Source organism: Streptomyces sp. NPDC059909, from assembly GCF_042730885.1.
Classification (GTDB): Bacteria; Actinomycetota; Actinomycetes; order Streptomycetales; family Streptomycetaceae; genus Streptomyces.
The window spans coordinates 114,273-171,663 of sequence record NZ_JBHWKX010000004.1 but is presented as its reverse complement, the minus strand read 5'-3'; the positions used below and the strand labels follow the sequence as shown (position 1 = coordinate 171,663).

The following is a 57,391-nucleotide window of genomic DNA, read 5'->3' as shown; positions in this document are numbered from 1 at the left end:
AGCGACCGCAACCGCGAGGTCGCCCCTGATCACGGCGTCCGCCGCGTCGGGCCGCCCGACGGTGGCGGAGGTCATGAGCCGGCGCCGCGCAGGATCCGCAGGTCGTCCGTCGCCTGACGGCGCATGGCGGGGAGGAGCGGACGCACCGGCTCCGGCAGGCTCGCGAGCACCAGTTCCACCTCCGCGGGCGTGCCCACCTCGTCGAGGAGGCCCACCATGAGGTGTCCGGCCACGGGCGGCGTGGTGGCGATCACCCGCTGGGCGAAGTCCTGCCAGTCCTCGGGACTGATGTGGTCGCGGAGCGCGGGGAAGAGGATCGGCTCTTCACGGGCCAGGTGGTCGTGCACCGTGTCGCGCACCGCGACGGCCGCGTCCCGCAGCGCGGCCCGGACTGCGTCCACCACGCCGCCGTCACCGAGGCCGGCACTGCCTGCCTCACCGGCCCCGCCCTCAGCCTCGTCGCCGCTCACGGCCACCGCGGCCAGCAGATCGAGCGCCGCGTCCAGGCGCTCGTGCTCCTCGCTCAGCGCGTCGAGCGCGTGTTCCGTGGCCGGCGCCGCCGCGACGATCCGCGGCCACAGGTCCTCGTCCTCGGTCTCGTGGTGATGGCGCAGGTTCACGACGAGAAAGTCGCGCAGCTGCACCAGTGCGCCGAGCGGCACCGAAGGGCGAACGGCCGCCTCGGCCAGCAGGGTGGTGGCAACGCGGTGGACCTCATGAACAAGCCGGGTCTCAACGACCGCCGGGGGGTGCTCGGGGGCATCTTTCGTCATACCGCGAAGATATTCATTAGAGGGTCCAATCGTCAAAATAGTGACTCATCGTGGAAGAGGTATACTGCGTCGGTGGCCACCCGGAAGTACGACTGCCCCCGCCGCACCAGCTCGGCAGCCGCCACGCATGAGGCCATCCTGAGCAACGCGCACAGGCTCTTCCTGGCCCGCGGGTACGCCGGGGTCACCATCGGGGAGATCGCGGAGGCAGCAAACGTCGCCGTGCCAACCGTGTACAGCAGCGCGGGAAACAAGCCGAGCATCCTGACGGCCCTGCTGGAGCCGGCCCTCACCGACCCGGCCATCGCCGACACCCTCGCCGCCGTCGAGGCCAGCGACAACCCGCGCACCGTGATCGAGCTGACCGCCGAGGGCACCCGGCTCACCCACGAACGCCACTGGGAGCTCGTGTACGGGCTCTTCTACCGAAACCCCCCGGGGGAACCCGCCGTCAAGGCGGTCCTGGACAGGGGGGCCGACGGCTACGTCCAGGCCCTGACCCGCGTAGCCGACCGCCTCGTGGCGCTCGACGCACTCCGTGCCGACGTCCCTCGCGCGGAGGCCGTCGACATCCTCTGGTTCCACCTCGGCCCTCACGCCTGGATGACGCTCGTCGGCGAACGCGCCTGGCCGTTCGACCGCGCCCAGACCTGGACCGCCCGCTCCGCCTGCCAGGCACTGCTGAAGGACTACTGAGACCAAACCGCCGGGCCGTCCGTGGGCCGTGGAGGGTTGGCCGACGGCGACCGCCAACGACCAATGACAGCCGCTTCTCGCAGGTCAGGAACCCCCTCGACGCAGGCCCGCAGGTCGCCGACAGGAGTGATCAGCTCTTCGACATCTCAGAACGCCGCAGGTCAGAGCGGGTTTCCGCTCGCCTGGGCCGTCCGTCAGCAGGCCGTCGGCCGTGCTCCTCCCTCACCGGAAGGCACGGCCGACGGCCGTTTCGGCATCGCGTCCGAGCGGTCCGCCTCCTCGCCGTTGGACACACTCGAACGTACCCTTCGAGGCCACCATCGACCGGGCCCGCGCCATCCTCGTCGAACACATCGCCCAGTACGGGGCATTCGAGATCACCTGCCTGGGCGGCATTCTGGTCTGCCGCCGCTGAGGGGAGACGCCTGGTTCAGACCTCGGACCGCTCGGACCCCAGCAGCTCCCGCAGCTCCCCCACCGCCTCCCGGAGCCGGTCGGCGAAGGTCCGCATCTGGTCGGCCACCGCCTGCGGGGTGCTCAGATAGAGGTTGAACCGCTCGGGCAGCAGCACATAGGCGACGCCGATGCACCGGCTGCTCGTCGATCCGAAGCCGAAGTACTGGATGTTGTGGGACGGCGCGGAGCTGGTGCTCAGGTAGTCGTCCCGCATCGTCAGCCAGCCCGGGGTCCGGTAGAGCGCGGGCTGCTCGGGCACGCCGAGTTCTGTGCCGCGGCGGCGCTGGATCATTTCCAGTTCCCACAGGTGCTGCTCGGGGACCTGGCCGGCCTGGGATGCCTTTGCGCGGGAGACGTGGGCCTCGGCGGCGGCCCGGAATGCTGCGCGACGGGTGTCCGCGTCGGCCGCCGGGTCCTCCATCGCCGTCACGAACTCCAGCATCTCGGGAGTGACGACACGCATCGCCTCGGTCCGGCCGTTGCGGTACTGCCGGGTGGCGATCGACTCGTACGTGGCGCCCAGCAGTCCCTTGGCGCGCTGATGGGCGAGCTGGTAGGCGCACTGGACGAAGGCGTCAGGCGAGACGCCGAGCGACTTGGCCGTGGTGCTGCCGAAGTCCGCGAAGGACACGGTCGTGGTCGCCGTGGCCTCCCCGTACGCGGCGAACACGTCGGCCGCGGCGCGCACCTGGGCCCGTAGCGCGTCGTCCACCTCGAACACGACCGGCTCCAGCGTCGGCAGGCCCTGGGAGCGGGCTCCGGACTGCCGGCTGTGCTCCTCGGCCGAGGTGCTCAGGAGGAAGTCGGTGAAGCTGAGGATGGTGGTCCCGTCCAGCTCGCAGTGCTCCACGTTGATGCCGGCCCGGCCGTCCGCGAAGACGATCAGCGACACGGCCTTGTCGAACCAGCGGTTGCCACGGTCGCCGTAGAGCAGTTCGTCACAGGCCTCCTGGGTGTCCGCGGGGGCGAAGTCCTCCAGGCAGACGCAGAACAGCGCGGACTCGACGATGTCCAGCGCATCCGCGTTGCCGGGGTGGCAAGCGAGCAGGGACTCACGGGCGGCCGCCCACTCCGCACGGGCCATGGTGGTGAGATGGCCCACGGACGTCGGGGCGGCGGGCTCGGCTCCTGCCTTCATCACGGCGCGAAGGCCCGCTTCGAGGTCGTCCAGGCCGTACGGGACGCCGCCAGCGCCCAGCACGTCCAGCCGGAACATGCCGCCGCGGAAGAAGACCACGATGTGCCGGGCCTTGGACGGGCCCGGCCACTCGTCGCTGTAGGGGGCCCGCACGGTGTCCTGCTGTGCGCCGGGGATCCGGGTCGTGGAGAACAGGAACTTGTTCTGCACCATCGACTGGGGCACACCGCGCAGCCCCACCGGCGCAATGAGCTCCTGATCGAGCTGCCGCTTGTAGTTGAGGGCCCCGGCGATGAGTCCGGCCGCCCGCTCCACCTGCGCCTGGCCGGATTCCTGGAACAGGAAGAAGAAGTTGGCGTTGAGCGCGATCCGGTCCCGGCGGCCCAGGTAGCGGTACGGCCAGAAGGTGTCGAGCCAGCTGTGCACGCCCTCCGTGGCGTCGTACTCCTCCAGCGCCGCCTGCAGCACCCGGCCGGGTCCTCCGGGCCGGAGGAATGCGGCCACTTCCGCCTCGGTCGCCGCCCGCTCGCCGGCGGACAGCAGCGGTGCGCACCAGGCGAGGAACCTCTCGCAGCTCGCCTCCAGCGTGGGCAGCGGCACGCGCGGCAGGCGGTCCTCCAGAGAGAAGGTCCCGCTGTCCACCGCGCCCTGACTGTTGTTCACTTCTGCACTCGATTCGGGTCGTTGGAATCTGTGGTGCCGTACGGCCGGGACACGTAGAGCTGTGCGTAGAGCCAGCCTTCCGTCTCGAGGCCCCGCGGATCCACCCCTGCGGACGACATGGTGTCCACCACGAGCGCCTGTTCCTCCGCGGAGGCGAACCGCCTCTGCCTGAACACCTCGTCGACGCGGACGGTCCGGTACCCCAGCCCGGTCAGTGCGCGCTCGACGCGGTCGAACGGGAACATCCGCAGGACGAAGTGCGCCATCCATGGCCTGCGGTCGCCTTGGGCCCGTACGACGCGCGTGAGCGTCCGTTCCGTGACGTAACCGAGGCAGCCCGTCGAGATCACCAGGTGCGTCCCGGAAAGCTGGTCGCGCTGCCGGGGTGTCGGCTCGTCGTTCTCCAGGTCGGCGTGCACGGCGTCGTCGAGGAGTCCGGCCTCCAGCGCGTAGGACAGCGCGCTGCCGGAGGTGTCCAGGCCGACGAAACGTATGCCCTGCGCGGGCCGGCGCGAGCGGGACAGCTCGCGGTCGCGGGACAGCACGGCATCGCGGCTCTCCCCCTCGCGCTCGTCGTCGCCGTAGCGCTCGTACAGCTCGTCCATGGTCGCGTCGTACTTCAGCAGGGCGGCGTTGATTCCGTACGAGCAGCCGATGTCCAGCACCTTCGGTACCTCGACGTGCTGAGACTCCCGGTACTCCTTGATCAGCTTGGCGAAGTAGGGCTTGGCGTGCTGCGGAACGCAGTAGCCGAGCGGACGCAGCACGCTGAAGTAGGTGCGCGGGTCGGGCTGTGTGTAGATGTGATCGAGCGAGACTTTTCCGGTCGCGTCGAAACGCACAGGGCTTGCTCCTCCGTGGATCGCAGAGTGGGAAACGCCTGGATGTCGTCCACGGGACGTCTGAGGCACACCGCATGCCCCCGGCGCCCGCTAGTCCAGCAGTCGGTCGCCCCGCACGGCCCGGCCCTCGGCAGCCAGGTGCTCGGGCAGTACCCGGCCGAAGAGCTGCCGGGTCCGTGCCACGCTCCCGATGACCCCGGGACGCTCGCTGTAGGCGAATATCGCGGAGTGGCGCGCGACCTCACCCCGCACGGGGCTCACCCGGTGCAGCGAGTAGCGGCCCTTGAACAACTGCAGATCACCGGGTTGCAGGGGGAGGCACCGGACGAGCCGCTCGCCCCGGCCGTCCAGCACGTCCCGGACGTCGTCGAATCTCTCGTCGTCCGCGCTCCTGATGTTCGGGCAGTACTCGAAGTCGCCTCCTGCCTGCGCCTGCTGGGTGAGCATGCTCACGGTGAACTCGTTGGTGTCGAAATGCCAGGGGTGCTCCATGCCCGGCGCGACGACGTTGAGCACGAGTCCGGAGAGCGGATCCGCCAGCTCGTGCAGCTGCGGCAGTCCGAAGCAGCGGGCGATGAAGCGCTGGAACTCCTCGTGGGAGTAGAGCCGGCTGATGAGGGAATCGGCGGGTACACGGTCCCGTGCGACGAACGCGTTGCCCCGCTGGAAGGTCCTGCGGCCGGGGTGATCCGCAGGGAGGGCCGAGTCGACGGCGATGTTGTAGACGTTGACGGTTTCGACGTCGAAGTGCGCCCGAGGGGCGATGGCCGAGCACTCCTCCCGCAGGACGTCGCGGAGCGAGGGACGGATGAAGTCCGGCAGTACGGTGCAGCCGACGGCGCGTAGTTCGCGCCGGGCACGGGTGACCACGGCCTGCCCCTCGGCACCTTCGAGTTCCGAAAGGGGGTAACGAGCCGTGTCGATCACCTGGTCAAGCGGCACGGCTTCCAGAGTGCTCATGCGATCCGCCCTCGCTCCGGGATTCTTCAGCAACCTGACTGAGAAGTAACGGAGTTGAAGCTGGCACAGCATCCGCCAGGTTGTCTGTGACCCGTCACACTGCGCAGCGGAATATCACCCCGGGGCGTGAGGCGCCTTGACGCTTCCGCGCCGCGGTCGAGGGCCGGGTGTGAGCCGAGCCGTTGCCGAGAGGGGATCGGACGAGGTGGTGGCGAGTAGCCTCCGGAGAATGGAAGCTGCCTTCACCACAGCAGCACGGGCCGAGCAGGCCCTTCATCCCCCTGCCGAGATCTGTGGCGTGTTGAACCGGATGCCTCCGCACCTGCTCGCGGGTCCGGATGTCGACGTCATCGACACCGTCGACGCCCTGATGGATGATCTCTATCGGCGCGGCCTCCTCTTCTGCCCGGGCCACCGCTGGCTTTCGGGGCCGGGCCCGGAGTCCATACGCGGGAGGCTCAACTGGCTCCTGGCCGAGGAACACATCCGCCGTGATCCGTCCAGCGGCGAGTGGGCCTGGGCCGGGTTGACTGCGTACTTCACTGTGGGCGAGCCGTAGGGAACGGAACTTCCGCCGTGGCAGCGCCGCGCCCAGGACCTGTCCCTGGTCAGGTCCGTAGCCCATGGCGGACACCGTGAACTGCTGAGAAGCAGAAGGCCGCGCCCGCGACGCGCGCGGGCGCGGCTTCCGTCGTGACAGGCCGGCCGGATCAGGCCGTGTGCAGCGTCAGTCCGTAGCGGTTGAGGATCTCGTTGACGGGCTGGAACCAGGTGTTGCCACCCGAGCTGCAGTTGCCCCAGCCGCCCGAGGTGACGCCCTGGGCCTGGTCGCCGCTGATGAAGGAGCCGCCCGAGTCGCCGCCTTCGGCGCAGACGTCCGTTCTGACCATCTCGTAGACGTCACCCTGGGCGTAGTGGACGGTCTCGTTCCGGCCCAGCACCGTGCCGCAGTGCCAGTGGGTCGTGGAGCCCGAGCGGCAGATCGACGTGCCGACCGGAGCCTCCCAGGATCCGCGCACGAGCCGGTCCGGGGTCTGACCCCAGCCAAGCACCACGGGGACGGTCCACCAGCCGTAGCCGGTACTCACCCAGGCATAGTCGTTGCCCGGGAAGGACGAGCCCTGGAACCAGCCCATGTCGGAGCCGTCCCAGCCGCGGACGAAGCTGCCGGGTCCGCCGCAGTGGCCGGCCGTGACGAAGCCGCCGTACACCGAGAAGCCGATGGAGCAGCGGACGTTGCCGGTGTAGTACGGGTCGCCGCCCACGACCCCGGCGGCGAAGGTCGTCGGCGCCTCGCGCACCGTCTCGACCTGTACGGGGCCGGTGCGCCGGGCCCGGTCGAGGAACGCCTTGACCTTGGCGTCGCCGCTGCGGCCGGCGACGACGCGGACGAGGATCCGGTTGGCCTTCGGGTCGACGTGCCAGCTGCTCACTCCGGCGGGCGCGTTCTGGCGGTCGATCCGCCGCTTGGCCTCGTCGAGCTGTGCGGCGGTGTGCGTGACGATGCGGGTTGCGGCGCCGGTCGCCCGTACGGCGTCGGCCTTCTGACGGCTGGTCACGGCAACTGTCAGCCTGCCGCTCGTCGCGTCGAACCAGGTCCCGGCGAAGGCGTCGCCGGCCGCACGTTCCGCCTTGCCCTGGACGGCGAAGGCCGCCTTCTCCTGTGCGAGGCGCTCGCGCGCCTGCCGCTCGGTCAGGCCCAGGTCCCTCTGCATGGCGGTGATCAGTCCGGGCGATGCCGGGGGTTCGGGAGCGGCAACTGGTGCCGCGGCGGCGGAGGGTGCGAACACGGCGCCGCCCCCGGCGCCGAGCAGGAGCAGTGCGCAGAGGGCGGAGAAGGCTGTACGTAACGCGGTCGGTCTGCGTCTCACGGCTGTGATCCCTTCTGTTGTTCCGGTGACGTGGGGGTGGAACATCAGGTACTGAGAGCGCTCTCAGCAGCGTAGGGGCTGCACCGGCCGCTGCCCAGAGCCCGAACCCGTCGAGGAGGCGGGGTGTGCCGATGGCGCGATAACGCCCTTCGCTCGACCCGATCGGGTGGTGTCGATCGGTTCACGGCGCGTACACCTGTCCGATCCTGCACGCTGACCTGCCTGAACAGCGGCAGGAAGGGCCCGAGTTGACCGCCGAGGACACCCACGAACGGACCGACGCAACCACCGGCCGAACGACCGACTCCACCGGCAGACCCGAACACACCGAGGAGTTCCGCTACCGCTCCTCCCGCACAGCCACCGTCGAGCGACGTCCCGTCACCACCTGGGCCATGGCGCGCCGGCTGCCCGAGCTGGTGCGACGGGCGCTCGCGCTCGCCTGGCGCATCGACCGCAAGGCCGTCGTCGCGCTGCTGGCCTGTCAGGCACTGTCCGCGGCGCTGGAGGCCTTCGGGCTGATCGCGACGACGCAGACCATCACCGCCCTCATCGCCTCCGGTGACATCCAGGACCGGCTGGTCGGCGCGCTCCCCGCGATCTCGCTCCTCGCCGCGGCGGCCGGGCTCCGCGCCCTCCTCGCGATCGCGATCACCAGCATCTCCAGCCGGCTCTCGCCCCGGATCTCGCGCGAGGCCGAGCTGGAGATGCTCGACGCGGCCGTGCACACGGAACTCGTCGCGTACGACAACCCCGGTTTCAACGACAAGTGGGAGAACGCCGACCGTGGCGCCGAGGTCGCGCAGGATCTGATCACCGAGTCGCAGCAGGTCATGGCCTGCGTGGCGTCCGTTGTCGCGGCGGCAGGCGTCATCACCGTGCTGCATCCGGCGCTGCTGCCGCTGCTCGCGCTCGCGGTGCTTCCGCAGGGGATCGCCAGCATGAAGGGCGCCCGCGTCCACTACGAGACCAGCCGCGCCATGGCCGCCGAGCGCCGCACCCTTGCCCATCTTCGCTGGTACATCGCCGACAAGCTCACCGCCGACCAGCTCCGCTCCGGCACGATGGCCGACTTCCTGCTGGGCCGCTACCGCTCCATCGGGGCGCGGGTCGACGCCGCCACCGACAAGGCCGTGCACCGGGGCGCGCGGTACGCGGTCGTCGGCGCGCTCGGGGGCGGCGTCGCCTCGGGGCTGCTCTGGGTCTCCCTCGGGCTGCTGCTCGCGACCGGCCGGATGTCGGTGGCCTCGGCGGGCACCGCCGTCTTCGCGCTCCGCACGGTCGGTACGTCGCTCCAGGGCATCGTCGGCTACGGCACGCGTCTGTTCCGTACGGGCCTGTACTTCGACGACTGGGTCGAGTTCACCCAGGAGGCCGGGGGCCACCGCATCAGGCGCGGGACGCTCGCCCCGGCGCCTCCGGCGGTCGTCAGGACCGAGGCCCTCACCTTCACCTACCCGGCGTCCGACGCGCCCGCCCTGGAGAAGGTCAGCCTCGAAGTGCGGCGCGGCGAGGTCCTCGCCCTGGTCGGGGAGAACGGCTCGGGCAAGACCACTCTGAGCAAGCTCCTCTCCGGCCTCTATCTGCCCACCGACGGCCGGGTGACCTGGGACGGCCAGGACACCCGTGACCTCGACGCGTACGCCCTGTGGTCCCACACGGCCGTCGTCCCGCAGGACTTCGCCCGCTGGCCCATGTCCGCCCGCGAGAACATCACCCTCGGCCAGCCCCAAGGCGGCGACGACTCCGTGGCCCGCGCCGCCGAGCGGTCCGGTGCGGACGAGGTCGTGGACGGGCTGCGCAGCGGTCTCGACACGCTGCTGGCCCGGGAGTGGTTCGGCGGCGTCGAGCTCTCGGGCGGCCAGTGGCAGCGCATCGCCATCGCCCGTGCCTTCCACCGCCCCGCCGGGCTCCTCGTCATGGACGAACCGACCAGCGCCCTGGACCCCCGCGCGGAGCACCGCATCTTCACCGGGCTGCGCGCCATCGCCCGGGACCGTGCCGTCGTCCTCGTGACCCACCGCCTCGCGAACGTCGCCGTCGCCGACCGCATCGTCGTCCTCGACCACGGCCGCGTCATCCAGCAGGGCAGTTTCGACGAACTCGTGGCGGCCCCCGGTCTGTTCCGGGAGCTGTGGCAGCTCCAGAACGACCGCGGAATCCCGGCTCCGCGTGCCGGGACCGACTGACAGGGGACACCCGCTGAGACACCCCAGGCCCCGTCGCCGGCCACATGAGCCACATGGCGGCGGGGCTCCTCACCGCCCGGAGGACGGGCGCGCTCTAGACTCCGGATGCTGATCAATCGCTCATTCGGGGCATACGCCCCTGTCCGGAGGGGCTGTTCGATGGCCGATGTATCGGTGACGAGTGCGCTGGCCGCCGAGGCGTATGTGTACGGGTATCCGCTGGTGTACGAGCTCACGGTGGCCGGGGCCTTCGTCCGCAAGGGCATCGGGCCCCTGCCGCCCACGCCGTTCAACGCGTTCGCGCATGCCCGGAAGCTCGCGGACCACCACGACTCGTACGTGTCGGTCAACAACGACACCCTGTACTCGGTCGCGCAGCTCGATCTCTCCGGCGGACCGCTGGTGCTGCACGTGCCGGACAGCGGCGAGGCGTACCACGTGCTGCAGTTCGTGGACGCGTGGACCGACAACTTCGCGTACGTGGGCACCCGCGCGACCGGCTCCGCGGAGGGGCGCTGGCTGATCGCTCCGCCCGGGTGGGCCGGCGAGGAGCCCGCGGGGGTGCGCGGGGTCATCGACGCGCCGACCGCTGTCGTCACGGTCGTGGGGCGGTGGGCCTGCGACGGGCCCGACGACCTGCCGCGGGTGAGGGCGTTGCAGGACGCGCTGGCGATCGAGCCGCTCGACGGAGCCGTCCATCCGACGGGGCTGCCGACGCCGGAGCCGGGCGTTCCGGAGGGGCTCGGGTTCTTCGAGAAACTGCGGGTGTGGCTGGGGGACTTCCCACCGGCGGCCGCGGACGCCGCGTACCAGGAGCGGTTCCAGCCGCTCGGGCTGCTGGAGGAGGGGCCTTCGCCGTACGTGTCCCCGGATCCCGGGCTGGCGAAAGCGCTCAAGGACGGCTTCGTCGAGGGCCGGGACCGGGTCGGTCGGGCGGCACGGCCGTCGACCGGCGGGGAGCCCGGGAGCGCGGCACCCGGGGAGTGGCGGCTCGACCCGCACGCCTACGACTACAACCTCGACCACTTCGGGATCGGCACCCACGACTCCCCGCAGTGGAAGGCCGCCGACCGCGAGGAGTCGTACCTCCGCCGGGCCGTGGCGGCGCGCACCACGCTCTGGGGCTGCCATGGCTACGAGTTCGTGAGCGCGCAGGTCTTCGCCGACTCCGAGGGCGCGCCGCTGAACGGCTCGAAGGCGTACACGCTGCGCTTCGAACAGCCGCCGCCGGTCGAGTCGTTCTGGTCGGTGACGATGTACGACACCCCGGACCACTATCTCGTCGCCAGCCCCATCGGGCGGTACGCGATCGGCGACCGCACACCCGGGCTCGTGTACGGCGACGACGGCTCGCTCACCGTCCACATCCAGCAGGACCGGCCGGACGACCCGGCCGAGGCCGCGAACTGGCTGCCCGCACCGCCCGGCGCCTTCCGGCCCATGGCCCGCCTCTACACGCCGAAGGCGCCGGTGTTGGACGGGAGTTACCGGCTGCCGCCGATCGAGCCGCGGCGCGGGTGACCGGTCACCGCGACCGGTGGTCGGTGACCGGTCGTCGGTGACGGGTCGTCGGTGAACGGTCATCGGTGGACGGCCCGGGGCGGGCGCGCGCCCCGGGCCGGTCCGTGCGCGGATCAGTCGGCGTAGTGGATCAGCGACCGCACGAGGCGGCACGTCGTGTCGGACGGCGGGTGGATTCCGATGCGCTCGGCGGTCGTGCGTATCCGGCGGTTGCTGGCGTTCGCCGGGTGGTAGATGCCCGTGTCGAGCAGGGCGATGGCGAGGCGCATGGCCTTGAGCCGGCGGTTGTGGGTTTCGTACCACTCACGGGGCAGGCCCGCGGGCAGTGGCTGCTTGACCAGTTTCGCGTGCGTCGTCCTCGTCGGGTTCGTTGTCGTGGGCTTCCGCTTCGTCGTGACTGCGGCAACGGCCATCGGCGACCTCCAGGCGCGGTGGTTGGACCCTCACGAACTAGTTCGATTTTACCGCCCATCACTGACAATCGCCGCTGGCCAGGGGGTGTTCGAGGGGCTGGTGGGAGTACCGTGGCGGGATGGAGATCTGGATCAATCCCGCATGTTCGAAGTGCCGCAGCGCACTGCATCTGCTCGACGAGGAGGGCGCCTCGTACACCGTGCGCCGTTACCTGGAGGACGTGCCCTCCGAGGACGAGATCCGCGACGTCCTCGCACGCCTCGGCCTGGAGCCCTGGGACATCACCCGGACCCAGGAGGCCGCCGCCAAGGAGCTGGGCGTGAAGGACTGGCCGCGCGACGAGGCCTCGCGCGACCGCTGGATCGAGGCGCTGGCCCGGCACCCGAAACTGATCCAGCGTCCGATCATCACGGCGGAGGACGGCACGGCGGTGGTGGCCCGCACGGAGGAAGCGGTACGGGACGCCCTGGGCCGCTGACCCGCGTCACCCACCGCTGCGCGTAAGACCCAGCTCCCGCCCACCTGCGAAAACTTAAGCCCCAGTTAAGGAAGTCACCCCTGTGGCGGTTGAGCAGAGCGCTGGGCCTACTCGTACGTAACGGCACACGGAACCGATCCGGCCGCCGTTCGCGGCCGGGGACAGGAGCTCTCACGTGTCGCGCAAGAAGACCCTCAGCGGCAAGAAGAAGATCGCTCTGCTCGTCGGCGCAGCGGCGCTCGTCGGCGGTACTGCGATTGTCATGACCGGGACAAGCCAGGCGTCTGTGGCCTGTGACGGACTCGCCCAGGCGATTCGCAACAACGAGAACTTCATCGCCGGTCAACGGGCCAATCCCGACGCCCAGTCGGCCGCCAGGATCGCCAACCGGGAGGCCGTGATCGCGCAGATCAAGGTCCAGCAGAAGGCGGCGGGCTGTGAGGTCGGCGAGGGCAGCGGGGAGGCAGGTGGCGGCCAGGCGGCCCCGCCGGCGCAGCCGCCTGCCGAGGAGCAGCCGCCCGGCATGGAGCAGCCCCCGGCCGACGACGGCGCCGAGGAGCAGCCGCCCGCGGACGACGCGGGCGGTGGCGCGGACAACGGTGCGGGGCAGGGCGGCGGTGCCGCCGGTGAGGTCGTCTGCGCCGGGTCGACCGTGACGCTGTCCGGCGAGGGCGGTGCCCCGGCCGCCTCCAGCAACCAGTTCCCGATCGGCACCAAGCTGAAGGTGACCAACCTCGACAACAACAAGTCGACCACCGTCGAGGTCACTTCGGTCTCCGGCAGTTGCGCCCTGCTGAACAACGCGGCGTTCGAGCAGGTACGGGAGCCCGGCAAGTTCCTGATCCGCAAGGCCAGGATCGAGCGGGTCGGCTGACCCGGCAGGTCGGCCGGCCCAGCAGGGTCGGCCGACCGAGGGACCTCGGGGGGACGGAGGGGTGGCCAGGTCCTGTCCGGTCGATCAGGCCGGATCGGTGAGCGGGGTCCGGTGCGGTGCCAGGGCATGCGAGCCCGGCAAGATCGGCCGGACAGGGCTCAGACGGGCCGCCCCTCCGTTGCGGGTTCCACAACCGGCTCCATGGCGGACTCCGCAACGGGCTCCATGACGGACTCCGCCTCAGCCAGGATCTCCGTGATCCGCAGCCCGAGCCGTACATCGCAGGCGTGCGTGTCCCCGCCCCGTACCGATTCGATCAGCGCGTCCACCGCGGACCGGAACGAGCCGATCGCGTCCCCCCACTCGGGCAGGGTCGCCCTCCCCCGCTCGCCCAGCAGCTCGACCGCCGCCCCGGACGCCTCCCGCGGCGCGCTCAGGCTCAGCGTCGCCGTGCTCGACGCACCGGAGGCGTGCCGCAGGGCGAGGTGCACCGTGTCGGCCCGGCCCCGCAGCGCCGTCAGCGCGGTGACGTCCCCGAGCACGGGCAGCAGTACGGAGAGCACGTGCGGGCCCACGTCCCACAGCCCGCCCTTCTCGCGCCGCCACGGCGAGGCGGCGTACGGGCTGGTCGAGCCGTTCGCGAAGAGCGAGCCGAGCCACTGTGCCCGTGCGGTGAACCAGCCGCCCGCGGCGGCCTGTTCGGCGATCCACGGCGCCGTGTCCGCGGCGAAGCGCAGCGTGCAGAAGACGATGGACGCGACGCCCGTCGCCTCCGCGGCCGCCACGACCTCGCGCGCCCCCGTCACCGTGGTCGCGACGGGCTTGTCCAGCAGCAGGTGCCGCCCTGCCGCCGCCGCACGGGCCGCCAGCGGCGCCTGGACGTCCGGCGGCAGGGCGAACGCGACGGCGTCGCTCGCCTCGATGAGGGCGTCCACGTCCTCGTACGCCTTGACGCCGTGGGCGGTGGCCAGCGCGGCGGCCGCCTCCGGGCGACGCCCCCACACCCCGCTGAACTCGGCCTGCGGATGGGCGGCGAGCGCCGGGGCCTGTGTGTGCTCCGCCCACGGGCCGGTGCCGAGAAGTCCGATGCGCAGCTTCGTCATACGGCCCAGTCTGCACCCCGGGCACCACCGGCGGCGCAACGGACGGCGGAACGGACGGTGACGGGTGTGACGACCCCGGCCTGGTATACGACGGCGCGGGCTCGTACCGCCCATGGGCCCGGCAGGGCACGACAATCGCAGGAAACCTCGGTAACACGGGGTTCACAATCGAGCAACCGCCGGGAAATCCCGTGTTGCGAAGCTGCGGCCACACCCCGATGCACCGCAAAGGATGAGGCCCGTGACCTTCAAGGCTGAGTACATCTGGATCGACGGCACCGAGCCGACGGCCAAGCTTCGCTCGAAGACGAAGATACTGGCCGACGGTGCCGAGCTGCCCATCTGGGGCTTCGACGGGTCCAGCACCAACCAGGCCGAGGGTCACGCCTCCGACTGTGTGCTGAAGCCGGTCTTCACGTGTCCCGACCCGATCCGCGGCGGCGACAACGTGCTGGTGCTGTGCGAGGTCCTGAACACGGACATGACCCCGCACCCGTCCAACACGCGGGCGCGGCTGGTCGAGGTGGCGGAGAAGTTCGCCGCCCAGGAGCCGATCTTCGGCATCGAGCAGGAGTACACCTTCTTCGACGGTCACCGTCCGCTCGGCTTCCCGAAGGAGGGCGGCTTCCCGGCCCCGCAGGGCGGCTACTACTGCGGCGTCGGCTCCGACGAGATCCACGGCCGTGACGTCGTCGAGGCGCACCTGGAGAACTGCCTGAAGGCGGGTCTGGGCATCTCCGGCATCAACGCCGAGGTCATGCCGGGCCAGTGGGAGTTCCAGGTAGGCCCGCTCGCCCCGCTCGTGGTCGCCGACCAGCTGTGGGTGGCCCGTTGGCTGCTCTACCGCACCGCCGAGGACTTCGGCGTCTCCGCGACCCTCGACCCGAAGCCGGTCAAGGGCGACTGGAACGGCGCGGGTGCGCACACCAACTTCTCCACGAAGGCGATGCGCGAGGGCTACGACGCGATCATCACCGCGTGCGAGTCGCTCGGCGAGGGCTCGAAGCCGCTCGACCACGTCAAGAACTACGGCGCGGGCATCGACGACCGGCTGACCGGTCTGCACGAGACGGCCCCGTGGAACGAGTACTCGTACGGCGTCTCGAACCGCGGCGCGTCGGTCCGTATCCCGTGGCAGGTCGAGAAGGACGGCAAGGGCTACATCGAGGACCGCCGTCCGAACGCGAACGTCGACCCGTACGTCGTGACCCGCCTGCTGGTGGACACGTGCTGCAGCGCGCTGGAGAAGGCCGGCCAGGTCTGATCCGTTCCACACTCGCTCGCGAGGGGGCGCCCGCCGGTTTCCGGTGGGCGCCCCCTTCGCTGTCGGTGGGCTCTGCCATCGTGGTGCGCATGCTTGCGATCAAAGTGAAGACCGAGAACTGGCAGGAGCACGTCCGGCCGACGGCGCAGCAGCTCGACGAGCTGGTGCACCGGATCGGCGGCGAGGGCGACAAGTTCCTCGTCGTCCAGCGGATACCGGACCTGCCCGATGTCTTCATCCAGGTCTTGCACAGGACGGGCGGCGACTACACGCTCGAGCACCGCGACGGCGCGCACGACCGCCACTTCCAGGTGCAGGTCGAAGAGCCCGGGGCGGTCCTGACGGCCATGCTCGGCTGGGCGCGGCGCGAGGACGGCTGGGACGCCGGCCTGGACTGGACCCTGCTCGACATGGGGCCGGCGCCGGAGCCCGCGCCCGAACTGGACCCGGACGACCGCGCGCAGCTCGAGGAGCGGGTGCGTGAACTGCTCGTCGGCGGCTACGGCACACGGGCGGAGCTGGCGGAGGCGGCCGAGGACCATCTCGTCGACGGCGACGACCGCCCGGTCTCATCGGAGCAGGCGCGGCAGCTCGTCGACCGGATGTGGCTGGAGCGGGTGGCCGAGCAGGCCGGCTGGGAGGGCGAGACGGACCCGGAGCGGCTCACCCGGGCCTTCGCGGCCCTCGAGGCGAGCGGGATCACCGCCCGGGAGCACTTCACCTGCTGCCGCAGCTGCGGCCAGTCCGAGATCGGTGCTGCCGGATCCCCCGACGCACGGGGATTCGTCTACTTCCACACGCAGTGCACGGACGCTGCCTCGGCGGGGCACGGACTCACGCTGCTGTACGGCGGGTTCGACGGGTCCTCGCGGACCACGGCGGCCGTCGGGCGGGAGGTCGTGGCAGCGCTCGCCGAGGCGGGGCTGAGCGTGGAGTGGGACGGTGACCCCGGTCAGTCCGTCACGGTGACGCCGCTGGACTGGCTCAAGCGGCTGGTGGGGTGAGGACGCGGCGGTGAGCAGCAGAGATGCGCTGAGCGGCCGGGATTGCGCGGTGAGCCGCAGAGATCAAGATCACGCCAAGGTTGCGTCCGTCTGGTGAGAGGGGCCTGCTCCCGGGGCCCCTCGTCTGCTTGAATGGGGGAATGGCCAGCCTCCAGAGCATCGCGACGGGTCGCAGCGACCTCGAGCCGTTCTGGCCTTCCCGTCAGCACCACGACTTCGACCGGGTGTGTTGCCGCGCGAGGAACGCGTCGGCCCTCCAAAGCCCCTGAGCCCCTGTTCAGGTCCGGCCTTCGGCCGACGCGCACGACGTACGTCCGTACTCCTTCGCGCGAAAGAGCTGACCTCTCATGGCGAACACCCGTTCCCTCTCTGCTGCGACCAGCGCCACACGTGCCGGCGAGGGCCGGCACCGACTCAGGGCCGTCGACCCGGACGATTTGGTGCATGTCCCGGACTTCCTTCCGCCGGGCGCCACATGGCTCCCGGCGCCCCAGCACACGCTCCCCGCGCTGCCGGGCCGGCCGCCGATGGTCGGGTACCTCGTGCTCGTACCGGCCGACCAGCAGCCGCCCAGCCCCGTCGACGACGCCGGCGCACCCGCCTCCGCCGATGACGACGAGGGGCGGGTGCGGATCGACTCCTCCCGGCGCACCGCCGCCGTGGACGGGCGCACGCTGGATCTCACGTACCTCGAGTTCGAGCTGCTCGCGCATCTGGTGGCGCACCCGCACCGGGTGCACACGCGCGACCAGTTGGTGACGACGGTGTGGGGCTACGGGCACGTCGGGGACGGGCGGACGGTCGACGTCCACGTCGCCCGGCTGCGCCGCAAGCTGGGCGCCGAGCACCGCCACACGATCCAGACCGTGCGGCGGGTCGGCTACAAGTACGCGCCCTGAGGGGAGCGGGAGGGGGCCGCCCGGTCGCGGGCCGGCCCCCTCCTCCCTTCAGGCCTTCGCCCGGGTCCTGGCTGCCAGGCCCAGCGCGATGTCGACCGCGAGGAACACCAGCAGGCTGATGCCCAGCATCGGGACGAACCAGCCCACGACCGCCGTCGCAGCGGCGAGCGGCAGCAGCACCGGGAGCGGCACCTTGCGCCAGGCGCCGCGCGGCATCGGCCGGCCCACGCTCAGCGCCCGCTCCTTGGTCGGCCTGCGCAGCCACCACATGCGGTAGCCCCAGACAATGAGCAGGATCAGCGCGACCATCAGCACCGCGAGGGCGAGCTGGTTGACGAGGCCGAGGAAGACGCCCATGTGGGCGTCGATCCCGATCCGGGTGAGCTTGGCGAGCAGCGGATAGTCCGCGAAGCGCAGCTCGTCCATGACCCTGCCGTCGGCCGGATCGATCGCGACCGAGTCGAGGTGGACCGGGAACTGGGTGTCGGTCTCCTTGACGACATATCCACTGCCGTCGGCCGGGAGTATGACGGAGATCCTGCCCTCGACGCCCTTGGCCGCGGCCGCTTCGACCGCCTTGTCGATGCCGACGTCCGGGCCCTGGTGGCCGCCTTCGTGTCCGCCGCCGCCGTGGCCCTCGTGCCCGTCGCCGGCTCCGGCCGCGCCGTCGAGCGTGGCGGAGACGCCCGGGGTAGCGCCGCCGAGCTGGTCCTGGACGGCGCCGATGTTCTCGCCCGCGTACTTCGACCAGGTCAGGCCGGTGGCCGAGAGCAGCACCAGGCCGGTGACGGCCCACAGTCCGACGGAGCCGTGCCAGGACAGGGTGCGGCGGCGGCCCTTGGCGGTGCGCTCGGGGACCAGCAGGGCGCGCTTCGACGCCCGCTTGCGGCCGATCCACAGCAGCAGGCCGCCGAGGGCGACCGCCCACAGCCAGCTGGCGGCGAGTTCGCTGTAGTTGCGGCCGAGGTCACCGAGGTGCAGATCGCGGTGGAGTTCGTCGAGCCAGATACGGAGCGGGAGGGCGCCGGAACTGCCGTAGCTGGGCAGTTCGCCTCGTACCTTCCCGGTGTACGGGTCGACGAAGACGGCGAGGGACTTGCCCTCCTCGACGTCCGGGCTCGACATGAGCACGCGGGTGGTCGCACCGTCCTCGGACGACGGCCACACGGCGGTCACCGTGCCCTGCGGATGGGCTTCACGGGCGGCGGCGACCTGGGTGCCGAGCGGGAGGGTGCGCCCGCCGACGTCGGTGGTCAGCTCGTGGCTGTAGAGGACCTTCTCCGCCTGGAAGGACAGTGCGTACAGCAGTCCGCTGGCCGCGGCGACGAGGAGGAGCGGGGCGATGAGGATGCCCGCGTAGAAGTGGACGCGCAGCACGAGCGGGCGCAGTGCGCTCCATGTGGAGGCGGGGCCGGTCGGGGACGGGGAGCCGGCACCGGCCGTCGGCTCGTCCGGCTTTACGGGATCGTCAATGGCCATGTTGATCCTTGGAGTTGGCGTTGACATGGGGGAATCGGCCCCCGGCTGTCAGACGAGTGCTCCAGGGGCCGTGGCGCGGGTGAACGGACGGCCGGGCGGCCCGCGCCGTGAGAGGGCATGCGCGAGGACGACGCCGTGAAGACGTCGGGTGCGGGGACGCGGGCGTACGGCGTGCGGGAGTTCCGGTACGCGGACGACCGCGAGCAGGAGCCGCAGCGGCGCGAAGGCGAGGGTGCCGACCGTGCGGGCCAGCCGGAAGAACGCGACTTCGCCGTGCGCGAGCCAGAGGGCGCACACGGCCGCACCGACGAAGTGGGCGGCGAGCATTCCGGCGGAGTCGGCGGGGCCGGCGCCGTACACAGTGGTGGCGCTCGCCATCGCCTCGGCCGCCATGGGGTCCGTGCCGACGGTGGGCGCGGCTCCGCCGGCGTGGGCGGAGTGCGGGAGCGAGGTGGTGTGCGCGTCGGAGCCGGCGAACAGCAGATGCAGGGCGCCCTGGACGGTCAGGAGTCCCGTACCGATGCAGAACGTTCCCCGGCGACGCGTACCGGCCAGCCAGGCCGCGCCTCCGCTCACCGCGAAGGCGAGGAGGAGCACGCCGGCCGGCAGATCATGCCCGGACAGGGACGAATGTCCCATCGCAGCCAATGTCGTGCACACCGCCGCGAAAAGTGCGGCTCGCAGGGTGCGCATCGGCGACCGGGCATTCGTCATGACCTCGACATGGTGCCATCCGTTCCGCCGGTAACGGCAGACGGGCGGCGCGGCCGGTTTCGCCGGGGGCGGTATCTCCCGGGAACGCCTTCTCCTCGTAGCGGAATCCACTGGCAGCGGAAAAGGGCCGACGCGGGGGCCGCAGCACGGCAGAGTCCGGCTCATGAGACTTCTGATGCTGGGCGGGACGGAGTTCGTGGGGCGGGCGGTCGTGGGCGCGGCGCTCGCGCGCGACTGGCAGGTGACCGTGTTCCACCGGGGGCAGCACGAGGCGCCGGAGGGCGTGTCCGTGCTGCACGGCGACCGCACCGCGCCCGGTGGGCTGAGGGCGCTGGCGGAGGCGGAGGGCGACTGGGACGTCGTGGTCGACACCTGGTCGTCCGAGCCCTCCGCCGTGCTGGAGGCGGCACGGCTGCTCGCGGACCGCGCGGGGCGGTACGCGTACGTGTCCAGCCGCTCGGTCCACGCCTGGCCGATGGCTGCCGGGCTGGACGAGAACGGCCCCCTGGTCGAAGGCGCCGCGGCCGATGCCGGGTCCACCGACTACGCCCACGACAAGCGGGGCGGCGAGCTGGCCGCGGTGGCGGCCTTCGGCGAGGACCGCTCGCTGCTGGCGCGGGCCGGGTTGATCCTCGGCCCCTGGGAGAACGTGGGCCGGCTGCCCTGGTGGCTGAAGCGGGTGGCCAGGGGCGGCCCGGTGCCGGCTCCAGGGCCGCGCGACCTGCCGCTGCAGTACATCGACGCACGCGACCTCGCGGAGTGGCTCCTCGACGCGTCGCAGGAGCGGCTGTCCGGCGCGTACAACCTCGTCAGCCCGCCCGGGCACACGACCATGGGCGGACTGCTGGCGGAGTGCGTCCGCGTGACCGGCGCGGACGCGGAACTGCGCTGGCTCGACGAGGAGACGATCGCCGCGGTCGGCGTCGAGCCGTGGACGGACCTGCCGATCTGGATCCCCCGGGGCGAGTCGCACGACGCGATGCACCGTGCGGACGTGTCCAGGGCGCTGGCCGCGGGCCTGCACTGCCGGCCGGTCGCGGAGACGGTCGCGGACACCTGGGACTGGCTCCGGTCCCTCGGCGGCGAGCCCCCGCTGCGCGCGGTCCGCAGCCCCGCGGGCCTCTCACCCGAGCAGGAGGCGGCACTGCTTCCGGACTCCTGACCGCTGCCGAGGGCGGGCGCGTGCGGGGCCGACTCGACCGGTGGCCGGGCGGCCTCGCGCGGTCTTGCGCCTTGTCGCTCCTTCCGTCCGGTTTGCGAATGGAGATTTCTACGAATTCCGGCTCCGGCTGAACGTGCCGCCGACTGCGTCCGTATGGAACGGCGCTACGCCCCCCCGGGATTGGAGTTCCATGGGACGCACATCACGCAAACGCTCGACGTTGGCACACCGGGCGATCGCCGCCTCGGCTGCCCTGATTCTGGGCGGGGGTGGGCTGGTGGCGGTCAATTACTACGCATCCGCGGGTGAGGGCTGGAACTGGTCCGGCCAGAGTCCGGCCCAGACCAAGAATGCCGGCCAGTCCGTTTCGACCATCGACTGTCCGGACGTCGGCAATGAACTTCCGGAAGTACCCGAAGGGGTACGCGGGGCGGTGGACCGTGAACTGGCCACGCTCGACACCCAGATCACCACCGCCTATCAGCGTTTCGCCGAGAACAAGGAACGGATCGAGAGCGACCCGTCCTTCGGCGAGCAGCAGATTCTGGCGCCGCTGAGAAACGAGCGGCTGGTGATCATCCAGCGGATCGTCGCCCTCATCGAGCGCGAGGCCGACAAACCGCAGGGCCTCGAGAAACTCGCCCCCTGCACCCTGCGCGCCGACGACAACGGCGGCGCGGGGAACGGCGGCCAGGACCAGGGCCAGGACGCCGGACAGGACGGCGGCCAGGACGCCGGTCAGGACCAGGGCCAGGACGGGGGCCAGGACCAGGGCGGCGACCAGGGCCAGGGTGACGGCGACCAGGGCGGTGACCAGGGCAACGCCGGCCAGGCCGGCAACGGCCCCGAGGAGGCCGACTTCGTCGACATCCAGGACGTCCAGCCGAACGTCCAGAACCCCCGCAAGCGCCAGGGTGCCTCCCGAGGCACCTTCACCACCGACTGCGGACGGAACCAGAACGGCAAGTTCAATCCGGACAACGTCATCGTCGCCCCGGGTGTGAGCAATGGCGCACACCATATGCACGACTACGTCGGCAACCAGGCGAACGACGCCTTCGCGAGCGACGACGATCTCGCCAACGGCGCCACCACCTGCCGCAATCAGGGCGACAAGTCGACTTATTACTGGCCCGTGCTGCGAGTGCAGAACGGGCAGGACGAGAACGACGCGAACGCCGACGGCGGTGGCAAGGACCGGAACGTGGGAGAAATCCAGACCCCGGCGCAGGTCACCCTGAATTTCGTGGGAAGTCCGGTCGGCAAGGTCACGGCCATGCCGCGTTTCCTCCGGATCATCACCGGTGACGCCAAGGCCTTCGTCAACGGGGACGCCAATGCGAATGCGTCCTGGAGTTGCACGGGATTCGAGGACCGGCAGTTGAAGGACAAGTACCCGATCTGCCCCGAGGGCAGTCAGGTGGTCCGCACATTCAAGTTCCAGAGCTGCTGGGACGGCCAGAACACCGACAGTGCGAACCACCGCACTCATGTCGCGTTCGCGGATGCCAACGGTCGCTGCCAGAACGGGTTCCGGGCCATTCCGCAGCTGGTCCAGCGGATCGTCTACGACGTTCCGCCGCCCGCCTTCGGCGGGGACAACCCCAGTGTATTCGCCGTCGACTCCTTCCCGGAGCAGCTGCACAAGCCGATCACCGACCACGGCGACTTCATCAACGTCTTCGACCAGAGCCTGATGAACAAGGTCGTGAAGTGCATCAACGAAGGCCGTAGGTGCCGCTGACCGAGCCGGCGCCGAACCTCCCGCTCCCGGGCTGAGCCCGGAGGTTCGGCGCCTTCTCTCCCCCTGCGTTCTCCCTACGTCCTCTCCCCCCACGTCGTCTCCCCCACATCCCCCAGACCTGCGCGGCCTGCTCAGTGATGGCCGGAGTGCCCCTCTTCGCTACCCTCATGACCACCGCTACTCCCCGCGTGCTGGTCATGCGAAGAGCCGGTCTCCACGGTCCCGCCGAGCCGGCCGCGCAGCGCTGCGACCACCTTCGCGTCGCCGACCGCGACCCACTTCCTGCCGACGAGATACGAGCCGCCGTAGTCATTGGCCTCGTTGATCCACTCGCGCTGGCCGCGGTCGGTGGCGAAGGTGGCCAGCACGTACTTGCCGTCGTCCGTCCTGCAGTTCGCCTGCCGGAGCTCCTTGGCGTCCGTCTGGATGTTCGGCTCGCACTTGGCCTGCGCGGCCAGCTGCTCCAGGGTCCCCGTCGCCGTCTTCGGCACGTCGGGGGCCTTTTCGTCGTCCGCGCCGCAGGCGGTGAGGGCCGTGGCAGCCGCCAGGGCCAGTGCGGCCAGGGCTATCGGGGTGGTGGTTCGCCGTCGTTCCGTACGCATCTCGCCATCGTGCCCGCTCGGCGCCCCGGTGCGCTGGCGAACGCCGGGTAACGTGCGCCACGCACGCACCTGTTGTCTCTTGAGCAACACGGAGGAGCGCCGATGAGCGCGCTGTCGAGACGTTCGCTGCTGGGCACCGCAGGGGCCGTCGGCATGGGTGCGGCGTTCGCATCCCCCGCTTCGGGAGTCTCGATGAGCGCGAGTACGGGCACGGGTCCGGGCAGGGGCACCGGCACGGGCCCGGGACCGGGTTCGGGTGCGGGTGCGGGTGCGGATACGGCTCCGGCCCACAGCGCGCTCCGGCGGCTGCTCCCCCGGCACGCGGACCAGTTCCGCCTCACACTGCTTCCCGCCCGCCCGGACACACCCGGTCCCGAGCGCTTCCGCGTGTCCGGCAGCACCGGACGCGTCGAGGTCGAGGGCACCAGCCCGGCCGGCCTGCTCACCGGCGTCCACTGGTACCTCAAATATGTGTGCGGAGCCCATGTCTCCTGGTCCGGCAGCCGGCTGGACCTCCCGCACCGGCTGCCCGCCCCTGGCCGCACCCTGGAGCGCACAGCCACCGTCCCGCACCGCTTCGCGTTCAACGACACCCACGACGGTTACACCGCCCCGTACGCCGACTGGCCGCGCTGGGAGCGGCTGATCGACGTCCTCGCTCTCCACGGCTGCAACGAGGTGCTCGTGACAGCGGGTCAGGAGGCCGTCTACCACCGGCTGCTGCTCGACTTCGGCTACTCCGACACCGAGGCGCGCACCTGGCTGCCTACCCCCTCCCACCAGCCGTGGTGGCTGCTGCAGAACATGAGCGCGTACGGCGGTCCGCCGAGCCCCGTGCTGATCGCCAAGCGCGCCGAGCTCGGCCGGCGGATCGTCCACAGGCTGCGCGAGCTCGGCATGTCCCCCGTCGTGCCCGGCTATTTCGGCACCGTCCCCGACGGCTTCGCCGCCCGCAACCCCGGCGCCCGCACCGTCCGCCAGGGCACTTGGAACGGCCTGCGGCGCCCCGACTGGCTCGACCCTCGCACCGACGCCTTCGCACAGGTCGCGGCCGCCTTCTACCGTCACCAGCAGGAGCTCTTCGGCGAGGTCCGGCACTTCAAGATGGACCTGCTGCACGAGGGAGGCTCGGCGGGCGACGTGCCCGTGCCGGAGGCCGCCCGCGCCGTGGAGCGCGCCCTGCGGACCGCCCGCCCCGGCGCGCTGTGGATGATCCTCGGCTGGCAGACCAACCCCCGCCGCGATCTGCTCGACGCCCTCGACAAGCGGCACCTCCTCGTCGTCGACGGCCTCTCCGACCTCGACGCCGTCACCGACCGCGAGAAGGACTGGGGAGGAGCGCCGTACGCCTTCGGCACCATCCCCAACTTCGGCGGCCGGACCACACTCGGCGCCAGGACCCACATCTGGACCGAACGGTTCCCGGCCTGGCGCGACAAGCCGGGCTCCTCCCTCGTCGGCACCGCCTACATGCCCGAGTCCGCCGAGCGGGACCCGGTGGCGCTGGAGCTGTTCTCCGAGCTGGCGTGGCGGACGGAGACCATCGACCGCGACGCGTGGTTCGCGTCGTACGCCGATCTGCGTTACGGCGGCCGGGACGACGCGGCGCGCCGGGCGTTCGCCGCGCTGCGGGACTCGGCCTACCGGCTCAGCAGCCGCGACGGCCGCCCGCACGACTCGATCTTCACGGACCGGCCGTCGCTGACCGCCGCGTCCGGCACCTATGCCACCAGGACCCCCGCCTACCACCCCGGAGTCCTCGACCAGGCCTTCGCGGCGCTCCTCGGCGTGCGGCCGCCCCTGCGCGGCTCCGACGCGTACCGGTACGACCTCACCGACCTCGGCCGTCAGGTTCTCGCCAACCGCTCCTGGCAGCTGCTGCCGCACCTCCGCTCCGCCCACGGACGCGGCGACCTGGCGGCCTTCCGGACCCTGGCCCGGCTCTGGCTGAAGCTGATGCGCCTCAGCGAGGAAATGGCCGGCTCGCACCGCGCCTTCCTGCTCGGGCCGTGGCTGGAGGACGCGCGGCGCATGGCCGGGTCGGACGGCGAGCGCGAGCAGTTGGAGCGGAGCGCCCGCGTCCTCATCACGACCTGGGCGGACCGTGCCACGGCGGACGACGGGAGGCTCGCGAACTACGCCAACCGTGACTGGCAGGGGCTGATCGGGGACTTCCATCTGCCGCAGTGGCAGGCGTTCCTGGACGAGCTCGAGGACGCGCTGTTCCAGGGCCGCCCGCCGAGGACGTTCGACTGGTACGCGGTCGAGGAGCCGTGGACACGGAAGCGGAACGCGTATCCGCTGCGCCCGCTGCACGATCCGTACCGTACGGCGCGCCGCGTGTACGAGGTGCTGGCCCGTGCGCCGTACCAGGGCACGGTCACCGTCACGACCGCGCCCGTGGTGCTGGCGCCGGGCGGTACGTCCGAACTCACGGCCTCCTTCCGCAATGTGAACGGTTTCCGCGCGACCGGCCCCGTCGGCTTCGCCGTCACCGTCACCGGGCTCGACGCGCTGCCGCCCCGCTCTCTGCCGTCCGTCCCGGCGGCGGGCTCCGCGAAGGTGGCCTGGACCCTCCACGCCCCGCCTGGTCCGCTCACGTCCCCACTGGAGCCGCTCCCGTACGAGCTGAGCGCCTCCTTCGGCCCGGAGGGCGAGGACCCGGTCGCCGCCGTGCAGCGCGGGACCCTGTTCGTGGCCGGGCCACTGGCCGCGGGGTGGCGTACGCATTCGAGCAACTCGGCCGTGTTCGGGCAGCTGGGCGAGCGCTTCGCGATCAACGGCAGCGGCGGGGGCCTGTGGCGGACGACGGAGCAGTTCGGCACGGTGTACCAGGAGGGTGCGCTGCGGGACGGCGGCGGCCTCACGGTCCGCGTGGACGCGCAGACGGCGACCGGCCCGTGGGCGCGGGCGGGCATCGCCGTACGCAATCGCCTGGCGACGTCCCGCTCCCCCGGCTTCCTCACCCTCGCGGTCACCCCGGCGAAAGGTGTGATGCTCTCGTACGACGCGGACGGCGACGGCAGGCTCGACAGCAACCGGCGCATCGCGGGCGTGGCGGCGCCGGTGCTGCTGCGGCTGAGCCGCTCGGGTGCCTCCTTCACCGGTGCGTTCTCCACGGATGCCGGCGCCTCGTGGCGACCGGTCGCCACGGTCACGGTGCCGGGCGCCGCGGCGGTGCAGGACGCGGGCCTGTTCATGACGGCCGTGCACGGCGGCACCGGGGCGCGGGGCACGGCCGGGTTCAGCGGGCCGGCGGGGTGGGCCACGCCCTGACCTGCGGCAGCGCGGCTCTCCGCACCGGCGGGCCGCCCGGCGCGGGCGTCGGCGCCCGGCATCGCGCCGCCCCGTCCAACCCGTGAGGCTTCGCCCACCCTCGACTAACGTTTCGGAGGAAACCGGTAGGACCGGGAGAGAACGACCGCTGGAGTCACCCCCATGACCGCGATCCCCGCCGCCACCGTCGCCAACCTCCGCGACCTCGGCTCCATCCCGCTGGCCGGCGGGCGGGTCGTACGGCCGGGGCTGCTGCTGAGGTCCGGGCCGCTGGACCGCCTCGATCCGGTGGCGGATCCGGCGGTGGCGAAGCTGGGGATCCGGACCGTCGTCGACTTCCGGACTCAGGGGGAGCGCCGGGCGCGGCCCGATCATGTCCCACCGGACGGGCGGCTGGGCCGCCGATGTGCTCGAGGACTACCTCGCCTCGGGGGCACTGCCCGCGGCCGCCCGGCTGAGGGAGGTGCTGACCGATCCGGAGATCGCCGAGCAGGAGCTGGGAGGGGGCCGGGCGCACGCGATGTTCGCGGAGACGTACCGGGCGCTCGTGTCGACGGAGTCGGCCCGCCTCGGGTACGGGGCGTTCCTGAGGGAGCTGGCCGACCCGGAGTCGGGCACCGTCCTGTTCCACTGCACGGCCGGCAAGGACAGGACCGGCTGGGCCACGACGGTCGTCCTGAGCCTGCTCGGGGCGGACGCGGCGACGATCGAGGCGGAGTACCTGTCGGTGAATCCCGCCGTGCGCCATGCCTTCGCGCCGCTCGTCGAGGGCTTCACCGCGCAGGGCGGCGACCGGAGATCGCGCTGGCGGTCGTCGGGGTGACGCCTGACTATCTGGCGGCGGCCTTCGACGAGGTGACCCGGCGCCACGGGTCGATGGAGCGGTACGTACGGGACGGTCTCGGGGTGCCGGACGAGACGGCGGAACGCATCCGGGAGCGACTGACGACGACCGGGTAGCGGTGGTGACTATCGGACGATTCCCTCGTTCTGCTGAACGTGAGCACCCAGGAACTCGCCCCCGCCACCATCGACGTCGAGCAGGCCGAGGCCGCGCTCGTCGAGCACTATCCGCGTCTGGTACGGATCGCGTATCTCGTGCTGCCGCCGTCGCTCGGCCGCAACCGGCGGGTGCTCACCGCGCACTCCGTCGTCCAGCGCTCGCTGCCGCGCGGCCGGGCGCGCACGGCCGACGGGGCCGCGGGGGGCGGGGGCATACGCGGGCATGTACCCGTGCCTCGCGAGGGCGCGGCGCCTCGCGGTGGCGGCGTGCCTCGCGGTGGTGGCGCCGCGCCCGGGTACGTGTTCGTCCGCCGGCGGGTGCTGCGGCAGGCCCTTGACGCGGGGCTTCCGCTCCGGCGCCGGGCCTGGCCCAAGCGGGCGCAGTTCCCGCCGCTGCTGCCCCAGGTGTGGGGGCTGCGGCTCTTCCCGCGCTCCGGCGGTGCGGACGAACTCGCCCTGGACCAGCGGCTGTCCGGGCTCTCGAGCCCGGCCCGCGCCGCGTTCGTGCTGCGGGGTATCGAGCGGCTGCCGGACGCGGAGGTACGGCACGCCCTCGCCGACGCCGGTGTCGGTGATCCGCGCGCGGCGCTCGCCGAGGCGGACGGGGTCGAGGCGCCGGGCGGAAAGAGCGCTGCCGCCCTGCTCGACTCCCCCGAGTTCGACCCCTGTTCGCTGCAGGCCCGCCCCACGGATCTCATGCGCCGCCGCCAGCACGCCAAGGCGGCGCTCGCGGCGGCCGCGGCGGTGCTGGTGTGCGGCACACTGCTGGGTCTGCCCGGCGAGGGCTGGGGCCCCGACGGCGCCGCCGCCCCCCTGTACGCCCGCAACCCGGCCTCCGAGGAGGCCCTCGACCCTGACCGGCTGGGCCGTGTCGCACCCGCGGCCTGGCAGAGCTCCGCCCGGACCGACTTCTCGGTGTGGCCGACGCGCGGACCGCTGACCGGCGACCGTGCGCTGCTGCGGCGGGCGCTCGCCGTCTGGGCGCGGCCGGGCAGCCGGGTGCGGACGTCGGCCACGCGCGGCACTCCGCCGGGGCCGCCGATGGGCGCCCCGCAGCTGCTGTTCGCGGGGACGGTCGACCAGGCGCGGGTGGTGCTGTTCCACGACGGGCTGAGGGTCGTGCGGTACGCCGAGCCGGGCGACGGGACGACGGGCGGCGCCGTCCTCGACTTCGCCCGGGTCGACGGGGCGGACGCGGCGTCCTCCGGGGCACTGGTGGTGGGCCGGTGGCAGGGCAACGTCCGTTATCTGACGGCCCCTTGGGTGACCGGGGTCGCGGTGCGCGAGCTGCTCGACCCGGCGCGGGCGGCGCGGCCGCTGGGCCGGGACGCACACGGGATCACCGATCCGCTGCCGAGCCCGGCCGGGATCCGGGACTGCCGCTCCTGGGAGGCGCTGGAGCTGCGGGACGGCGCCGGGCCCCGCCCCGCCACACGCCTGGTGACCGATCTCGGCGAGCTCGCCCCGGCCCGGCTGACCTGGGGTCCGCCGGCGGCGGCCGCCGATGTGTCGAGCGACGCGGCCCGCAAGGCATGGGCGCGCACGGCCTGTCTGCTGCCCGCGGTGCGCTCGCACGGGGTACACACGGTCAACTCCTGGGAGTACGCCCGTCAGCCCCTCCCCGAGGCGAACGGCACCGCGGCCTGGCTGTGCACCCGCGCGGAGACCTGGCGCGGGACGGGCAGCCGTGCCTTCGCCCAGTTCCAGGCCCCGACGTCGCGCAGGCCGGCCGACGCCCCGGGCGCGGTCGCGGCCCGCTCCGAGGGTTCCCCGGCGTGCGGGCCGCGCGACCCCCGGGTGCTGGCCGGCGTCCTGTGGAAGTCACGGGCGGGCCAGTGGTACGTCCTCGCCGCGGGCAGCGAGCAGTTCACGTCACTCGCCACCTCCGGCGGGGTGCGCAGCGGCGCCCAGGGCAACCTCCTCGCCGTACGGGCCGCGCAGGGCGCACGCGCGGAGCTGCACGGCACTCTCGCGGACGGCACGAAGGTGGGCGCTCTGCGCTGAACCGCGGGGGAGGCTCTTCCGCTACGGCCTTCCGGCTTGGGCTGCGGCCCTTCCGGCATGCGTTACGGGCTTTGCGGCTTGCGCTACGGCCTTTCCGGCTTGCGGGCCAGGAGGAAGCCCTGCGGGGTCCTCTCGTTCTCGCCCGGCTCGCGCACGAGCCGGGCGACCTCGGTCAGTCCCGCCCGGCCCAGCAACTCGGCGACCCGGTCGACCGGCAGCCGGTAGACGTCGAGATCCACCGCGTGGCCGTACGCGTGCTCCAGTCGCACGCCTCCGTCGCCGGCCTTGAAGGCGATCAGCAGGTGGCCGCCCGGGGCGAGGACCCGGTGGAACTCGGCGAACACCACAGGCAGTTCCTCGAGCGGGGTGTGGACGGTGGAGTACCAGGCGACGACGCCGCCGAGCAGGTCGTCCTTGAGGTCCAGGGCCGTCATCGACCCCACGTCGAACCGCAGGTCCGGGTACCTCCGCCGGGCCACCGCGATCATCCCCGGCGACAGGTCGATGCCGAAGGCGTCCAGCCCCAGCGAGGCCAGGTGGGCCGTCACCCGCCCGGGCCCGCAGCCGAGATCGGCGACCGGCCCGGCCCCGTCGGCCCGTACGACCTCGGCGAACGCGGCGAGCATCGCGCGGTCCAGCGGTCTCTTCCCCAGTTCGGCTTCGAGCAGTCGGGCGTAGTCGACGGCGACGGTGTCGTAGGACGTCCGTGTGGCCTGCAGGTACGAGGGCTCGGTCATGGTCGAGGACAGTAGGCCGGGGGGCGGTGCACCGGCAACGGGCCCGGCGAACGTGCGCGTAATCCTCGCGCACACCGGCCAACTCCTCGCTGCACGGCTCTGTTCCGACGGCGTACCCGTCAGTACATTGACGCCATGTCTAATACGAAGCCGGCCGCGTCGGCGTCGGAACACACCCCGCTCAAGGCCCGGAAGGTCTCCTTCGCCTGGGAGGAGACCCCGCTCCACTGGGTCCCCGGAGACCCGTTCGCCACCCACACCATCAATGTGCTGCACCTGCTGCTGCCCGCCGGCGAGCGCTGGTTCGTCCACGTCTACAAGCAGGTCCTGCCGCACATCCGCGACGACCGTCTGCGCGAGGACGTCATCGGCTTCATCGGCCAGGAAGCCGTGCACTCACAGGCCCACGACGAGGTGCTGCCGCACCTCAGGGAACTGGGGCTCGACCCGACGCCCTACACCGCGCAGGTCGACTGGTTCTTCGAGAAACTGCTCGGCGACCGGACCCTCCCGCCCGGCAAACCGCGCGCGTGGTGGCTGAAGGAGCGCATCGCGCTGATCGCCGCGATCGAGCACTACACGGCGTTCCTCGGCAACTGGGTCCTCAACGCCGATGAGCTCGACCGGCGCGGAGCCGATCCGATGATGCTGGACCTCCTGCGCTGGCACGGCGCCGAGGAGGTCGAGCACCGGTCGGTCGCCTTCGACCTCTTCATGCACGTCGACGGCAGCTACCGGCGCCGGGTACGGACCTGGGCGACGGCGTTCTCCGCGCTCGTCTTCCTCTGGCAGCGCGGCGCCCGGTTCTTCATGGAGAACGACCCGACCCTCGTCGACGGCAGAGCGAGCTTCCGCGACTTCTACCGCGCGGGAAACCGGGGCGTGCTCCCGTCCACTCCCGCCATGCTGCGCTCGATCCCGCGCTATCTGAGCCGTGCGTACCACCCCAGCCAGGAGGGCAGCACGGCCCAGGCCGTCGCCTATCTCGCCGGCTCACCTGGCGCGAACGGAGGCCGCTGACATGCCCCGGCTCCGCACCGTCGCCCTCGTCGCCGGGGCCGCCCTGCTCGCCAGGCATGCGGTCCGCCGCCGCATCGCGGCGTCCCCGCTCTGGCCCATGCCCGCCCTGGAGGAGCCGATCTCGGGCCAGGGACGCCGCCGCCCCTCCTCGCACCGCGTCCTGGTCACCCAACGCACCTCCCCCGCCGACGGCGTCGTCCAACTGCTCCTCGAGGGCCAGTCCCTGCCGCCCTGGGAGCCCGGCGCACACATAGACCTCGTCCTGCCATCCGGTCTCGTCCGCCAGTACTCGCTCTGCGGCGACCCGGAGGACTCCGGTACCTACACGATCGCGACCCGCCTCGTCGAGGACGGCCGCGGCGGATCGCGCGAGGTGCACGAGCAGCTGCACGAGGGCACAGAGGTCGAGATCCGCGGCCCGCGCAACCGCTTCCCACTGGTCGGGGCCGCCTCGTACCTCTTCATCGCGGGCGGCATCGGCATCACGCCCGTCCTGCCCATGGTGCGGGCGCTGCACGCGGCAGGTGCCGCCGACTGGCGGCTGCTGTACTGCGGGCGCGACCGGGCCACCATGCCGTACCTCGAGGAGGCCGAGAAGCTGGGCGCGCACACCACGACCGGCCCTTTGGACCTGACGCTCCTGGCCGGCCTTCCCGAGGAGACCGTGGTCTACTGCTGCGGCCCGCAAGGGCTGATGGACGCGGTCGCCGCAGCCCTGCCCGAGGGCCGGAAGCTCCACCTGGAACGGTTCACCGCGGCGGCCACCGCACCCGGCGGTGCCTTCGAGGTCGAACTGCGCCGCTCCGGCCGGTCCCTCACGGTCCCCGCGGACCGGTCGGTCCTCGCCGCCGTACGCGACGAACTGCCGGATGTCCCGTACTCCTGCGAGCAGGGCTTCTGCGGCACCTGCCAACAGCGGGTCCTGGAGGGCGGGATCGACCACCGCGACGAACTGCTCACGGACGCGGAACGGGACGACTCGATGCTGATCTGTGTCTCACGGTGCACGAGCGGACGCCTCGTCCTGGATCTGTGACGGCTCGGGACGGCCGAGAACGGCCGAGAGCGGCTGGGGACGGCTGGGGACGGCTCAGGGAAGCAGCAGCCAGTCCGCCGCCAGCGCCGCCACCAACCCCGCGCCCAGCAGCCACGTGCCGAGCCGGGTGCGGCCGTGGCGGCTCAGCTCGATGACAACTCCGCACAGGATCATGGCCAGTCCGTACACCCCGACCACGAGGACGGACGTGCGGCTGGCCAGCCGCACCGCGAGGACCGCCGCCAGCGCCACGAGCAGAACGGACGCGGCGGTGATCCGCAGTATCCGGGCCTGGCGCGGCGTCATGCCCTGGGGGTTCATGCCCTGGGGGGCAGGGCTCTCCTGGTCAGATGCGGTCATGTGCAATGAGCGTAACGGACGCCCCTCGGCGGGTGACGGCGAGCCTGATCTGCCGCCGCCGGCTGGGAACCTCCTCGTGCCGTGCTCACGTGGCTGTCACCTTCGACTGCCGGCCTCCAGCTCTTGCACCAGCGTCAAGGCGTCGTCGATAAGGCGCACCTCGTTTTCGTCCAGGTTCGGACGATCTGGCCCGTCTAGCCTCCGGGGTGGATTCGACGGGGGCAGGGCTGCCGTCGCAAGCGTGGATGGCTCTGCGACGTCTGGGTTGGCGGACCGAGGCTCCGGAGGGCGTGTATGTGCCGGACCGTGTCCTGCGAGTGGCGGAGGAGCAGGCGGGGAGGGTGCTGCGCTCGGCCTGGTGGCGGGCGCAGGTGACGGGCGCGGTCATGGCCGCCTGGCCGGCTGACCCGGCCAGGCGCACCGAGGCCGAGTGGACCGCGCTGCGTGCGACTCTCGCCGACGGTGTTGCGATCCCGACGAGTGTGCTGCGCGCCCGTACGCGGCAGATCGCCGCCTTCCACACGCAGCACGGGCGGATGCCGACTGATGTCACCGAGCTCGAACCCGCCCCCGCCGCAGGCCGCCAAGTGGTCCTGGCAGCGGCGGACAAGCAGCTCGCCACCATCGAGCGCTGCGCCGAAGATCCCTGCCATCACGGGGTGCTGACGGTCCGCCTGCCGACGCGCCCGAACCCGCGCTCGCGCGACGACTGGCATGAGACGCGGTTACGTTTCCGTCTCCCGCGGTCCGTGCCCGCCGACGCGGTGCTCTGCGCCCCGACCCTGCGGGTCCGCAGCGCACGGCTGCTGCTCGATGTCCCCTACGCCACCGCCGTACCCAAGCCGGAGCGGACTGGTCACCGCACGGCGGTCGCTTTCGACTGGGGGCTGAACACCCTGCTCACCGGCGGCACCCTTACCCTCTCGAACGAGCCCCAGCCCCGCGTCCTGACTGACGCCCACCCGGTGTACTTCCGCGCGAACGGCGTGATCGCCAAGTCCGACCGCCTGCGCCGCCACAGCGAGGCGATCGACGCCCGCATAGACCACCTGCGCACCCTGGCCGCCTCCTGTCGGCAACGCGGGCGGCGCCCCAACCCCCACCTACTGACGAAACTCGCCGTGCTGGAACGCGAACGCCGACACATCGCCCAGCGACGAAGAAGGCTGAACGCCCACCTCGCCCATGCGGCGGCCCGGTTCGTGGTCGACCACGCACTCGCGGCCCAGGCAAGCGTGATCTATCTTGAAGACCTGCGGGACATGGAAGCGCGCGGCAAGGGCCGCACCCTCAACCTGCGACTGTCCCAGACCGTCCGCGGCTCCATCGTCGCCCATGTGCGCCACCAGGCCGGTGTGCACGGGATCGCGGTCGTCATCGTCCCCCCGCGCGGCACCTCCAAGTATTGCCCTGTCAACCGAATGATCGGCTGCCTCCACCACTGCCTTACCCAACACGTGCTCTACGACGAAAACGTCGCCTTCCCCGACCTCGCCCAGCAGCAACGCCCCGCAGCGGCTTGACAGATCAACCGCATCGGATGTCTGGCAGCGCATCGGCGCCCGGGGCCTCACCCACCAGACCAAGGCCTGCCGGGACCGTACAAGCGGCACCCTGGTGATCCGCACGGTGATCCAGGCTTTGGACCGCCCGGTCCGGCACCAGACACGGGACCGCAGCAAGAGCGGTCCCACAAGGAAACGCCCCGTGCCCGGGCAGCGGCACGGGGTCCCCGCCCCACCCGGGTTCACACCAGGTGGAAAGCGTCCGGCGGGGCGGCACTCCAAGCACCCGACAAGCCGCAGCCAGCGGCGACGACGGCAGCAGCAGGGACCGACCACGAACGGCACCCCCAACCGGCATCGGCCGAGCGGGGGAAGACTCGGAGCGGGCTTCCACCGCCACGCCCACACCACCATCATCCGGGGGCCGAGTCACTCCTCCTCGCAGGTGGTCCCGGGAAGCCCGGGCCCCCCGAGGAAATCCCCAAGCCGATCTGAGACGCTGTTCGCATGACGACCGGGGTTCGCCGCAGGATGGGCGTCGAGGAGCGCAGGCAGCAGTTGATCGGAGTGGCGCTGGAGTTGTTCAGCCACCGCTCCCCCGACGACGTGTCGATCGACGAGATCGCCGCCGCCGCCGGGATCTCGCGCCCGCTCGTCTACCACTACTTCCCCGGCAAGCAGAGCCTGTACGAGGCGGCGCTGCGCCGTGCGGCCGACGAGCTCGCGGGCCGGTTCGCCGAGAGGCCGGAGGGGCCGCTCGGGGCGCGGCTGCTGCGGGTCATGGGGCGGTTCTTCGACTTCGTGGACGAGCACGGGCCGGGGTTCTCGGCGCTGATGCGCGGTGGCCCGGCCGTCGGATCGACGACCACCAACGCCATGATCGACGAGGTCCGGCAGGCGGCGTACGACCAGATCATGGCGCACCTCGGCATCACGGAACCCCCGGCGCGGCTGCGGCTGGTCGTACGGTCCTGGGTGTCGCTGGCCGAGTCGACGGCACTGATCTGGCTGGACGGGCGGGAGATTCCGCGCGCCGAGCTGGAGCTGCAGCTGGTGCACGACTTCGCGGCGCTCGCGGCCGTGTCGGCCGCGTACGACAAGCAGATGGCGGGCGTACTGCTGCGGATCCTCGAGGACGAGCCGGCCGACGGGCCCTTCGGGGAGCTCGTCGGCCGGCTCGTGGCGCTCGTACCGCATGCGGTACGGGTGCCGGAGCAGCGCGCCTGAGCCGCGAGGGCCCGGGCGCGCCGCCGGCGGTCAGCCGCGGGTGAAGACGGCGACCGTGCGGCCCGGCACGCTGAAGGCGCCCGAACCACCGTCGTACGAGGCGGACTTCACGACCGCATCGGTGCCCGCCGCCTGCACGGGGTGCAGGGCGTATGGCGTGCCGGCGAGCGTGTCCACCCGCTGCGTCTGCCGCTCCGGAGTGGCGTTGAAGACCACGACCAGGTCACCGAGGCGCATCGTGATGACGCCCGGTGTCTCCTCCTTCCCGGACAGGGGGAAGGAGAGCGCGGACTGGACCTCGTCCGCCGTGCCGAGCCCGAACGCCTTCTCGGTCGTGCGGATCTTCAGCAGGTCGCGGTACGCCGCGGAGGCTCCGGTGATCTCCGCGCACCCCGGCTTCAGCGTGGGAGCGGTCAGCAGCGGCTTGGCGTAGGACCACTTGGCCTTGTTGTCGGCCGCGGGCGGCAGGCCCCGGCCGAAGCCGTTGCCGTCCGGTCCGCAGGACCAGTGGATGGCGTTGAACCAGTCGCCGCTGTCGTACGAGTTGCGGTCCAGCGACTTCGACCGGAGCAGGTCCGAGCCGGCCTGGGACAGCGCGGGGCCCTGCGAGAGGGCGGCCGTCGCCATCGCGAGCACCTGCATACGGGCGCGGTCGGCCGCCGGTGTGCCGGCGGGCAGCTTGAAGGCGAGCGCGTCGTACAGGCTCTCGTTGTCATGGGCGTCGGCGTAGGCGAGGGCGTCACCGGGGGCGGCCGCATAGCCGGCCGGGGAGCCGTTGTAGTCCACGTCCGAGCCCTTGACCGTACGGCCCGAGGTGTCGGTGAAGGTGAAGCCGGCGAGGTTGCCGGACAGTCCGACCTTGATCAGGTCCTGGTAGTGGAGCAGCCTCGCCTCCTGCTCGGCGGGGGTGCCGTTGGCCTTGGAGGAGTTGGGTTCGGTGTACAGACCGGAGGCGAAGCCCTGGATGCCGGGGTCCTCGTCGAAGGGGCCGCCGCCGCGGACCGCGTCCCGTGCCCGGTCGGAGAAGGTCGCGATGCCCGTCCCGGCCATGTTCTTCTGCGTGGCCTGGACGAAGCGGGCGTCGGCGGCGATCTCGCCGAAGTTCCACCCCTCGCCGTAGAGGACGATGCTCTTCCCGTCGACGCCGTCCTTCTCGACGGTGAGCGCGTCGAGAGCCTTGCGGACGGCGAGGATGTTGGCCTTCGGGTGGTGGCCCATGAGGTCGAAGCGGAAGCCGTCGACCTTGTACTCCTTGGCCCAGGTGACGACCGAGTCGACGACGAGCTTGCCCATCATGGCGTTCTCGGGGGCGGTGTTGGCGCAGCAGGTGGAGGTGGCCACGGTGCCGTCGTCGAGGAGCCGCTGGTAGTAGCCGGGCACGATCCGGTCGAGGACGGACTTGCTGTCCTGCCCGCTCGCGACGGTGTGGTTGTAGACGACGTCCATGACCGTGCGCAGGCCGGCGTCGGCCAGGCCCTGGACCATCTGCCGGAACTCGACCGTGCGGCGCGTGCCGTCGGGGTCGGATGCGTACGAGCCCTCGGGGACGGTGTAGTGCAGCGGGTCGTAGCCCCAGTTGTAGGCGTCCTTCGCGGCGGCGGCGGCGACGCACGCCTGCTGTTCCTCGGAGTCCGGGGCGTACACCTTGAGGTCGCAGGCCGGGGTGGCCTGGTCGGACTTCTTCTCGGGGATGGTGCCGATGTCGAAGGCCGGCAGCAGATGGACGTACGAGGTGCCGGAGGAGGCGAGCTCGCGCAGGTGCTTCATACCGGCCGATTCGCGGTCGGTGAAGGCCAGGTAGCCGCCGGGATGCCGAGACGTCCGGTCGGCGATCGAGAAGTCGCGGACGTGCAGCTCCTGGATCTGGGCGTCACGGAGCGGGACGGCGGCCGGCTTCTTCAGTCCGGCCCAGCCCTTGGGGGCGAGCTTCGGGTCGGCCAGGTCGACGACGAGGCTGCGGGCGGAGTCGGCGGTGAGGGCGGTCGCGTACGGGTCGGTGACCTTGTTGGTGACGAGCTTCTGGACGCCGGGCGCCCAGACGGTCACGGCGTACCGGTACGGCTTTCCGCGCCAGTCCGCCGGACCGGTGACCGACCAGACGCCGGAGGCGTCGTCGCGGCGCATGGGGACGGTCTTCCCGTCGAGTTCGAGGGCGACCTTCCGGGCGGTCGGCGCCCAGACCGAGAGGGTCGGGCGGCCGTTGCCGAACACCGGGCCGAGGGCCGCGCCCTGTGCCTTCGTGGCGTACAGATCGTCGAGGACGCCCGGGATCTGCACACCGGTGGCCGTGAGCAGCGCGCCGTTGGCGGCACGCTGGGTGGCCACCAGTTGGCCCCTGAGCGCCTCGCGTACGCGGTCACGGTCGCGCGGGTCGACGGTGTAGGCGGTGTGGTTCTTCAGGTGGGGGAACTTCGCCTTCTGCGCGTCGCTCAGCTCCGACCTGGTCAGCCGCAGCCAGCTCGCGTTGCCGGTCAGGGCTCCGTCCTTGACGGCGATGGACCCGTCGCGGGAGGAGAGGAGCTGGGTCGACGCCGCGGCGTCGCTGCCCTTCCAGGCAACGGTGTCCGCGTCGATCCAGATGGCGTTCGACTTGGTGAGGTCGAGCGCCGCGCCGCCGCCCTTGGGCTGCGGAAGCAGGTACTTCTCCTGCCCGGCGAGCAGCCACACCTCGTGGCCGCTGGCCTTGAGGTCGAGGGACTGGTCGGCGGGGAGGTCCTTCTCGTCGCCCTTGTGCACGATGTAGCTGAGCGAGGTGGCCCCGGGGGCGAGCGGTACCTCGAAGACCGCGCCGTACGCGTCGGTGCGTACGGGCTCCAGCGGCCTGGACCAGTCGGTGGGGTCGGCGGCGCCGGTCCAGGTGTGCAGCCCCCAGCCGGTGTGGTCGCCGTCGGCGCGCTTGTAGTGGAGGATCGCCTTGGTGGTGTCCTGGGGCGGGTAGGCGCCCTCGGGTGCGGCGTTCCCGACCTCGGGCTTGCCCTGTTCGATCCACACCTCGCCGGTCTTGGTGAGGTCGATGGAGCGGTCGGCGTCGACGTCCTTCACGCCGTCCTTGTTGACGGCGATGAAGCCGACGGAGGAGGCGCCGGGCTTGAGCTTGACCCAGGCGAAGGCGCCGTAGGCGTCGCGGCCCGTGAACGGCTTGCCCGCGGGCCAGGTGGTCCCTTCGCCGTCGGCGATGTCGCCCCAGGTGTACAGGCCCCAGTCGGCGTAGTCGCCGTCGGCGCGCTTGTAGTGGACGACGGCGTAGTCCCGCTGGACGGCGGTCGGGGGCTGCTCCACCGGGGGCGCGCCGCTGGTCGTGGCGGCCGTGGCGCTCGCCGTGCGGCCCGCGCTGTCGACGACGACGGCCTTGTAGCGCAGGTCGGTTCCGGCGGGGAGCTTGGCGCTCAGGTGCTGGGTGACCTTGTAGGGGGCGTGGTCGGCCGAGCCGAGGACCTGCCATTTTCCGTTGCCGGTCTGGGCGGCGAAGACGACCCGGTTCAGCTGTCCGCCGGCCACGTCGGCGCCGATCTCGACGGTGCCGGTGGCGCCGGCCGCAGGGGCCTTGAGCGTGATCGTGGGCGCGGCCGCGGGAGCCGGGAGGGGGCCGGCCGCCTTCAGCACCACGGAGGACAGGGCGGGGACGGTGACGGTGATCTTCTTGTCGGAGCCACTGGTGACGGTGCCCGAGCCGCCGTAGAGCGTGCGGAAGGCCATGGCGGCGGAGCCGGTGGGGATCTCCACCGTCTTCGGCGCGGTCGCGTTGTTCACCGCGACGACGTACTCCGCTTTGGACTTGGCGTCGGTGCGGGAGTACGCGTACACGCCCTGGCCGTCGGCGGTGTGGCGCTCGGTCTGGATGCCGTCGCGCAGCGTCGGGTGGGCCTTGGTGAGCGCGGAGAGCTCGGCGATGTTCCGGTACAGCGGGTGCTGCGGGTCGTACGCGTCGTCGGCGTGCGTACGGTCCGTGCCGAGCTGGTCGTCGTCCAGGTAGTCGGCGGTCTTCGAGGCGAAGAGGGTCTGGCGGGCGTCCTTGTCGCCGCCCGGGCCGGTGAAGCCCTGCTCGTCGCCGTAGTAGACGACCGGGTTGCCCCGGGAGAGGAACATCAGCTCGTTGGCGAGCCGGTAGCGCTTGATCAGCTCGGCGTCGTCGGCCTTGGGGTTGTCCTGCTCGAGGAAGGTGCCGAAGCGGCCCATGTCGTGGTTGCCGAGGAAGGACACCGACTCGTAGGCGTTGGCCTTGTCGGTGGTGTAGCGGTAGTCCTGGGCGAAGAGCTGCGCGAGCCTGGCCGCGGAGCCGCCCTGCGAGGCGAAGCCGCGGGCCGCGTCCTGGAAGGGGAAGTCGAGGGTGGCGTCGAGCCTGCCCTGGGTGACGTACGGGGCGGTTATGGCCGGGTCGGCGGAGTAGACCTCGCCGAACATGAAGAAGTCGTCGCGGCCCTGCTCGGCGGCGTACTTGTCCAGGGCGGTGGCCCACTGGGTCCAGAACTCGGTGTTGACGTGCTTGACGGTGTCGATGCGGAAGCCGTCGATGTCGAAGTCGCGCACCCAGCGCTGGTAGATCTTCTCCATGCCCTCGACGACCTCGGGGCGCTCGGTCCACAAGTCGTCGAGACCAACGAAGTCGCCGTGCCCGGACGACTCGCCCGCGAAGGTCGAATCGCCCCGGTTGTGGTACATCGTCGGGTCGTTGAGCCAGGACGGGACCTTGAGGTTCTTCTTGGCCTCGGGCACGACGGGGGTACGCGGGAAGGAGTCCCGGTCGGTCGGCGGGAAGGGCTTGGAGCCGTCGGCGTAGTCGCCGTCGTCGAAGGGGACGCCGTCCTTGGTGAGGTAGGGGAAGGCGCCCTTGGACAGATAGCCGTACGACCTCTCCTTGTAGTCGACGACGTCGGCGGTGTGGTTGGTGATGACGTCGAAGAAGACCTTCATGCCCTTGGCGTGGGCCCGGTCGATGAGCCTTTCCAGGTCGGCGTTGGTGCCGAAGTGCGGATCGACCTGGGTGAAGTCGGTGATCCAGTAGCCGTGGTAGCCGGCCGAGGCGTCCTTGCCCTCGCCCTGCACCGGCTGGTTCTTGAAGATCGGCGCCAGCCAGATGGCGGTGGTCCCGAGGCCCTTGATGTAGTCGAGGCGCTGAGTGAGCCCCTTGAGGTCGCCACCCTGGTAGAAGCCCTTGTCGGTGGGGTCGTACCCGGTGGTGAGCCGGGATCCGGTCAGTCCGCCGCGGTCGTTGGCGCGGTCGCCGTTCGCGAACCGGTCCGGCAGCACGAAGTAGAACTGCTCCCGGGTCAGGTCGTGCCTCGAGGGCTGCGCGGCGAGCGCCCGGTCGGAGGGTGGCGGTGGCGGGGCGGCGTGCGCCGGTATCGCCGGAGCCAGGGCGGCGACGAGCGCCGCGACTGCCAGGGCGGCTGTCCGGCGCGGGGCTGGGGGTCTCATCCGGGTGTCTCCTTGGGCGGTGGCCGCCCGGCGCGGGGACCGGGCGGCCTGCGATGGGGCGGTGGTCAGCAGCCGGCGCCCGCGTGCAGCGCGAGTGTCGTCTGCGGCGCGACGGTGGCGGTGAACCAGCCCGTGCTGTTCACCGTCACGCACGCGCCGTTCTGGACGTTGCGGTAGTTGCCCGCAGGCAGCTGGGTCTGGAAGGACCGGTTGAGCGCGATGCCCTCGTGGTTGACCACGACATAGCCCTTGGTGCCGCGGCCGAAGGCGATGGCCTGGTAGCCGTTGTCCCACCAGTTGACGACGGCCTGGCCGCGGGTGGCGTTGCGGAAGCCCACCATGGCCTTGATCTCCGGCCAGGCGTGCTGGCACTTCCAGCCGTCCTGCCAGCACGCGTTCACGGTGCCGCCGTTCGGTGGCCCGGCGTCGGCGTTGCTCCATTCGTAGCCGGAGTTGATGTCCGGGGCGCCGTAGGGCCATGCCAGCATGAAGACGTTGGCCAGGGTGTAGTTCGCGCCGGACTTGTAGCTGAGCGTGGAGCCGTTGCGCTCGGTGTCGTGGTTGTCGACGAAGACGCTGGCCTTGCCGGAACTGAGATAGCCCCAGCCCTCGCCGTAGTTTTTCAGATAGGCGAGGCGCTCGTTGTTGAAGAGGCGCTTGAGGTCGTAGGCGTACCGGAACTCCTGGACATCGCCGGAGCCCAGGTACTCGTCGGGCTGGACGGCCTCCCCCGCCCCGTAGATGACCTCGTGCTTCCAGTAGACGTTGGGGTTGCTCAGCCGCGACTTGATGTTCGCGAGGTCGGCGGCGGCCATGTGCTTGGAGGCGTCGATCCGGAAGCCGTCGACGCCGAGGGAGAGCAGGTCGTTGAGGTACGCGGCGATGCGGCCGCGTACGTAGTCCTCGCCGGTGTCGAGGTCGGCGAGGCCAACGAGCTCGCAGTTCTGGACGTTCCAGCGGTCCTGGTAGTTGCTGACCTGGGACTTGCAGTTGTCGAAGTCCGGATCGGAGTAGACGCCGGGGTAGTTGTACTTGCTGTACGAGGAGCCGCCGGTGCCGGTGCCCGATCCGGCGGACATGTGGTTGATGACGGTGTCGACGACGACCTTGACGCCCGCCGCGTGGCAGGCGTTGACCATGTTCGTGAACGCGGTGCGGTCGCCCAGCCGCCCCGCGATCCGGTAGCTGACGGGCTGGTACGAGGTCCACCACTGGCTGCCCTGTATGTGCTCCTGGGGCGGCGAGACCTGGACGTATCCGTATCCGGAGGGGCCGAGGGTGCTGGTGCACGCCTGCGCGACCGAGGCGAAACGCCACTCGAAGAGAACGGCGGTGACGTCCTTGGTACCGGGCGGGGCCGCCTGCGCGGCCCCCGTCGGCGCGATCGTCACGACCGCCGCGCCCGCCACGAGGGCGAGTGCGGCGGCCAGAGACCTGCTGGCCATGCGGTTCCTCCTGCGGCTCAGGGAGGTTGGGGGGTGGGGTGGTGCGGGGAAGGGTGGAGCGGGGATTGAATGTTCTTGCTGCAAGAATGAAAACCTCACTGCGCAGGTGACCGTAGGGGTAGTTGGTCCATCGGTCAACGGCTTCGACATGTGTGCGACACACGGAAGACACGGATCCGCAAGAAGTTGCAGCACGGCGACCTGAGGGTCCTCGCCCTGCGGCCGTGGGTGCGCGGCGCGCCTTCGCGCACACGAGCGGCGGCTCCCTCGCACACAGGGACAAGACCTCGCCTGGGGCGATCCCGCGAACCGGTCAGAGCCTGGAGTGCGGGTCGCCGGCGCCGTCGGACCACGGCAGCGCCAACAGCGGCGACATGCCGGCCACGGTCCTCACTGGCTGGGCAGCAGCCACCCTTGCGCGGCGGCCTTGAGGCCCGCCTCGAAGCGGCTGCGCGCCCCCAGCTTCTCCATGAGGGCTGCCGCGATGCGGCGCGCGGTGCGATGGGAGACCCCGAGCCGGACCGCGATCGCCTGGTCGGTGAGCCCCTGCCCGAGGAGTTGCAGGAACCCCCGCTCCTGAGGCGTGAGGCCGCGGTCGTCCAGCGGCTGGGGCGCGCCCAGCACCGTTCCCGTGCTCCAGATGATCTCGAACAAGGCACACAGGGCGGCGATGGTTCCCTGGCCGTGGACGACGACCGCACCGGCCGTGGCGTCGTCCGTGTTCACCGGCAGGAGGGCGCACTCGCGGTCCATGATGATCATCCGCACCGGGAGGCTGGGTACCGTGCGTACTTGGCCGTGGAGAGAGTGCAGCCAGTGCGCATACTCCAGCGTCGGACCGTCGTTGCGGATGCTGTCCAGCCACAGGGTGCGCATTCGGACTCCGCGCTCGAGCATCGGACGGTCGACACTCCGGGCCTCTTCCAGGTCGTCGGCGCGCTGAGCGCCGCCCGGAGCGAAGGTCATGATCTCCTCGCAGATCCGCCCGGTCAGTTCGGCGATGCGCGTGCGGATCGCCTCGATGCCGGTCAATTGCTCCACCCTCGATCCACTCCCGCCCCGGACGAGGTCGGTGCACTCGGACATCAGTTGGGCGGTGGCGTCCCGGGAAGCCTCGATCTGCTGCTGCAACGCGGCGAGCTGCGCCTCCTGACGCGCCAAGAGCCGCTCCATCCTGGCCTCGGGCCGCACACGGCGGACCGGGCGGACAGGTCCGGCCTCGTCCTGCTGCACGAGCGCCAGGCGACTGAGCCGGTCAAGCACGGAACCGATGACGTCCTCGGTCTCGCCGAGCACGAAGGCGAGTTCGGCGCGGGTCATGGTCGGGTGATTCAGCATTTCGCGGTAGACGGCTTCTGCCTGCTTGTCGAGCCCCAGGTCCTCCAGCACGCCCTCTCCTCGCCGTCACCCACCTGGGCAGCGATCACACGACTCGTCCGCCGCAGCCCACCTTCACCGCATTTTCGCAGAATACGACCAGTCATCTTGACGCTTTGTCAAGTGGTTGACCGCGGCGAATTCCGATCAAATCGCCGATTCGGAGTCTTATGAGGCGGGATACGGACGGCGAAACCGAACTGTTCACGAATGAGTCGTTGTCCCGTCTCATGCGGGCCGGGCGCCGGCGCGTTGGCCCCTTCAGTCCATGGACTCAAGGGGCCTCCGGGCAACGCTAGGCGCACAGGTGGCGGTCCGGCAGGGTCACCACTGTGTACCTCATCCACGCACAGATGGTGGGGCCGCCGGGGACACGGCTGCCCGCAGACCTTCGAGACCGGATTCGCGCACGCTCCACCGGTCCGGCGAGCATCGAACACGTGACGCCCCACCTCAATGCCCCCGGGGGGCCAGTCCTCGGACTCTTCGTCGCCGCCGGGAGCCTGGAGGAGGCCGAGCGGGCAGCCGAGGCAGCCTGCCTGAACACCCTCAACTCGGACACATGCTTCACCGGTTACACCCTTGTCCGATGCGCAGCCGCCTTTGTCGGCCCCTTCTACGAAGCGGAGCTGCAGTAGCTCCGAGGCCCCTTTGTGTCAGGGCCTCTTGAGTCCAGGGGGCAATCCTTCCGCGCATGCAGGCGGTCGGGAAAGCTGGCCATCGGCACCGGGAAGCCCGGATGCCAACCAAGGGGAACGCCGCCACGTGCCCGTTGATGGCAGACGACCGTCCAGAATCCTCACGGAGGGCCCACTCGTGATCGTGATCGGCACTCGCATCGCGAACACCTTCGCAGTCGCAGGCGCAGCACTGGCCCTGATCACTGCACTCGGTTTCGGAATCAGCAGCGGCAACCCCCAGCCGGCTCCCACCACTCTTGCCACCAGGCAGCCGGACACCGACACCGACACCGACACCGACAGCGGAGTCTGGGGTCCGCGTTACTCCCGATAACGAAAGGCCGTTCTCAGGCCTGCGTTGAACGATTGCGAGCATCTATGCCTGGCAATATCGGCCGAACTTGTCCGGACCCACCGCACGGTCTCCCCGACCTGCGTCCGGCCATCCGCCGGATCGATCAGCTGTCGGAACGCGAGCACCAGGTCATGGTTCTCCTGGCGACCGGCGGCACCAATCACGTCATCTCCCGTCGGCTGGGCGTGTCCGAAGGAACGATCAAGGCTCACGTGGGGCGCATCCTCCTCAAGCTGGGGCTGGAGAGCCGTACCGCCGCAGCCGTCGCCGCAGTCGCCTACCTCCGCCCGTGCGGATGCGGCGCATTCCCGGAGCAGCAGGACGAACCAATCCAACGCGTCCCGTAGGACCCGTAGGACCGCGCGGGCGGGGAGCCCGACCCACAACCAGGGGCAGAAGCCATCACACGATGCGCTTCTGCCCCTTTCCCTGGCTTCGACGACGCAGACTCCGCCGCCAAGTAGCACCCCTGAACCCGGATCCACCGGCTGATTTCGGGGTGGGCGTTTCGGGGTTGTGCGGGCCGTGTCGGGGTTGAATCGCGGATTTGGGCGTGGGGTGGCCGCTGGTCTGCCCAGCTTTTCCACTTGTCCACAGGTGTCGGGCCCTTTCGGGCGGGTCGGTCAGGGCCTGTCAGAGGGCTGGTGGTGCCTGCATCGTGGTGAAGAGCTGGGTGAAGTCCGCGCTCCAGGGCCAGCGTTCGGGTAGGTGCAGGGTGAGGCGGCGGGCTGAGCGGGCCAGGCGGGCGGGCACGTTGATCAGGTGGTCACGGATGGTGGCGGTGGTCGCTCTGGCATGGAACGTTCCGGCCAGTGCGCCGGCGGCGCGGGTCAGGTTGTGCGCCAGGGCTGCCAGGGCGAGCCATGCGGCGTTGGCCTGGAAATGCCCGGAGGGCGCGTGGGCGAAGGCACTGTTCTTGACATCCGCGATCACCTGCTCGACGACAGCGTGCCGACGGTGGTCACCCTCGGCGTCGTTCAGGGAGAGCGGGGAGTCGGTGAACGCGGCGTGGTAGCGCCAAGTGTCGAACAGCGTGCCCTGCCCGGCGGGGACGGTGCCAGTGCCCAGGCGTTTGACGCGGCGCACGATCAGCCGGGCGGTGACCTGCTGCTTCTTCGGCTTGGACGTGAACGCGGTGTAGGTGGTCTCGGCTATCTCGGCGTCCGAGATCCAGCACTGGCCCTCCTCGTCCCAGACCGCCTTGGGGTACTTGATCGGCGTCCAGGCGTCCTCGTCGATGCGGGCGATCGCGGACTTGACGGAGGCGTTCATTCGCACCGTGATGGAAATCCGCGCGCCCAGCACCCGGCAGGAGTTGACGACATCGGCGCCGTAGAACGCGGAGTCCGCCCGCATCACCAACAGGCCACTGGCGCCGCAGGCGCGGGCGGTGCGGATGGTCTCGGCGACGAATGCTGCCGCCCGCGCGCGGAGTTCGCCGGTCCCTTGCGCAGCCTGGTGGCGGCGATCACTGGGGCGGACAGGGGCGTGGAGACGATGCCGAGCAGCGCGTTCAGGCCCTTGACCTTGCTGTATCCGTAGCCGGCGCCCTGCTTGGCGTAGCCGTAGGTGCGGCGGATGGTGTCATCGATGTCCACGTAGGCGACCTGGTCCGCGCCGGGCAGCAGCGGGGTATGACGGGCCAGTGCGGGAAGGAACCGGCGTGCCACGGCATGCAGTTGCTTCACGTGCCCGTGCGTGAAGGAACGCAGAAACGATCCCAGCGTGGACGGGGCCCGCACCCCGGCAAACAGGCGGCCCATCGCGCCGTGCCGCAGCCGGTCCATGCCATCGATGCTGTCGGCGCCCGCGACCATGCCGCCCACCAGCGACCTGAACCCGCCGCCCCCGGCATGTCGGTTGAGCACCCGCGACGAGGTGCGACCGAGCCAACTTATCGGGCTTGTCCCGTCGGGCCACTGCCGATCCGGCTATCCCGAAAGTCCAATTGCAGCTCGATCCGCCATACCGGAATTCTTGAGGCGTCCGGACCGACCGGTGAACCGGAAAGGCTGCCGGCCAGTTGCGCGGCCGGCCGACCGATCCGCCACCACCTCGCGGTGAGACGAATCGTCAATTCAATGATTCCCGAGGTTCCGAATGACCAAGAGTATTCGCGTCAAGGCCGGAGTGATCGCCGCGGCGGCAGCGGCAGCCACGGCGGGCCTTTTCGTATCCGCCCCCAGTGCCAGTGCGGCAGGAAACTGCTACCACTACGGACAGGTTGGCTACGCGCAGGTGTTCACCGACTACAACTACCAGGGCGACTGCTGGGAGACGACCGTCACCACGCAGCAGTGGCTACCGGACTACGTGAAGAACCGGGTCTCATCGCTTCGGTTCTGGTCACAGACGGAGCCCGTGCTGCAGCGCAAGCTCGTGCTTGTGGACTACGAGAGCGGAGCAGCATTCACGGCCCAGCCGAGCGAGTGGTGGTCGAGCCTGCCCTCGTGGATGAACGACAAGGCCGACTGGATCGAGTTCAAAGAGCGCTGACATCGGGATGCGTTCCCGGCTCTGAAGCTCGCCCGAATTCACAAGAATGCGGGCGCCATCTCACAGCGCGCGATCGAGTCGCGCTGCCTGAGAACACACAAGGAAGGAATAAGCATGAATCTTCGCCGATCGCTGGTGAGGCTCGGGGTAGGCGCTGTCGCGCTGACCGGGCTGCTCGCCGGAACTGCGACGTCCGCAAGCGCCATTCCGAGGATCGACATCAACAGCGGAGCCGGCTCCTGCCCCGCCAACTGGGTATGTCTGTGGAACGACCCGAACTTCGTGGCGAGGGATGAAGGTGCGTACACCGGCCCCGAGGGTGTGGGGGACTATGAGCCGATCCCAGACATGGGCAAGCTGAAGTTCGAGGGCCAGCTGGGCGGCTGGCAGGGGATGCAGGACGAGGCCACTTCGGTGGTGAACAACACCTGGAACAACGTGTGCTTCTACGAGCACAACTGGTACAGCGGTCTCGAGTTCAGGATCCAGGGCAAGGAACAGTGGGCTTACGTGCCGTGGTGGATCGACAACAAGATCAGCTCTTGGAAATGGTGCTGATCTCGCCCGCACACGAGTGGTCGGTCCGGCCGGACGACACAGGGGGATCAGAGCTCAGTCCCGTCCCTGAATGCGAGGCCGGCACGGGCGCAAGTGATCACGCTTGGTCGACCCTGCGCGGCCGTTTCACCCCAAGCCAGACAAGAGTCAGAGGATTTTCATGAACATCCGCAGATCGATGATGAGGCTCGGAATAGGCGCTGCCGCGCTGACCGGAGTGCTCGCGGGCACGGTCACGTCGGCGAACGCGCAAGTAAATCCGTACATAGGGCATGGAGCTGGGAGCTGTCCTTCCAACTGGGTTTGCGCCTGGGCGGGACCCAACTTCGTACGCGAGGAACCGTATGCGAAGTTCGGCGCCATGGGGTCGGACCAGTCGGTACCCGACATGAACAACTTGGCCGACGGCAACTTCGCTCCCCCCTTGCGGTGGGGGATGAACGACCTCGCCTCCTCCGTGGTGAACAACACATGGAGCAGCATCTGCTTCTACGAGCACAGCTGGTACAGCGGTATCGAGTTCAAGACCGGCCCGCGGGAACAGTGGCCCTACGTGCCGTGGTGGATCGACAACAAGATCGGTTCCTTCAAGTGGTGCTGACCCTTCCGCTCGACAATGCTTGTGCCGGGAAATCCGTCCGGTGACGGAACGAGAACTCCTGGCCGGGTGATCTCCGAAAAGTCCGACAGGGCCTCCTGCCCAGCTCGCGGGTATCACATACGAGCGATAGGAGGCCCTGTCGTCTTGTTCGCGGCCGACCTCACCGCAGATGCCGATCCACCTATGTCGAAGGTCCAATTGCAGGCCACCTCTAACGGACGAGATGCTTGATCCATAAAGGGCAGACCGACGCCGGCGCATTCACGTGACGCAAGCTCGGCCGGTTGCCCGGTCGGCCTGTCGGCCATTCCTCTCGAGGCCACAAGGCCTTGTCCATCCAGAGAATCAGAAGGTTCCGAATGATGAAGAACATGCGTCTCAAGGTCGGAGTGGTCGCTGCTGCGGCCATGGCGGCCACGGCCGGCCTTTTCGCTTCCGCCCCCAGCGCCAGTGCGGCAGGAAACTGCTACCACTACGGACAGCAGGGCTACGTGCAGCTGTTCACCGACAACAACTATCAGGGGACCTGCTGGGAGACGACCACCAATGCCTACCAGTGGCTGCCCAGTGAAGTGAAGGACAAGGTCTCTTCGCTCAGGTTCTGGACCCCGTCCGGGCCTCAGCAGCGCAGTCTGGTCCTCACGGATGTCAGCGCCGGCGGGGTGGAGTTCACGGCCCAGCCGAACGAGTGGTGGCCGAGCTTGCCGTGGTGGATCAACGACAAGGCCGACTGGATCGAGATGCGCTAGTCCCGCCTTTTCGTGACGGCCCGCCGGTCGTGTCGGTGGGCCGTCACGCGACTGGTGCTGCCACACGGCGAAACACACCCCGTCGAATCCGAACTCAGAACGCCAACAAGGTGGTCATCGATGTCCATAGACCCCGCGGGCGCCTGCCCGCCCGTCCGGCCGCGCCGTTCCTTCGGACGGCGGAGAATGTCCCTACTGGCCCTGTCGGCGGGCCTGAGCACCGCCGTGCTGGTCGGCTGCGGTTCGACGCATCAGAGCGGGGAACCCGCCGCGCCGATATCGGGGCAGAAGATGGTGAGCCTGCTCGAGAGCCTGCTCCCCCAGGGGACGTCCTCGGCGCAGAAGGGGCGTGGGCTGACTGACAAGCCCGGGCCGCCGCCCTCCGCCGAGCTGCTCTTCACCGAGGGAGGGAAGGCGGCGAAGGTGACGCTGAACCTCAACACGCTCCCCGTTCCCGAGCCGTTCACACAGTGCCCCGACCCTGCGTTCCATCCGCACAGCCGGTGCACGCGGACCCAGCTGCCCGGTGGAGCGAGGCTGGTCCTGGACCAGTCGCCGCAGGACGAGGCCAAGCCGTCCGAAGGCAAGATCCTCACCGCGTTGCTGACCTACAAGGACGGCAGGCAGGTCTACGTGACCGCAGCCGGCAACCTCGGCGGGAAGGATGCGTCCAAGACCGCGTCCAATGTCCCGGCCCTTCCGCTGACCCTCGCACAGCTCGGGACCATCGCCCGGTCCGCCGTCTGGGAGCCCGTTCTCTCTGCCATGCCGACGCCCCAGGGTGACACCAAGAAGGATGCCGGCGCAGGACTGACGGCACAGCAGATCGCCCACGGAGTGAAGGGACTCCTGCCGGCGAAGCTGCGCGTGGTCCGGGAGGGCGGTTCGGACGGCTTCGGGCATGTCACGGTCGACGACGGCCACGGCGAGAGCCTGGTGACGGTGAACGTCCAGCGCTGGAAGCCCGACGATCCCGCCATGGCGGAACTCTTCGGGAAGGCCGCTCCCCTGCCCGACGGCACCCGCGTCAGCGTGCGGAAGGAGCCCGCTCGCCGCGGGGGCCCGGGTGCGGTCGAGTGGACCGTCGACACCTTCCGCAAGGACGGTCTGCGGGTGGCGATCACGGCGGTCAACGCGGGTGCCTACCAGCTGCCGGCGTCACGCAGCGAACCTGCTCTGAGCATCGAGCAGCTCAAGCGGATCGCCCTCGACAGGACGTGGCAGGCGCGCGCCTGACCGCGGGTCCGGGTATCCCTGTACGGAACGAAGGTCCCGGCCCCGCCGGGACCTTCCGCCGTTGTGACACCGGGCATCCCGACAGCGTCGCGATGTCGAAGCGCCGTCAGCACGACAGCCGCGCCGTCGATCCCCGTACCACCAGCTCCGGCTGGAAGACGTACTCCGTGCTCGGCACGGGATTGCCGCGGATCTCCTCCACCAGCGCGCCGACCGCAGCCGACGCCATGGCTTGTACGGGCTGACGCACCGTCGTCAGCGGCGGGTCGGTGAAGGCGATCAGCGGTGAGTCGTCGTAGCCGACGACCGACACGTCGCCGGGTACCTCGAGCCCGCGCTCCCTGGCCGCGCGGATGACGCCGAGCGCCATCATGTCGCTGCCGCAGACGATGCCGGTGCAGCCCGCGTCGATGAGCTCCGCGGCTGCCGCGTGCCCGCCCTCGACGCTGAACAGGGTATGTCGCACATACTGCTCGGCGCCCGGTCCCGCAGCCTCCAGGAAGCCCTCCGTCTTGCGCCGCGACGGGACGTACCGCACGGGCCCCACCGCCAGGCCGATCAGCTCGTGCCCGAGGTCGGCGAGGTGCCGGACGGCCATGGCCGCGGCCATGCGGTCGTCGGGTGAGACGAAGGGCGCGGCCACGCGCTCGTTGTAGCCGTTGATGAGGACGAACGGAACGCCCCGGGCCGCGAGTTCGACATAGCGCGCCGGGTCGGCGGAGGTGTCGGCGTGCAGCCCGGAGAGGAAGACGATGCCGTCGACGCCTCTCTCCTCGAGCTGCTCGACGAGCTCGTCCTCGGTCGCCCCGCCCGGCTGTTTGGCGCACAGCAGGGGCGTGTAGCCGTGGCCGGCCAGGGTCTGCTCGACGACCTGCGCGAACGCCGGGAAGATCGGGTTGGTGAGCTCCGGCACCACCAGCCCGATCAGCCCGGCGCTGCGCCGCCGCAGCCGTACGGGACGCTCGTAGCCGAGGACGTCGAGGGCGGCGAGCACCCGCGTGCGGGTCGCCGCGGAGACGCCGGGCTTCGCGTTGAGCACGCGGCTGACCGTGGCCTCGCTGACGCCCGACTGGGCGGCGATGTCGGCAAGCCGAGGGGCGGCCGTTCCTGCGCCGCCCCTAGCGCCTCGCGTCCGGATCATGCCGAGCTCGCGTGCCCTGGCCTCGGGATCGTCACACCGTCCACCACACCGTGGTGTCGGCGGGCAGGACGACGGTGTCGTCGTCCGTGACCGCGACGGGCACGCTGGCCAGCAGGAGCGTGCCGGGAACGGGGAGGCGTACCGGCTCGCCCGTGGTGTTGGTGGTGCAGACGAATCCGTCGCGGGCGAGGGCGAGTACGCCATAGGGCGCTTCCAGCCAGGTCACCGCGTCCCCGGCGCCCAGACCCGGGTGCTCACGGCGCACCGCGAGAGCCGCCCGGTACAGCTCCAGCGTCGAGCCGGGAACCCCGGTCTGCGCCTCCACGCTCAGCTCGGCCCAATCCGCCGGCTGCGGAAGCCAGCTGCCGCCGCTGCCGAACCCGTACGAGGAACCCTCCCGCGTCCACGGGATCGGCACCCGGCACCCGTCCCGGAAACCGTCCTGCCCCTCCGCACGGAAGAACGACGGATCCTGACGCACCTCGTCGGGGAGGTCCGTGACATCCGGAAGGCCGAGCTCCTCGCCCTGATAGACGTATGCCGACCCGGGCAGCGCCAGCATCAGCAGCGTCGCCGCACGCGCCCGCCGCAGACCGAGTTCACGGTCGCCCTGCTCGCGCAGCTGCGTGCCGAGCCCGGCGGGGTTGGCGAAGCGCGTGGCGTGCCGGGTGACGTCGTGGTTGGACAGCACCCAGGTGGTGGGGGCGCCGACGGGGCGCATGGCGGCCAGGGAGCCGTCGATGACCTCGCGCAGCTCCTTCGCCTCCCAGTTGGTGGTCAGGTACTGGAAGTTGAAGGCCTGGTGCATCTCGTCGGGGCGTACGTACATGGCCGTGCGCTCGACGGTCGGGGTCCAGGCCTCGGCGACGAGGATCCGCTCGCCCTCGTACTCGTCGAGGATGCGCCGCCAGGAGCGGTAGATCTCGTGCACCCCGTCCTGGTCGAAGAACGGCATGACGTCGTTGCCGAGCAGCTTGAGCTGGTCGCCGGAGCCGATGTCGGGCAGGCCCGCCGCCTTGACGAGGCCGTGCGCGACGTCGACGCGGAATCCGTCGGCGCCGAGGTCGAGCCAGAAGCGCAGGATCGAGCGGAACTCGTCCTGGACTGCCGGGTGCTCCCAGTTGAAGTCGGGCTGCTCGGGCGCGAAGAGGTGCAGGTACCACTCGCCGTCCTCGACTCGGGTCCAGGCGGGCCCGCCGAAGATGGACTCCCAGTCGTTGGGCGGGAGTTCGCCGTGCTCGCCCTTGCCGGGGCGGAAGTGGAAGCGCTCGCGCAGCCGGGAGCCGGGACCCTCGCGCAGGGCCTGCCGGAACCAGTCGTGGCGGTCGGAGCAGTGGTTGGGCACGATGTCGACGATGACCCGCAGGCCGAGGCCGTGGGCGCTGCGGATCAGCGCGTCGGCGTCGTGGAGGGTGCCGAACATCGGGTCGATGGCCCGGTAGTCGGCGACGTCGTAACCGGCGTCGGCCTGCGGGGATGCGTAGAACGGGCTGAGCCAGACCGCGTCGACGCCGAGCTCCTTGAGGTACGGGAGCCGGCTGCGTATGCCCGCGAGATCGCCCATACCGTCGCCGTTGCCGTCGGCGAAGCTGCGCGGATAGACCTGGTAGATCACCGCGTCCCGCCACCAGCCGGTGCGCGTGCCACTGGTCGGGTGGGTGGGGGCGGCGAGGTGCTGGGTCATTTCATCCCTGGGTGTCATCGGATGCGGAAGTTACGTGGAGGGGAGCGGGCTCAGCCCTTGACGGCACCGGCCGATACGCCGGTCACCAGATGCCGCTGAGCGAAGAGGAACACGATCGCGGCGGGGATGGCGATGAGCACGGAGGCCGCGGTCATCGGCCCCCACTGGGCGCCGTACTGGTTGACGAACTTCTGGAGTCCGCCCGCCAGCGTGAGGTTCTCGTCGCCGACCATGAAGGCGGACGCGTAGGCGACCTCGCCCCAGGCGGTGATGAAGGAGTAGAACGCGGTCACCGCGATGCCCGGCTTGGCGAGCGGCAGGATGAGCCGCCAGAAGGTGCCGAACGGGGTGAGTCCGTCGACCTGCCCGGACTCGTCGATCTCCCGCGGAATGGTGTCGAAGAAGCCCTTCATCATCCAGGCGCAGAACGGCACGGCGATGGTGAGGTACGTGATGACCAGACCGGCCGGCTCGTTGAGCAGGCCCAGGCCCGCCATGATGTTGTAGATCGGCACGATCAGGACCGCGACCGGGAACATCTGGGTGATGAGCAGGGTCCACATCAGCCCGCGCTTTCCGGGGAAGCGGAAGCGGCTGACGGCGTAGCCGGTGGTGGCGGCGACGAAGACGCCGAGGACCGTGGTGAGGCCCGCGACGAGCAGCGAGTTGCCGAACCAGGTGAGGAACGGGGTGTCGCCGAGCAGGTTGGTGTAGTTCTCGAACGTCGTCTCTTTGAAGAAGTCGGTCGTGGTCGCGTACGACGCCGGCTTGATCGAGGTCAGGAAGACCCAGAGCACCGGGAAGACGGCGATCACGGACGCGACGAGCAGCGTGAGATGCAGGGCGGCCGAGGCGAGCGGCGAGCGGCGGCCGCGCAGGGGAGCGTTGGCCGGGACGTTGGTCGTGGTCACCAGGTTTCTCCCTGCTTGCGGAGGACGCGCTGGTAGACAGCGGCGAAGACCATCAGGAGGACGAGGATCAGCACGCCCCAGGTGGAGGACTGCGCGAAGTCGCGCGGGCTGATCTCGAACGAGAACTTGTAGGCCTGGGTCACCAGGATCTGGGTGGCCTCGCCGGGACCGCCGCGCGTGAGCAGGAAGATCACCGGGAACATGTTGAAGGTCCAGATGGTGCTCAGCAGGATGACGGTGGTGGACACCGACCTGAGGCCCGGCATGGTGATGTGGCGGAACCGCTGCCAGGCGTTCGCGCCGTCCATCTCGGCGGCCTCGTACAGCTCGCCGGGGATGGACTGCAGACCGCCGAGCAGGGCGACCATCATGAACGGGACGCCGAGCCATACGTTGACGGCGATCACCGAGAACTTGGCCCACGTGGGGTCGTTCAGCCACGGCACGGCGTCGATGCCGCCGCCCCCGAGGATCTTGTTGAGCAGCCCGTTGTCCTCGTTGTAGAGGAAGCGCCAGGCGAAGACGGAGACGAAGCCCGGCACGGCCCAGGGCAGGACCAGCATCATCCGGTAGACCGACCGGCCGGCGATCCTGCGGTTGAGGATGTTGGCGAGGGCGAGGCCCAGGCCGAACGTGACGGTCACGCAGGAGACCGTCCACACCAGCGTCCACCCGAGGGTGCCGAGGAACTGGCTGCCGGTGAGCGCGTCGGCGTAGTTGTCGAGGCCGACGAATTCGTACGTCGCCGGGAGGTGGTTGACCCCGATCGACCTCTCGACGTTCCGCTCGTTGGCGTTCGTCAGCGACAGATAGATGCCGCGGACGAGCGGATAGCCGATGATCACCCCGATCACGATCACCACAGGGGCGACCATGGTCCAGGCGTACCAGTGGGTGGAAAGGGCGCGCCGGAGCGGGCCCCGTGCGGAGTCGCGGCGATGGCCGCGGGCCCTGGTGGGCTCCGCGGCCTTCGCCACCGACCGGCCGCTGGTGTGGACAGCCATCAGTCGGTCTCTTCCCTTACTTCCAGTCCTTGAGGAGCTTGCGGTAGGCGTCGCCCGCCGCCGAGGCTCCCTTCTCCGGGGTGGTCTGGCCGGTGAGGACCTTGGTGTACTCGGTGACGAGCGGGGCGAAGAGGCTGCCGCCCTCGGGGATCCAGGGGCGCTCGACGGCCTTGTCGACGGCCGGCTTGAAGAAGCCGACGATCTCGTTCGCCGCGATCTGCGGGTTGGAGTAGACCGAGGTGCGGGTCGGGAGCAGGTTGAGCTCCTTGGCGACCTGGGTCTGGGCCTCGACGGAGCTCATGTACTCGACGAAGGCGTAGGAGGCGTCGAGGTTCTTGGAGCCCGCGTAGACGGCGAGGTTGTGGCCGCCCTGCGGGGCGCCCTGGCCGGCGGAACCGGCGGGCACGGGGGCGACGCCGAGGTTGGCCTTGTCCTTGAACTCCTTGCCGGCGAAGGTGTCGGCGACGGCCCACGGGCCGTTGATCATCATGGCGACCTTGCCGTCCTTGAAGGCCGACTGCATGTTGTTCCAGCCGTCGGTGGCGTCGGTCTTGGCGGCACCGGAGTCGACCAGGTCCTTGACGACCTTCAGGGCCTTGACGCCGGCCGGGTTGTCGACGGTGATCTGCTTCTTCTCGGCGTCGACCAGGTCGCCGCCCTCGCCGTAGAGGAAGGACAGGAACCAGTAGGCGTCGTCACCGCGGAGGTACATACCGGTCTTGCCGGTCTTGTCCTTGATGGTCTTGGCGACGGTCTTCAGCTCGGCGATGGTGCTCGGGACCTCGACACCGGCGTCCTTGAAGATCTTCTTGTTGTAGAAGATGCCCATGGTGTCGATGACCTGCGGGACGGCGTAGGTCTTGCCGTTGTACTTCGTGGAGGCGGCGGCCTGCCCCAGGAAGTCCTTCTCGTCCTTCAGGGCGGCGGTGCCGTCGAGCGGGGCGAGGTAGCCGAGGTCGGCGAACTCGGGGGTCCAGGCGACCTCGGAGCGGATGACGTCGGGGGCGCCGGAGCCGGACTGGGCGGCGTTCTTGAACTTGTTCTGCGCCTCACCGAAGGGGACGTTCACGTACTTGATCTTGACGTCCGGGTGCTTCTTGGTGAAACCCTCGGCGAGCTTCTTGAAGACCTTGTCCTCGCTGCCGACGGTCGACGTGTCCCACCAGGTGACCGTGCCCGACAGCTTCCCGCCCGCGCTGCCCTTCGCGCCCTCGGTGTCGTCGCCGCCGCACGCGGTCGCCGTGAGCGCCAGGCTCGCGACCAGAGCGGTGGCCGCTATGCCACGTCGCATGTGAACTCCTTCGATGGGGCCGCTCCATCACGGCGCCGATTCGTCGAGGAACGTAACAAGGTTGAAAGGAGTCCGAAAGACCTTGCGAGAGATTTCTGCAAGGGACGGGGATCGTTACATCCACGTGTCCTCACGGTTGCCGACACGAACCTTGCCAACCAAGGAGTCATGCGCTCCAGCACGCCTCGGGGCGCTGCTCAGGGGGCTGCTCAGGCGGTGCAGGCCCGCTACGGGCGGCCCGTGCGGGTGTCGACTGTGATCCGCGCAACTGCTTCCGCAAGAGATTGCAGCGCTGTTACCTTCGACATAGGTCGGCGTTGAACCGGTAGATCCGGATCATCCCGAATCAGGCATCCGCAGGCATGCGCCGGCACCGCCGCCGGCAGCGAAGGATCCGAAGGGGACCCTCCATGACGCAGGAGCTCAGCACGACCACCGCGCCGCAGCCCGCCAGGGAGGCGTCGGAACAGGCGCGGGACTGGTGGCGTGACGCCGTCATCTACCAGGTGTACGTCCGCTCCTTCGCCGACAGCGACGGCGACGGCGTCGGTGATCTGCGCGGCATCCGCGACCGGCTCCCGTATCTCGCCGCCCTCGGTGTGGACGCGGTCTGGCTGACCCCCTTCTATGCGTCCCCGCAGGCCGACGGCGGTTACGACGTGTCGGACTACCGGGCCGTCGACCCCCTCTTCGGTGAGCTGTCCGATGCGGACGACCTCGTCCGCGAGGCCCACCGCCTGGGTCTGCGGGTGATCGTCGACATCGTCCCGAACCACACCTCCGACCAGCACGCCTGGTTCCGCGCGGCGCTCGCCGGCGGCCCTGAGCGGGCGTACTACCACTTCCGGCCGGGCAAGGGAGAGCACGGCGAGCTGCCGCCGAACGACTGGGAGTCGGTCTTCGGCGGCCCGGCGTGGACCCGTGTCGCGGACGGCGAGTGGTACCTGCACCTCTTCGCACCCGAGCAGCCCGACCTCGACTGGGACCAGCCCGCCGTGAGCGAGGAGTTCGCCTCGGTCCTGCGCTTCTGGCTCGACCTGGGCGTCGACGGCTTCCGTATCGACGTGGCCCACGGCATGGTCAAGGCGGACGGCCTGCCCGACATCGGGCTGCGCGAGCAGGCCAAGATGATCGGCGCGCAGGTGCTGCCGTTCTTCGACCAGGACGGGGTGCACGAGATCCACCGCGGCTGGCGCCGGCTGCTGGACTCGTACGAGGGCGAGCGCATCGGTGTCGCGGAGGCCTGGGCGCCGACGCCGGAGCGGCTCGCCCTGTACGTACGGCCGGACGAGATGCACCAGGCGTTCAACTTCCAGTTCCTGCGGTGCCCCTGGGACCCGGCGCGCATGCGGGAGGTCATCGACGCGTCGCTGGAGGCAACGGCGTCGGTGGGTGCGCCCACGACCTGGGTGCTGTCCAACCACGACGTCGTCCG

At 70.5% G+C, this 57,391-nt stretch carries 45 protein-coding genes and 2 pseudogenes (1 of these 47 running past the window's edge); 26 read left to right on the top strand and 21 right to left on the bottom strand.

The features are described from left to right. Positions 1-71: 71 nt before the first annotated feature. Positions 72-773, bottom strand: a complete 702-nt coding sequence (locus ACFV9O_RS05990; protein WP_385412863.1) for a hemerythrin domain-containing protein — start codon at positions 771-773, stop codon at positions 72-74. A 72-nt stretch (positions 774-845) separates the two neighbouring features. Here ACFV9O_RS05990 and ACFV9O_RS05985 point away from each other — a divergent pair, with 72 nt between their 5' ends. Then, positions 846-1,469 carry a TetR/AcrR family transcriptional regulator gene (locus ACFV9O_RS05985; protein ID WP_385412862.1) on the top strand — a complete coding sequence of 208 codons (624 nt, stop codon included), beginning with the start codon at positions 846-848 and terminating at the stop codon, positions 1,467-1,469. Positions 1,470-1,899: 430 nt separating this feature from the next. On the opposite strand, the gene ACFV9O_RS05980 is transcribed toward ACFV9O_RS05985, so the two are convergent. The 3 genes from ACFV9O_RS05980 to ACFV9O_RS05970 form a co-directional block, all read right to left on the bottom strand. Next, on the bottom strand, positions 1,900-3,726 hold the full coding sequence (locus tag ACFV9O_RS05980) for a choline/carnitine O-acyltransferase (RefSeq protein WP_385412859.1): 1,827 nt from the start codon (positions 3,724-3,726) through the stop codon (positions 1,900-1,902). Beyond that, positions 3,723-4,568, bottom strand: a complete 846-nt coding sequence (locus tag ACFV9O_RS05975; protein WP_385412856.1) for a class I SAM-dependent methyltransferase — start codon at positions 4,566-4,568, stop codon at positions 3,723-3,725. Before ACFV9O_RS05975 ends, ACFV9O_RS05980 begins: the two co-directional genes overlap by 4 nt. A gap of 90 nt (positions 4,569-4,658) precedes the next feature. Then, positions 4,659-5,528 carry an arpA protein gene (locus ACFV9O_RS05970; RefSeq protein ID WP_385412853.1) on the bottom strand — a complete coding sequence of 290 codons (870 nt, stop codon included), beginning with the start codon at positions 5,526-5,528 and terminating at the stop codon, positions 4,659-4,661. Positions 5,529-5,757: 229 nt separating this feature from the next. Between ACFV9O_RS05970 and ACFV9O_RS05965 the strand changes: the two genes are divergently transcribed. After that, positions 5,758-6,087 (top strand): hypothetical protein, encoded by a 330-nt coding sequence (locus ACFV9O_RS05965; RefSeq protein WP_385412851.1) that lies wholly within the window; start codon positions 5,758-5,760, stop codon positions 6,085-6,087. 151 nt (positions 6,088-6,238) lie between these two features. On the opposite strand, the gene ACFV9O_RS05960 is transcribed toward ACFV9O_RS05965, so the two are convergent. Then, on the bottom strand, positions 6,239-7,399 hold the full coding sequence (locus ACFV9O_RS05960) for a S1 family peptidase (RefSeq protein ID WP_385412850.1): 1,161 nt from the start codon (positions 7,397-7,399) through the stop codon (positions 6,239-6,241). Positions 7,400-7,647: 248 nt separating this feature from the next. Here ACFV9O_RS05960 and ACFV9O_RS05955 point away from each other — a divergent pair, with 248 nt between their 5' ends. Both ACFV9O_RS05955 and ACFV9O_RS05950 read left to right on the top strand, forming a co-directional pair. Then, positions 7,648-9,588 (top strand): ABC transporter ATP-binding protein, encoded by a 1,941-nt coding sequence (locus ACFV9O_RS05955; protein ID WP_385412848.1) that lies wholly within the window; start codon positions 7,648-7,650, stop codon positions 9,586-9,588. 159 nt (positions 9,589-9,747) lie between these two features. Next, positions 9,748-11,109 carry a DUF1254 domain-containing protein gene (locus ACFV9O_RS05950; protein WP_385412845.1) on the top strand — a complete coding sequence of 454 codons (1,362 nt, stop codon included), beginning with the start codon at positions 9,748-9,750 and terminating at the stop codon, positions 11,107-11,109. Between the two features lie 113 nt (positions 11,110-11,222). Here the strand turns inward: ACFV9O_RS05950 and ACFV9O_RS05945 are convergent, their stop codons facing one another. Beyond that, positions 11,223-11,522 (bottom strand): hypothetical protein, encoded by a 300-nt coding sequence (locus tag ACFV9O_RS05945; RefSeq protein WP_385412842.1) that lies wholly within the window; start codon positions 11,520-11,522, stop codon positions 11,223-11,225. Between the two features lie 119 nt (positions 11,523-11,641). On the opposite strand from ACFV9O_RS05945, the gene ACFV9O_RS05940 reads away from it, so the two are divergent. Further along, the gene (locus ACFV9O_RS05940; RefSeq protein WP_385412839.1) at positions 11,642-12,001 is read left to right on the top strand and encodes an arsenate reductase family protein; all 360 of its coding nucleotides are present in this window, start codon (positions 11,642-11,644) and stop codon (positions 11,999-12,001) included. Positions 12,002-12,176: 175 nt separating this feature from the next. Continuing rightward, the gene (locus ACFV9O_RS05935; RefSeq protein WP_385412837.1) at positions 12,177-12,875 is read left to right on the top strand and encodes a hypothetical protein; all 699 of its coding nucleotides are present in this window, start codon (positions 12,177-12,179) and stop codon (positions 12,873-12,875) included. A 158-nt stretch (positions 12,876-13,033) separates the two neighbouring features. Here ACFV9O_RS05935 and ACFV9O_RS05930 read toward each other — a convergent pair whose 3' ends face one another. Beyond that, a complete protein-coding gene (locus ACFV9O_RS05930) occupies positions 13,034-13,978 on the bottom strand; it encodes a Gfo/Idh/MocA family protein (RefSeq protein WP_385412834.1) in 945 nt (314 codons plus the stop codon). Between the two features lie 241 nt (positions 13,979-14,219). On the opposite strand from ACFV9O_RS05930, the gene glnII reads away from it, so the two are divergent. The 3 genes from glnII (at position 14,220) to ACFV9O_RS05915 (ending at position 17,145) form a co-directional block, all read left to right on the top strand. Beyond that, positions 14,220-15,242 (top strand): glutamine synthetase, encoded by a 1,023-nt coding sequence (gene glnII, locus ACFV9O_RS05925; RefSeq protein ID WP_385412831.1) that lies wholly within the window; start codon positions 14,220-14,222, stop codon positions 15,240-15,242. Between the two features lie 89 nt (positions 15,243-15,331). Next, on the top strand, positions 15,332-16,246 hold the full coding sequence (locus ACFV9O_RS05920) for a DUF6891 domain-containing protein (RefSeq protein ID WP_385412829.1): 915 nt from the start codon (positions 15,332-15,334) through the stop codon (positions 16,244-16,246). A gap of 347 nt (positions 16,247-16,593) precedes the next feature. Then, a complete protein-coding gene (locus ACFV9O_RS05915; RefSeq protein ID WP_385412827.1) occupies positions 16,594-17,145 on the top strand; it encodes a winged helix-turn-helix domain-containing protein in 552 nt (183 codons plus the stop codon). Between the two features lie 48 nt (positions 17,146-17,193). On the opposite strand, the gene ACFV9O_RS05910 is transcribed toward ACFV9O_RS05915, so the two are convergent. Together ACFV9O_RS05910 and ACFV9O_RS05905 are read right to left on the bottom strand one after the other, a co-directional pair. Then, positions 17,194-18,624 carry a PepSY-associated TM helix domain-containing protein gene (locus ACFV9O_RS05910; protein ID WP_385412824.1) on the bottom strand — a complete coding sequence of 477 codons (1,431 nt, stop codon included), beginning with the start codon at positions 18,622-18,624 and terminating at the stop codon, positions 17,194-17,196. 48 nt (positions 18,625-18,672) lie between these two features. Then, positions 18,673-19,263: a hypothetical protein gene (locus ACFV9O_RS05905; protein ID WP_385412821.1), complete on the bottom strand. Its 591-nt coding sequence runs from the start codon at positions 19,261-19,263 to the stop codon at positions 18,673-18,675. Positions 19,264-19,501: 238 nt separating this feature from the next. On the opposite strand from ACFV9O_RS05905, the gene ACFV9O_RS05900 reads away from it, so the two are divergent. Then, complete coding sequence (locus tag ACFV9O_RS05900; RefSeq protein ID WP_385412817.1) at positions 19,502-20,500, top strand: NAD-dependent epimerase/dehydratase family protein; 999 nt, start codon at positions 19,502-19,504, stop codon at positions 20,498-20,500. A 190-nt stretch (positions 20,501-20,690) separates the two neighbouring features. Next, a complete protein-coding gene (locus tag ACFV9O_RS05895; protein WP_385412815.1) occupies positions 20,691-22,244 on the top strand; it encodes a DUF1996 domain-containing protein in 1,554 nt (517 codons plus the stop codon). A 131-nt stretch (positions 22,245-22,375) separates the two neighbouring features. Here ACFV9O_RS05895 and ACFV9O_RS05890 read toward each other — a convergent pair whose 3' ends face one another. After that, positions 22,376-22,846: a hypothetical protein gene (locus tag ACFV9O_RS05890; RefSeq protein ID WP_385412812.1), complete on the bottom strand. Its 471-nt coding sequence runs from the start codon at positions 22,844-22,846 to the stop codon at positions 22,376-22,378. A 102-nt stretch (positions 22,847-22,948) separates the two neighbouring features. Here ACFV9O_RS05890 and ACFV9O_RS05885 point away from each other — a divergent pair, with 102 nt between their 5' ends. From ACFV9O_RS05885 to ACFV9O_RS05875, 3 genes and pseudogenes are all read left to right on the top strand, one after another. Further along, positions 22,949-26,122 carry an alpha-N-acetylglucosaminidase gene (locus ACFV9O_RS05885; RefSeq protein ID WP_385412811.1) on the top strand — a complete coding sequence of 1,058 codons (3,174 nt, stop codon included), beginning with the start codon at positions 22,949-22,951 and terminating at the stop codon, positions 26,120-26,122. Between the two features lie 162 nt (positions 26,123-26,284). Then, a pseudogene (locus ACFV9O_RS05880) lies at positions 26,285-27,082 on the top strand (tyrosine-protein phosphatase). A gap of 30 nt (positions 27,083-27,112) precedes the next feature. Beyond that, on the top strand, positions 27,113-29,128 hold the full coding sequence (locus ACFV9O_RS05875; RefSeq protein WP_385412924.1) for a hypothetical protein: 2,016 nt from the start codon (positions 27,113-27,115) through the stop codon (positions 29,126-29,128). 83 nt (positions 29,129-29,211) lie between these two features. Here the strand turns inward: ACFV9O_RS05875 and ACFV9O_RS05870 are convergent, their stop codons facing one another. Continuing rightward, positions 29,212-29,865, bottom strand: coding sequence for a class I SAM-dependent DNA methyltransferase (locus tag ACFV9O_RS05870; RefSeq protein ID WP_385412808.1), 654 nt, complete (start codon positions 29,863-29,865; stop codon positions 29,212-29,214). A 135-nt stretch (positions 29,866-30,000) separates the two neighbouring features. Between ACFV9O_RS05870 and ACFV9O_RS05865 the strand changes: the two genes are divergently transcribed. Both ACFV9O_RS05865 and ACFV9O_RS05860 read left to right on the top strand, forming a co-directional pair. Beyond that, the gene (locus ACFV9O_RS05865; RefSeq protein WP_385412806.1) at positions 30,001-30,885 is read left to right on the top strand and encodes a metal-dependent hydrolase; all 885 of its coding nucleotides are present in this window, start codon (positions 30,001-30,003) and stop codon (positions 30,883-30,885) included. A 1-nt stretch (position 30,886) separates the two neighbouring features. Further along, a complete protein-coding gene (locus tag ACFV9O_RS05860) occupies positions 30,887-31,921 on the top strand; it encodes a PDR/VanB family oxidoreductase (protein WP_385412803.1) in 1,035 nt (344 codons plus the stop codon). 54 nt (positions 31,922-31,975) lie between these two features. On the opposite strand, the gene ACFV9O_RS05855 is transcribed toward ACFV9O_RS05860, so the two are convergent. After that, on the bottom strand, positions 31,976-32,281 hold the full coding sequence (locus tag ACFV9O_RS05855; protein WP_385412800.1) for a hypothetical protein: 306 nt from the start codon (positions 32,279-32,281) through the stop codon (positions 31,976-31,978). 245 nt (positions 32,282-32,526) lie between these two features. On the opposite strand from ACFV9O_RS05855, the gene ACFV9O_RS05850 reads away from it, so the two are divergent. Next, positions 32,527-33,804, top strand: a complete 1,278-nt coding sequence (locus ACFV9O_RS05850) for a transposase (RefSeq protein WP_385412797.1) — start codon at positions 32,527-32,529, stop codon at positions 33,802-33,804. 489 nt (positions 33,805-34,293) lie between these two features. Then, positions 34,294-35,013 (top strand): TetR/AcrR family transcriptional regulator, encoded by a 720-nt coding sequence (locus tag ACFV9O_RS05845; protein WP_385412795.1) that lies wholly within the window; start codon positions 34,294-34,296, stop codon positions 35,011-35,013. Between the two features lie 30 nt (positions 35,014-35,043). Here the strand turns inward: ACFV9O_RS05845 and pulA are convergent, their stop codons facing one another. The 3 genes from pulA to ACFV9O_RS05830 form a co-directional block, all read right to left on the bottom strand. Then, on the bottom strand, positions 35,044-40,428 hold the full coding sequence (gene pulA / locus ACFV9O_RS05840) for a pullulanase-type alpha-1,6-glucosidase (RefSeq protein ID WP_385412793.1): 5,385 nt from the start codon (positions 40,426-40,428) through the stop codon (positions 35,044-35,046). A 65-nt stretch (positions 40,429-40,493) separates the two neighbouring features. Next, positions 40,494-41,873 carry an alpha-amylase family protein gene (locus ACFV9O_RS05835; protein WP_385412791.1) on the bottom strand — a complete coding sequence of 460 codons (1,380 nt, stop codon included), beginning with the start codon at positions 41,871-41,873 and terminating at the stop codon, positions 40,494-40,496. A 390-nt stretch (positions 41,874-42,263) separates the two neighbouring features. Further along, the gene (locus ACFV9O_RS05830; RefSeq protein WP_385412788.1) at positions 42,264-43,262 is read right to left on the bottom strand and encodes a LuxR C-terminal-related transcriptional regulator; all 999 of its coding nucleotides are present in this window, start codon (positions 43,260-43,262) and stop codon (positions 42,264-42,266) included. Between the two features lie 428 nt (positions 43,263-43,690). Between ACFV9O_RS05830 and ACFV9O_RS05825 the strand changes: the two genes are divergently transcribed. Both ACFV9O_RS05825 and ACFV9O_RS05820 read left to right on the top strand, forming a co-directional pair. Then, positions 43,691-43,888, top strand: coding sequence for a hypothetical protein (locus ACFV9O_RS05825; RefSeq protein WP_385412786.1), 198 nt, complete (start codon positions 43,691-43,693; stop codon positions 43,886-43,888). 420 nt (positions 43,889-44,308) lie between these two features. Next, positions 44,309-44,632: a helix-turn-helix transcriptional regulator gene (locus ACFV9O_RS05820; protein WP_385412783.1), complete on the top strand. Its 324-nt coding sequence runs from the start codon at positions 44,309-44,311 to the stop codon at positions 44,630-44,632. Positions 44,633-44,918: 286 nt separating this feature from the next. On the opposite strand, the pseudogene ACFV9O_RS05815 reads toward ACFV9O_RS05820, so the two are convergent. Next, a pseudogene (locus tag ACFV9O_RS05815) lies at positions 44,919-46,220 on the bottom strand (IS1380 family transposase). Positions 46,221-46,385: 165 nt separating this feature from the next. Between ACFV9O_RS05815 and ACFV9O_RS05810 the strand changes: the two are divergent. From ACFV9O_RS05810 to ACFV9O_RS05790, 5 genes are all read left to right on the top strand, one after another. After that, positions 46,386-46,781, top strand: a complete 396-nt coding sequence (locus tag ACFV9O_RS05810; protein WP_385412781.1) for a hypothetical protein — start codon at positions 46,386-46,388, stop codon at positions 46,779-46,781. 114 nt (positions 46,782-46,895) lie between these two features. Further along, entirely contained in the window at positions 46,896-47,339 is a 444-nt protein-coding gene (locus ACFV9O_RS05805; RefSeq protein ID WP_385412779.1) for a peptidase inhibitor family I36 protein, read from the top strand. Between the two features lie 160 nt (positions 47,340-47,499). Continuing rightward, on the top strand, positions 47,500-47,940 hold the full coding sequence (locus ACFV9O_RS05800; RefSeq protein ID WP_385412777.1) for a peptidase inhibitor family I36 protein: 441 nt from the start codon (positions 47,500-47,502) through the stop codon (positions 47,938-47,940). A 362-nt stretch (positions 47,941-48,302) separates the two neighbouring features. Beyond that, entirely contained in the window at positions 48,303-48,689 is a 387-nt protein-coding gene (locus ACFV9O_RS05795) for a hypothetical protein (protein ID WP_385412774.1), read from the top strand. A 120-nt stretch (positions 48,690-48,809) separates the two neighbouring features. After that, positions 48,810-49,925: a hypothetical protein gene (locus ACFV9O_RS05790; protein WP_385412771.1), complete on the top strand. Its 1,116-nt coding sequence runs from the start codon at positions 48,810-48,812 to the stop codon at positions 49,923-49,925. 106 nt (positions 49,926-50,031) lie between these two features. Here the strand turns inward: ACFV9O_RS05790 and ACFV9O_RS05785 are convergent, their stop codons facing one another. The 5 genes from ACFV9O_RS05785 to ACFV9O_RS05765 are packed head-to-tail and all read right to left on the bottom strand — an operon-like array spanning position 50,032 to position 55,956. Next, positions 50,032-51,066: a LacI family DNA-binding transcriptional regulator gene (locus tag ACFV9O_RS05785; RefSeq protein WP_385412768.1), complete on the bottom strand. Its 1,035-nt coding sequence runs from the start codon at positions 51,064-51,066 to the stop codon at positions 50,032-50,034. Between the two features lie 31 nt (positions 51,067-51,097). Next, positions 51,098-52,750 (bottom strand): alpha-amylase family glycosyl hydrolase, encoded by a 1,653-nt coding sequence (locus ACFV9O_RS05780; RefSeq protein ID WP_385412765.1) that lies wholly within the window; start codon positions 52,748-52,750, stop codon positions 51,098-51,100. Positions 52,751-52,800: 50 nt separating this feature from the next. Beyond that, positions 52,801-53,661, bottom strand: coding sequence for a sugar ABC transporter permease (locus tag ACFV9O_RS05775; protein ID WP_385412762.1), 861 nt, complete (start codon positions 53,659-53,661; stop codon positions 52,801-52,803). Beyond that, on the bottom strand, positions 53,658-54,665 hold the full coding sequence (locus ACFV9O_RS05770; protein WP_385412759.1) for a carbohydrate ABC transporter permease: 1,008 nt from the start codon (positions 54,663-54,665) through the stop codon (positions 53,658-53,660). Before ACFV9O_RS05770 ends, ACFV9O_RS05775 begins: the two co-directional genes overlap by 4 nt. Positions 54,666-54,681: 16 nt before the next feature. Continuing rightward, positions 54,682-55,956: an extracellular solute-binding protein gene (locus ACFV9O_RS05765; RefSeq protein ID WP_385412758.1), complete on the bottom strand. Its 1,275-nt coding sequence runs from the start codon at positions 55,954-55,956 to the stop codon at positions 54,682-54,684. A 410-nt stretch (positions 55,957-56,366) separates the two neighbouring features. Between ACFV9O_RS05765 and ACFV9O_RS05760 the strand changes: the two genes are divergently transcribed. Further along, a protein-coding gene (locus ACFV9O_RS05760; RefSeq protein ID WP_385412756.1) for a glycoside hydrolase family 13 protein crosses the window boundary here: on the top strand, positions 56,367-57,391 show its 5' portion. Its footprint extends 592 nt past the window's final position; only the first 1,025 of its 1,617 coding nucleotides appear in the window; its start codon is at positions 56,367-56,369; the stop codon falls past the right edge of the window.

What these genes read in the sequence shown, in the direction of transcription:
- ACFV9O_RS05990 (WP_385412863.1), bottom strand. Translation starts at nt 773, where the DNA reads ATGACGAAAGATGCCCCCGAGCACCCCCCGGCGGTCGTTGAGACCCGG.
- ACFV9O_RS05970 (WP_385412853.1), bottom strand. Translation starts at nt 5,528, where the DNA reads ATGAGCACTCTGGAAGCCGTGCCGCTTGACCAGGTGATCGACACGGCT.
- ACFV9O_RS05965 (WP_385412851.1), top strand. Translation starts at nt 5,758, where the DNA reads ATGGAAGCTGCCTTCACCACAGCAGCACGGGCCGAGCAGGCCCTTCAT.
- ACFV9O_RS05950 (WP_385412845.1), top strand. Translation starts at nt 9,748, where the DNA reads ATGGCCGATGTATCGGTGACGAGTGCGCTGGCCGCCGAGGCGTATGTG.
- ACFV9O_RS05945 (WP_385412842.1), bottom strand. Translation starts at nt 11,522, where the DNA reads ATGGCCGTTGCCGCAGTCACGACGAAGCGGAAGCCCACGACAACGAAC.
- ACFV9O_RS05940 (WP_385412839.1), top strand. Translation starts at nt 11,642, where the DNA reads ATGGAGATCTGGATCAATCCCGCATGTTCGAAGTGCCGCAGCGCACTG.
- ACFV9O_RS05930 (WP_385412834.1), bottom strand. Translation starts at nt 13,978, where the DNA reads ATGACGAAGCTGCGCATCGGACTTCTCGGCACCGGCCCGTGGGCGGAG.
- ACFV9O_RS05920 (WP_385412829.1), top strand. Translation starts at nt 15,332, where the DNA reads ATGCTTGCGATCAAAGTGAAGACCGAGAACTGGCAGGAGCACGTCCGG.
- ACFV9O_RS05915 (WP_385412827.1), top strand. Translation starts at nt 16,594, where the DNA reads ATGGCGAACACCCGTTCCCTCTCTGCTGCGACCAGCGCCACACGTGCC.
- ACFV9O_RS05910 (WP_385412824.1), bottom strand. Translation starts at nt 18,624, where the DNA reads ATGGCCATTGACGATCCCGTAAAGCCGGACGAGCCGACGGCCGGTGCC.
- ACFV9O_RS05905 (WP_385412821.1), bottom strand. Translation starts at nt 19,263, where the DNA reads ATGGGACATTCGTCCCTGTCCGGGCATGATCTGCCGGCCGGCGTGCTC.
- ACFV9O_RS05900 (WP_385412817.1), top strand. Translation starts at nt 19,502, where the DNA reads ATGAGACTTCTGATGCTGGGCGGGACGGAGTTCGTGGGGCGGGCGGTC.
- ACFV9O_RS05895 (WP_385412815.1), top strand. Translation starts at nt 20,691, where the DNA reads ATGGGACGCACATCACGCAAACGCTCGACGTTGGCACACCGGGCGATC.
- ACFV9O_RS05890 (WP_385412812.1), bottom strand. Translation starts at nt 22,846, where the DNA reads ATGCGTACGGAACGACGGCGAACCACCACCCCGATAGCCCTGGCCGCA.
- ACFV9O_RS05885 (WP_385412811.1), top strand. Translation starts at nt 22,949, where the DNA reads ATGAGCGCGCTGTCGAGACGTTCGCTGCTGGGCACCGCAGGGGCCGTC.
- ACFV9O_RS05870 (WP_385412808.1), bottom strand. Translation starts at nt 29,865, where the DNA reads ATGACCGAGCCCTCGTACCTGCAGGCCACACGGACGTCCTACGACACC.
- ACFV9O_RS05865 (WP_385412806.1), top strand. Translation starts at nt 30,001, where the DNA reads ATGTCTAATACGAAGCCGGCCGCGTCGGCGTCGGAACACACCCCGCTC.
- ACFV9O_RS05860 (WP_385412803.1), top strand. Translation starts at nt 30,887, where the DNA reads ATGCCCCGGCTCCGCACCGTCGCCCTCGTCGCCGGGGCCGCCCTGCTC.
- ACFV9O_RS05855 (WP_385412800.1), bottom strand. Translation starts at nt 32,281, where the DNA reads ATGACCGCATCTGACCAGGAGAGCCCTGCCCCCCAGGGCATGAACCCC.
- ACFV9O_RS05850 (WP_385412797.1), top strand. Translation starts at nt 32,527, where the DNA reads ATGGCTCTGCGACGTCTGGGTTGGCGGACCGAGGCTCCGGAGGGCGTG.
- ACFV9O_RS05845 (WP_385412795.1), top strand. Translation starts at nt 34,294, where the DNA reads ATGACGACCGGGGTTCGCCGCAGGATGGGCGTCGAGGAGCGCAGGCAG.
- pulA (WP_385412793.1), bottom strand. Translation starts at nt 40,428, where the DNA reads ATGAGACCCCCAGCCCCGCGCCGGACAGCCGCCCTGGCAGTCGCGGCG.
- ACFV9O_RS05835 (WP_385412791.1), bottom strand. Translation starts at nt 41,873, where the DNA reads ATGGCCAGCAGGTCTCTGGCCGCCGCACTCGCCCTCGTGGCGGGCGCG.
- ACFV9O_RS05820 (WP_385412783.1), top strand. Translation starts at nt 44,309, where the DNA reads ATGCCTGGCAATATCGGCCGAACTTGTCCGGACCCACCGCACGGTCTC.
- ACFV9O_RS05810 (WP_385412781.1), top strand. Translation starts at nt 46,386, where the DNA reads ATGACCAAGAGTATTCGCGTCAAGGCCGGAGTGATCGCCGCGGCGGCA.
- ACFV9O_RS05805 (WP_385412779.1), top strand. Translation starts at nt 46,896, where the DNA reads ATGAATCTTCGCCGATCGCTGGTGAGGCTCGGGGTAGGCGCTGTCGCG.
- ACFV9O_RS05800 (WP_385412777.1), top strand. Translation starts at nt 47,500, where the DNA reads ATGAACATCCGCAGATCGATGATGAGGCTCGGAATAGGCGCTGCCGCG.
- ACFV9O_RS05795 (WP_385412774.1), top strand. Translation starts at nt 48,303, where the DNA reads ATGAAGAACATGCGTCTCAAGGTCGGAGTGGTCGCTGCTGCGGCCATG.
- ACFV9O_RS05790 (WP_385412771.1), top strand. Translation starts at nt 48,810, where the DNA reads ATGTCCATAGACCCCGCGGGCGCCTGCCCGCCCGTCCGGCCGCGCCGT.
- ACFV9O_RS05785 (WP_385412768.1), bottom strand. Translation starts at nt 51,066, where the DNA reads ATGATCCGGACGCGAGGCGCTAGGGGCGGCGCAGGAACGGCCGCCCCT.
- ACFV9O_RS05780 (WP_385412765.1), bottom strand. Translation starts at nt 52,750, where the DNA reads ATGACCCAGCACCTCGCCGCCCCCACCCACCCGACCAGTGGCACGCGC.
- ACFV9O_RS05770 (WP_385412759.1), bottom strand. Translation starts at nt 54,665, where the DNA reads ATGGCTGTCCACACCAGCGGCCGGTCGGTGGCGAAGGCCGCGGAGCCC.
- ACFV9O_RS05765 (WP_385412758.1), bottom strand. Translation starts at nt 55,956, where the DNA reads ATGCGACGTGGCATAGCGGCCACCGCTCTGGTCGCGAGCCTGGCGCTC.